Below are 57,671 nucleotides of genomic sequence, written 5' to 3'. Positions count from 1 at the left end.
TTCCCAATTTTTGATCGAATCGGTGGTGTTGTGTCTCATAGGTGGTCTGGTAGGTTTGGGCATCATCTACTTTTTTGCCCTCTTGCTCCAGCTCGGTGCTGGTGTCGCCATCGTGGTGAAGCTAAACGAAGTACTAATAGCTATTCTTGTTTCTACCGCCATAGGCCTGATATCGGGCATTATCCCCGCGGTGATGGCAAGTAGGCTAGATCCAGTTGAGGCGATTAGAAGTAAATAGCAAAGCTTAATTCCTTATTTCCACACGTAAAATTTGCGCAGACATTTGGCACATTGATAATGCTTTACTCGTACAAAGGGCAAAAATCGTTTCATCAATACACTTCTCCGAATGCGATAACAATTGTCATGTTTGCAATAGATGCAAACTTTGCTCGATTTACCGGAATCGATATTTGCTTTAGTTTGGTTGAGTTTCAAGGGTAACATATCGTTATCTTTAGTATGAAAATCAATACCTAAAAATAGGTATTTTTTATTGATCTGCAATTGTTTAGGTGTTTTTTTACATTATATGGATGTAAACGACCTTGTTTCGTGTTTAAATGACACTAGAGGGCCATTCCATGTCGTGGTTTTTTGCTGGAAATCGGAAAAGAATTGAAACTCGTTTTAAATTATATTTGCACATATTTACAGACAAAAACATGGCATCAGGTATTTTTGCAATCTTGGACGATATAGCCGCTTTGATGGACGATATCGCTGTTACAAGTAAAGTAGCGACACGGAAAACTGCCGGCATATTGGGCGATGATTTAGCGGTAAATGCCGAAAAAGCTACTGGTTTCCTGTCGACACGAGAACTACCTGTACTATGGGCTATTACAAAAGGCTCTTTAGTCAATAAGCTCATCATTGTGCCCATAGCTCTATTGCTGAATGTGTTTTTTCCAGTGGCCATAAAAGTGATCCTGGTTTTAGGCGGGTTTTATTTGGCTTACGAAGGGGTCGAAAAAATTATCGAATATTTCTTTCACCGACCTAAAAAAGGGCATCAAGTGGTTGAACAACGCGAAGAAAAAAACAGCAATGATGAAAAAGCCAAAATTAAATCAGCCATAACAACCGATTTCATCCTTTCTGTGGAGATTGTGATTATCGCATTAGGAACTGTTTTAAACCAAAGTTTAACCATACAAATAGTCACGGTTTCAATTGTTGCACTTTTGGCAACGGTTGGCGTTTATGGCATTGTAGCGCTGATTGTCAGAATGGATGATGCGGGGTATGGACTCATTAAGCATGCTAATAATAGTGGATTGCTGTCAAAGCTCGGCCATTTGTTGGTGAAATCGTTGCCCGTTATTATCAAAATTTTAGGAGTTGTCGGTACCATTGCCTTGATTTTGGTTTCGGGAGGTATCTTTGTCCATAATATTGAATACCTGCATCATCTATTTCCATCCATGCCATCGGTAATTAAAGAATTTGCAATAGGTTTGGCTGCCGGTTTGGTAATGGTAATCATTTTATTGGGCGGAAAGAAGATGCTTTTGTTGGTAAAAGGTAATTGAATCAAGCTATAATCGACTTAAAAATACCTCTATCATGGCCGACTATACCTTCTTTTTGGAGGATAATTGGAGATCTAGGTTTATTGCCCTGCTTCAGCATCTTAAATAGCAAATTAAACGACGATTTTTTCGGAAGCGTTTGTTATATTTGCCTTCGTGAAAAAATATGGGCTATATATCCTATTAATCTTGATATTTGCAGATAATACCGCTTTCTGTCAACTATTCAAGTTGCCTATATTGTTTGAACATTATAAGGAGCATAAGAGCAAAGACGATCGAATTGGTTTCGTCGACTTCCTATCTATGCATTATTGGGGTGATGATCTTGATGATGACGATGATGACCGGGATATGCAACTTCCGTTTAAAAAGATAGATGTACACGCCCACTACCTATTTGTTCCAGGGGCAAGAATTAGTTCCGTTAGGAAAGTCGCGTTTGCTATCAGTGCAAGCTATTCCATGTCCTACAATTACTTTTGTCCCAATCCTAGCTTGGGCTCTACCTTTAGGCCTCCCTGTGCATAAGCAGGCAAAATAAGACGAATTTTCATTTTTTTTCTCTTTGCAGCGAAATCGCTGTCTGGAGGTATTTGCTTATTATCCCATCGTGGATGCTTAAAAGACTAGGCCAATATGCTTAATCAAATCATACGGTTTTCAGTGAATAACAAGCTGATAATCGGTTTATTTATGTTGCTATGGGTAGCCTATGGGGCTTATGAGGTGAGCCGCCTGCCCATAGATGCCGTACCGGACATTACCAACAATCAGGTACAGATTATTACCACAGCTCCTGCCCTTGGAGCAGAAGATGTAGAGCGGCTCATCACCTTTCCCATCGAGCAGGTCATGAGCAATATTCCCAGGCTCGAGGAGATCAGGAGCATGTCGCGCTTCGGACTTTCGCTCATATCCATTGTTTTTGACGACGACGCCGACGTGTACTGGGCGCGCCAACAGGTGATAGAGCGTCTTTCACAGATAGATATCAATGAAAATGCCAACACCCCCGAGTTGGCACCGGTTACCACGGGCTTGGGCGAGATATACCAATATGTCGTCAAGCCCAAAAAAGGCTATGAGGACAGCTACTCGTTGGCCGACTTGCGTAGTACGCAAGACTGGATTATCCGTAGGCAATTGCTGAGTACACCTGGCGTGGCGGATGTGTCTACCTTTGGTGGCGACCTGAAACAGTACGAGGTAGCTGCCAACCCGGCGCAGCTCAAGGCCTTGGGGGTCACTATTGCCGACATATTTACGGCCTTGGCCCGCAATAACCAAAACACGGGTGGCGCCTATATTGAGAAAGGCCCTACGGTGCTTTATATAAGGAGTATGGGACTGGCTGGCAGTATGGACGATATTGAGCGCATCGTGGTGAAAAATACCGATAATGGTACACCTGTACTTATTAAACACGTGGCCGAGGTACAACAAGGGTCGGCCATTCGTTATGGAGCGCTTACCATGGCCGGATATGGCGAGGTTTCGGGCGGGATCGTGATGATGCTGAAAGGGGGCAATTCATCCGAAGTAATCGAAAACGTGAAGCTCCGTATTGCCGAGATACAGAAAACCTTGCCAGAAGGACTGGAGATTGAACCCTTCCTGGATCGTACCAAGATGGTGAACAATGCCATTAGTACGGTGGAAAGCAATCTGCTGGAAGGTGCATTGATTGTGGTCTTTGTACTCGTGCTTTTTTTGGGCAATCTGAGGGCTGGATTTATCGTGGCATCCGTCATCCCACTTTCCATGCTCTTTGCGATTATCATGATGAATCTCTTTGGGGTGAGCGGCAACCTGATGAGCTTGGGAGCGCTCGATTTCGGGCTCATCGTGGATGGAGCGGTCATCATCGTGGAGGCTATATTGCACCATCTCCATTTTTCGAAGAAATACAAGGAAGTGAACCTGCTCACACAAAAGGAGATGGACGAAGAGGTATCCTCATCGGCATCACGTATGATGAATGCAGCCGTGTTCGGTCAGATTATCATACTGATTGTTTACCTGCCCATCCTCTCCCTGTCGGGCATTGAAGGCAAGATGTTTAAGCCCATGGCGCAAACGGTGGCCTTTGCCATCATTGGCGCATTTATCTTGTCGCTTACCTATGTGCCCATGATCAGCTCCCTGTTTATCAGTAAGAAAGTGTCGCATAAGCCTACCTTATCGGATAGAGTCATGACCAGGATTGAAGGGATATACCAAGGCCTCTTGTCGCGAGCCCTAATGATGAGAAAGACCGTAGTGCTATTGGCTTTCGGCCTTTTTGCCATAGCGGTATTCCTGTTTACGAGAATGGGAGGCGAGTTTATCCCGCAACTGGAGGAAGGTGATTTTGCCGTAGAAACCAGGTTGCTGGTAGGAACAAATCTGAGTACCACGATAGATGCCTTTCAGAAAATCACGGAACACTTGCAGGAAAAATATCCCGAGGTAGAGAAGATCGTCTCTAGGATAGGCAGTGCGGAAATACCTACAGACCCCATGCCCATTGAAGGAGGTGATATGATTATTGTGCTGAAGAACAAGAAGGAGTGGACAAGCGCCAAGACTTTCCCGGAAATGGCCGACAAGATGGCGGCCGATGTACAGGAAATACTTCCAGGGGTGACCACCGGATTCCAGTACCCCGTGCAGATGCGTTTCAATGAATTGATGACAGGTGCCAAACAGGATGTGGTGTGCAAGATATTCGGTGAAGACCTGGACAAGCTCGCGGCATATGCCGAGCAGCTGGGAGCCATCAGTAAAACGGTGAGAGGAACGTCGGATTGGTATGTGGAGAAAGTGACAGGCATGCCACAGATCGTGATAGACTATAATCGGGAGGAAATATCCAAATATGGGCTCAATATAGTAGATATCAATACGACGGTAAATGCCGCCTTTGCGGGTGCTGTTGCAGGGAGTATCTACGAGGGCGAGAAACGCTTTGACCTCGTGGTGCGTGTGGGCAGCGAGTCGAGAAAAAACATAAATGATGTGCAAAATCTGCTCATATCTACTCCCAATGGCAATCAAATACCATTATATCAATTGGCTTCCATAGAAGAAATAGAAGGGCCAAACCAGATTCAGCGGGAGGATGCCAAGCGTAGGATCATCGTAGGCTTCAATGTGAGGGGACGTGACGTGCAGTCCATTATGGAGGAATTGCAACAAAAAGTGAATAAGCAAATGAAGTTCGATGCAGGTTATTATACCACCTATGGGGGGGCGTTTGAAAATCTGCAACAGGCCAAGGCGAGGCTCAGCGTTGCATTGCCCGTTGCCTTGCTCCTCATTTTCCTGATGCTCTATTTTGCTTTTTCTTCCGTGAAAGAAGGCTTGTTGATCTATACGGCCATACCGCTTTCGGCCATTGGCGGGGTGTTTGCCTTGGCTTTGCGCGACATGCCCTTTAGCATTTCGGCAGGCGTGGGCTTCATTGCGCTGTTTGGGGTGGCCGTTCTCAATGGTATCGTGTTGATATCCGAGTTTAACCGCATCAAAAAGGAAGGCGTGGTGACCGAGACCTTACAGTTGGTGATGATGGGCACGCGCAACCGCCTGAGACCGGTATTGATGACGGCCGCTGTGGCCTCACTGGGCTTTTTACCCATGGCCCTGAGCAATGGGGCAGGAGCGGAGGTGCAGCGGCCGCTGGCTACCGTGGTTATAGGTGGGCTCATTACGGCCACCTTCCTCACCTTGTTTGTGCTGCCTGCTCTTTACCTCATTTTTGAAGGAAAAAGTAGATTTCGATTAGGAAAAAAGCCCCTTGTTTTATTGTTGGGCCTATTTTGTACAGTGCATGCCGTTGCGCAAGAAAAGCCTGTCAATCTGGACGAAGCCATTCGTTTGGCCCTTGCCAATAATCAACAGATACAAGGAGCACGCTTGGGTGAGCAGTCTAGCGAACTGATGCAAGGCAGTGCTTTTGATGTGGCCAAAACCCTTGTGGATGCCGAGTACGGGAAAATAAACAGTGCACAGAATGACACCCGTTTTGGGCTGAGCCAAACCATTAGCTTCCCCACGGTATACAGCCATCAGAAAAAGACATTGAAAGAAAATTTTCTTGTTGCACAGGCACGAACGAAAATGACCGAACAGGAAGTTAAATTCAACGTCCGCTCCTTGTACTATGAATTGGTTTCCTTGCAGGCCAAACGCGATCTCTTGCGCTATGCCGATAGCGTGTACCGCTTGTTCGAAAGCAAGTCCAACCTGCGCTTTGAAAAGGGAGCAGCCAATATCTTGGAGAAAACCGCCGCCCAGTCGCAAAGGCAACATCTGACCAATCAACAGAACATGCTCCATAAGGATATCCAAATAGCGCTCAAGCAATTTAACCTACTGTTGCAGGACAGTGCTTTTTACGTGCCTCAAGCAAATGGTTTGAAGGTGGATTTTCCAGCTGCGTTGTTAGATACGAATAGCTATGGCAATGAAACACCCCTTGTAGCCATCGCTCGCCACCAGCAGGAGGCTGCCCGATGGCGATGGCAGGGAGAAAAATCCAAGTTGCTGCCAGAACTCACCTTGGGATACAACAACCAAAGCTTAGTAGGATCCCAATTAGTAGCCGGACAAGAGGTTTACTATGATCGCAACAAGCGGTTTAATTTTTTCAACGTAGGGGTAGGTATTCCCTTGTTTTTCGGGGCCCAGTCTGCGCGTGCCGCCGCCGCCAAAGTGGAATGGCAACGTAGCCAAAGGGAAACGGCCTATGCCCAATTGCAATGGGAGGTGGAACTGTCGAATGCTGCGGAACAGGTTCAAAAATATGCGGCAAGCTTGCGCTATTTTGAGCAAGAAGCATTGGATAATGCCCAGATCATCATGGAAACGGCCGATGAGCAATTCCAATCTGGCGATATAGATTATTTGCAATGGGTTATCTTGGTCAATCAGGCCATAGGGGTAAAAAGTGATTATTTAAATATGCTAAATGGCTACAATCAGGCTGTGGTACAATGGCAGAGATTGAAAAATTTGTAATGAAGAACACTATGAAACGATATATTTTAGGCTGCCTTGTATGCCTTTTCTTCTTGGCTTGTGGCAGTAATGACAAAGAAGAATCGATAGGCGAACAAAACGCAGACAGTCTAGAGGTAGAAGAGATGGTCTCGTTGAACGATAGCCAAATAAAAAGTGCTGGCATAGAAGTAGGTACCCCATCTATGCAAGCGGTAAGCGGACTGCTCAAATTGCAAGGAAGCATAGATGTACCGCCCAACAGTACAGTAAGTTTGAGCTTTCCGCTAGGAGGGTACCTGAAGAGCACGGCGATGTTGCCCGGCACCCCAGTCAGAAGAGGGCAGGTGCTGGCCGTGATGGAGGACATGCAATTTATCCAATTGCAGCAAGATTACCTGACGGCCAAAGAACGGTTCAGATTGGCCGAGGCGGAATTCAATAGGCAGCAGGACCTGAATAAGAGCAAGGCTAGTAGCGATAGGGTGTTTGAGCAAGCCAGGGCTGCGATGGAGACACAGCGAATCAACAGGGCTTCATTGGAACAGAAATTGGAGTTGATAGGTATTAATCCGCAACGGTTGGACGCATCCAATATCTCCAAAACGGTCAATATCCTTTCTCCCATCAACGGTTTTGTGTCCAAGGTGAATGTCAACGTGGGGAAGTATACCGCGCCCACGGATATGCTGTTCGAGCTGGTAGATCCGAGGGATATCCACCTGTCTTTGACGGTTTTCGAAAAAGATTTGCCCTTGCTTTCTATTGGCCAAAAAGTATGGGCTTATACGAACAGCGATCCGAGCGACAGGCACGAAGCCGAAATCATCTTGATAAGCCGAAATTTGGATGAGAACAGATCGGCAGAGGTGCATTGTCATTTTGAGCAATATGACCATAATCTGTATCCGGGCATGTTTATGAATGGCGATGTGGTATTGCGGGGTAGGACCGCATTGGCCGTACCAGAAGATGCGGTGGTTCGCTGGGAAAACAAACATTATGTGTTTTTGGAAAAAGAGAAAGGGACTTTTGAAATGCTAGCGGTGAAACCAGGTGATTTTTCCCAGGGTTTTCAAGCTGTAGAAGCCGAAGGATTGGATAGCTCTTCCAGAGTGGTGGTGAAAAATGCTTATGCCCTGTTGATGAAAATAAAGAATACGGAAGAGGAGGACTAAAAAATGGATTGTGGTTTTCGAATAATGTTTTTGACCCCTTTTTTAGATAAAATGTGTTTAGATAAAATGTGCTGATGCAAAAGAAAATGCTACTGGAAGTTTAGAGGCGTATAAATCCGTCGCTCATTTTATATTTCTTACTTACATACAAGTGTCACCTACATCTTGAAACACGGAAGCTATATTGCGTATAAGAGGCATTTTAGTTAAGTTTGTGGTTTAAGAAATGAGGGTATGGAAAATTTAGCTGTTGATGAATTTGTTGATCTCTTGCGCAAAAACAAGCTCAAGGTGACAAATCCCAGATTGCAGGTTTTACAAATAATGTCCGAAAGGGAGGCGGCTATCTCACAGCCGGAGCTGGAGAAGATGGTAGGTGGCGACATAGACAGAGTGACCTTATATCGCGTTTTAAGCACTTTTGAGGAGAAAGGGATTATCCATAAGATATTGGATCTTCAAGGGACGGCTACTTATGCCGTCTGTTCTTCTTCGTGCAATGATAGGGAACATCACGATGAGCATGTGCATTTTTCCTGTGAGATTTGCAATAAAGTTTATTGCTTACCTGAAAGTATTTATCCAAATATTGCAGCTCCAAAAGGTTTTTTGGTCAAACACGTTACGATAAATGCCATTGGAATTTGTCGTTACTGTCAAATGGAGCACAAGGGAGAGTAATATTTGGAAAAGGCTTGCAATGCCTAACCCATTGCATAGTTCATTCTCGCTTGCTTGATGTCGCCCATATTCTTTTCCGCCCAGTCTACCAAATTGTGGATGAGTGGTAACAAACTTTCCGCTCTTTCGGTCAGTTCGTATTCCACCCTCGGAGGTATTTGTGGATAGATGGTGCGTTTTACTAGACCATCTGCTTCCAAAGTTTTGAGCGTCACGGTAAGCATTTTCTGGGAGATAGTTCCGATACTTTTGTGCAGTTCGCCGAAACGAAGGGTTTCCGATTCGCCCAGTACCAGCAAGACGAGCATGGACCATTTGTCGCCGATTCTATCCAAGACGTTCCGCACAGGACAATTGTCTACTTCCGAGAATTTTCTTAAATTATTTTCCATCTTAACCCATTAATAATCAGCAATTCTTACCTAAGAGTAACTAAACGACTTAGGCGTAAGTTCTTGCTTTGCAGACATCCAGTGCCTATCTTTGACTTACCAAAAGTAAGTAATAAACTTTTTTAAATCAATTAATTTTTAATTAGATAGGAGTAGAACATGGCAAAAATATTGATTACAGGAGCTACGGGCGGTTTGGGAAGTGCTGTAGTAGAATCTCTAAAAGAAAAGATCTCAGCAGGAGACATTGCCGTTTTGGTCAGGGATGGCCATAGCGACAAGGCCGAGCAATACCGCAAGGAGGGATTTGATGTCCGCGTTGCCGATTATGATCATGTCGAGGCGCTTGCTACGGCATTTGTGGGCATCGATGTGCTTTACTTTGTTTCGGGCAATGATATTCATGCCCGTCTAGCACAGCACAGGAATGTGGTGACCGCGGCTAAGGAGTCAGGCATCAAGCATATCTTGTATACCAGTACCGTAAGAAAAGACGAATCGGCATCTGCTCCCTTATACGCAGTAGTGAGCTCACACGTACAGACCGAGCAGTGGATAAAGGAGTCTGGCATTGCCTATACCTTGTTGAGGCACAACCTCTATGCCGAGGTAATCCCTATGTTCTTGGGGACTAAGGAACAGATATTGCAATCTAAAGCGGTCTATCTACCCACTGGTAACGGAAAAGCTGCTTTCGCTCCGCGGAAAGACCTGGCCGAGGCCGCAGCGATTATCTTGAGCAATTCAAAGGGACATGAGCACAAAACCTACGAATTCAACGGTAGCGAAGAGATTACCTTTGAACAGGTTGCCGTCATCCTTTCCGATGTTCTGGGTGAGCAGATAAACTACGTATCGCCAGAGATAAAGGCATTCGAAAGCACTTTGACTTCATTCGGACTGCCAGCGGAGGTCGTTGCTACGGTGTCGTCCTTTTCGCAGGGTATCGCCAATGGAGAATTCGACCAGCAGCATAACGATCTGGAGAATATACTGGGAAGGAAGACGCAAGCTATAGCCGAGTTTTTATCGGAGGTCTACGCTTAAGGTCAGCACCTACATTCTTAAAAAAATAGTACTCTATTGCCTTGCATCTGCACAAGGCAATAGAGTTGTTTTGTATCTGCAACGCGTGGCGCTTTGTTTGGTATTAAGCACCCTTTCGTCTCTTCCACCAATGTCTCAGAAAGAAAACAAAAAGAACAACGAGAACTATAAACGGCCAGGTATTCACCAAGCCCAAAATAAACCACACGAAGTGTTGCCAACCTGCTGAAAAACCTTGTACAAATTCGCGACCAAAGGCCACTCGTTGAGGAATAGACTTGTAGTAACTAATGGATAGGGTGGAATAGGAGGATTGATTGTCTAAGAACCGCAAGCGACCCTCTGTCGACTCGATATCTTCCCGCAATTTGCCTATTTGTTGCTCTATCTCCAGGATCTCCGATACTTTATTGGCTTTTTGTAATAGTACTAGGTAGCGTTGTTCCAGTTCTTTTTTTGTCTTGAGCCTAGCCTGTATATCCACAAATTCTTCAGTGATATCCCTTGTGCGGATATCTTTTGTGTCAAACCGCTCAATACCTTGGGTGATGTCATTTATAAAGGCGTCAAATCGGCGCGCTTCCACGCGTACCGTGAGAGTTCGGGTCTGCCTTTCTATATATTTGTATTCATTCTCTGAAGCGATGTAGGCTTCGTATTGTTTGATGACCTCTTTGATATGCTTGCCCGTTTCGGCCAGATCATCCGTTTCAAAGGCGATGGTTCCTTCTTTGACGAGTTTCCGTTCTGTGGTTTCTACCTTACTTGGAACTGGCTCGCTCAAGGCTATTTCGGATTCTAAAATGGTTTCATTGGCACTTGTGTGATCGATATTATTGCTACAGGCAGGTAGAAAGGGTAATAACGCAAAACTGATTAGCAAAATGAAAGCATAGCCAAGTTTTTTGTTCTTTTTCATATATAGGTTTCTATTATTGCTCAAAGGATGCCGTTTTCGGGCACTTTCCATAAGCTTAATTCCTTTTACTACGATTTTGTAACCCATTGAGACTTTCACCACATGCAAAATGGTTGTTTTTCGGGATAGACTAAGCTGGTGGTAAGCCGCAAACAGAAGCTTTGCAAAATTGTTCCTGCAATGATTCAATTATTGGTTTAACCGTTTTGTTTATGACTTATCAAAAGAAAGATTATCCCGTATCCGCTGTTCGTCGTTTTCTAGAGCCGGGGCCCGTGGTTCTTATCAGTACCCAATGGAAAACCAAAACCAATATCATGACCATGGCTTGGCAAACGGTGCTGGAATTTAGCCCTTCGCTCGTAGGTCTGATGATTTCAGGAGCCAATCATACCTTCCATATGCTGAAGCAAAGTAGGGGATGTGTCATCAATATTCCCACGGAAGACATGATTGACAAGATTATCGATATTGGTACCAGTACCGGCAGCGAGATCGATAAGTTCGAGGCTTTTGGGCTGACAGCTACAGCCTCTGAGTTGATAGATGCTCCTTCCATTGCGGAGTGCTATGCTAATTTTGAATGTAAGTTGTACGACGACGTAATGGTAGATCGCTACAATTTCTTCATTATGGAGGTGGTAAAAGCAAAGGTGGCTGCATCGCCCAAATACCCAAAAACCGTGCACTATCGGGGCAATGGGATATTCATGCATTCGGGAAAAAACGTCTTCCACAGCGAAAAACTAAGGAACATGTAAGTTGGAGGCACTTATTAAATGTATGTGTGATACAGGAAGGGCGCTTTTAACTTACTGAAAACAAGTGCTTTGTTTTGTGTTTCGCAAAACTGACAATAGCATGTCACAGCATATAAGAAATAATTTCGATGTTTGCCTAACAGTGTTAAATGATTTAATCCAGGTATTGGATAATGAGCAGTAAGGAACGTATACAGCGAATGAAAGATGAAAATAGGAGAAATATCCTAGATGCAGCGCTGCATATCGTCAAAGAAGAAGGATGGCAGGCATTGAGCATGCGCAAGATTGCCGACATCATCGAATATACCGCTCCTATTATTTATGAGTATTTTGCAAATAAGGAAGCTATCCTTTCGGAATTGGCCTCAAAGGGCTATCTCATACTGGCAAAAAAAGTGCGGGAAGCAAAGGAAAAAGAGGAGACTCCCGAAAAGCAGATAGAGGCCATGTGGTTGGCCTATTGGGATTTTGCTTTCGCGGAGAAGGAATTGTATCAACTTATGTTCGGTGTGGGCATACAATGTTGCGAGATGCAAAAATCATTTGCAAATAGTGATACGTACTCTGAATTGATAAGGGATGTCATTAAGGAGATCATGGTAGACAAAAATCCTTCTGAAGAGCTACTTTGTAGAAGGTATTTTACATATTGGTCAGTTATTCATGGCTTGATTTCCATTAATTTGGTCAATAAAGGTGTTGGAGACCTTACCAATCAACAAGTACTCAAGGATGCGATTTATGGCATTACCCGTTCCCTAACAGATTGAATTTTTTTTAACAGAAATATAACAATAATAAATTATTTAACAGTGTTAAATAATACGCTGAAATAAGAGAACCAAACCAATCGAGCGGTTCAGTTACGAACAAAAATAAAAATCCATATAGCATATGATACAGTCCATATTACAAACACTAGGTAATTTTAGCTCACCATTTAACATCGTTAAATTATTTAATATGATTAATAAAACATTTATTGTCATGGCATCATTGCTGCTAATTTCTAGCTGCTCGTCCAACAATTCAGGCGAGGGAGCGGAAGAAGCTCCATTGGCCTTACCAGTGATGACCATTAATTCTGGCGCAGAAAAACTTTATCACGACTATCCTGCATCCATAGAGGGAACGGCAAACGTGGAGATTCGTCCGCAGGTAGAAGGAAAGCTTGATGCTATACTGGTAGATGAGGGGGCAAAAGTAAAGAAAGGGCAAGCACTTTTTAAAATAGACGATCGGCCCTACCGCGAGCAAATGAATCAGGCATTGGCCAATCTCCATGCGGCGGATGCCTCTTTGGAAAATGCGCGGCTGGAAGTCGAGAAAAAGACACGTCTGGTGAACAACAAAGTGCTGGCAGACTTCCAGTTAAAATCGGCCATTGCAGCGGAGAATGGAGCCAAGGCCAATTTGGAGCAGGCCAAGGCTGCACTGGAGAGTGCCCGTATCAACTTAGGCTATACATTGGTGAGAGCGCCCATGGATGGTTATATCGGTCGCTTGCAAAAAAAACAGGGAGCCTTGGTGTCCCCCTTGGATGCACAAGCACTCACGGATCTTTCGGATATACATGAGCTACACGTTTATTTCTCGCTTGGAGAGAACGATTTTGTCCAGTTCAAGACCCAATACGAAGGTATCACCTTGGAGGAAAAGCTGCAACATATACCACCGGTTACCTTGCTTCTTTCGGATCAATCGGCTTATCCAATTCAAGGAAAAGTGGATATGGTAGATGGTCAATTTGATAAAAACACGGGCGCCATTACCCTGCGAGCTACCTTCCCGAACAAGGAGGGGCTGTTGCGGTCGGGTAATACCGGGCGGGTAAGGCTGGAAAGGCTTCATCAGGATGTTTTGGTGGTTCCTCAGCTGGCCACCATGGAAATGCAGGACAAAATATTTGTGTACACCGTGAATGATAGCAACTACGTAGCCCGTAAGCCCATCGGCATTGCAGGCAAGAGCGGTGCAAATTACTTGGTGAAATCGGGCCTGAAGAAAGGTGACCGTATAGTTTACAAAGGAATAGATTTATTGCAAGAGGGACAAATCATTGAGCCGCAACTGCTAAAGGCAGATAGTTTGAAACTCACTGCACTTAAAAAATAGAGAACGATGCTGAAAAGATTTATAGAAAGGCCGGTGTTGGCCACGGTCATATCCATTTTATTGGTCATTTTGGGAATTCTGGGACTGACAAGGCTGCCTCTGCAACAATTTCCGGATATAGCGCCACCAGCAGTGCTGGTAACGGCCTTGTATCCGGGAGCCAATGCCGAAACGGTGCTGCGCGCCGTAGCCCCATCGCTCGAGGAATCCATCAATGGGGTGGAGGACATGACCTACATGAGTTCTACTGCAAGCAATGACGGATCGCTCACCATATCCGTTTATTTCAAATTGGGGACAGATCCGGACCAAGCGGCCGTTAACGTGCAGAACAGAGTAGCACAGGCTACAAGCCAGTTGCCTGCAGAAGTCGTGCAGGCAGGTATTACTACCGCCAAGCAACAAAATAGCCTGATCATGGTGCTGGATCTGTATGCCACGGACGAGGATGCCTACGACCAGACCTTTATGGCCAACTACGCCCAGATCAATATTATCCCAGAACTGAAAAGAATACCGGGGGTGGGGCAGGCCATCATATTTGGTGGTAGTAAGGATTATTCCATGCGGGTGTGGCTAGATCCCAATCAGATGGCGAGCTACAAACTGACACCTGCAGAGGTCATGGCTGCCATTCAGGACAAAAATGTCGAAGCTGCTCCCGGCAAATTTGGGGAGAGCAGCCAGGAAGCTTTTGAATTTATCATCAAGTACAAGGGCAAGCTCAACCAACCGGACGATTATGAAAACATCATCATTCGTTCCAATGCGGATGGATCTGTATTGCGGTTGAAAGATGTGGCACGTGTAGAATTAGGTTCCTATACCTATGCCAGCCATACCAAAATTGACGGCAAAGTGGGCCTGAATATCGGTGTGATGCAATTGGCGGGTTCCAATGCCAACGAAATACAGATTGGCATTCAGGAATTTATGGAAAAAGCTTCCAAGGATTTTCCAAAAGGAGTGGAATACCTGGTACTCTATAATACGAAAGATGCGCTAGATCAATCCATTGATCAGGTGAAGCACACGCTCATCGAGGCTTTCATCCTGGTGTTCTTTGTCGTTTTCCTCTTCTTGCAAGACTTTAGGTCTACGCTCATTCCAGCCATAGCGGTACCGGTGGCATTGCTGGGCACTTTCTTTTTCATGCAGTTGTTCGGCTTTTCCATCAACTTGCTTACGCTCTTTGCATTGGTACTGGCCATCGGTATTGTGGTCGATGATGCCATTGTCGTTGTAGAGGCGGTACATGCCAAGATGCAACACGAGCATTTGCCACCAAGGGAGGCTACCGTTTCGGCCATGGGCGATATTACAGGTGCCATCATATCCATCACTTTGGTGATGTCGGCCGTATTTCTGCCGGTCGGTTTCATGGAAGGTTCAACGGGCATGTTTTACCGGCAATTTGCCTTTACCCTGGCCATCGCCATCGTGCTCTCGGCCGTCAATGCGCTGACACTTAGTCCGGCTCTATGTGCCCTGTTCCTAAAGGAAGGCCATCATGGCGAACAGGCAAAAGGGAAGAGGTTGACTTTTAAGGAGAAATTCTTCACTGGCTTCAATACGGGTTTCAACAAGCTGACGCGCAACTACGTGCACAGTCTGGGTTTCCTCATTCGGTATAGGTGGTTCAGCCTTTCGGCATTGGTGTTATTGCTGCTCGCAACTACTTTCATGATAAGGAGAACGCCCTCCGGATTCATACCGTCGGAAGATCAGGGGTTTATTGCCATCTCGCTTTCCATGCCTGTAGGTGCTTCCTTGGATCGTACCAACAGCGCACTGAAAGAGGCAGAGCAGCAATTGCAGCCCTTGGCTTTTACCAAGACCCTGAACGTGATTTCGGGTTTCAATATCCTGACGCAAGCCACTAGCCCTTCGGCGGGTGTGGCGTTTATCTTGCTCAAACCGCATGAACAAAGAGGAGAGGTGAAGGACATCAATGACATCATGAATCTGGTGAGCCAAAAGCTTTCGGCTATAAAGGGAGCCAATTTCTTCGTCTTCACTTTTCCTACCGTACCCGGTTTCAGCAACGTGGAGGGTTTGGATATGGTATTGCAGGACCGTACCGGTGGTCAGCTTGACAAGTTTGATATCATAGGACAAAACTTTATTGCCGAATTAATGAAAAGGGAGGAGATACAAGTTGCTTTTTCCACTTTTCGGGCCGATTATCCGCAATTTGAACTCGAAATAGACGATATGAAAGCCGAGCAGTTGGGCGTGAGCACTCGCGACATCCTGCAGACCATGCAAGCCTATTTTGGCAGTACCCAGGCTTCGGATTTCAATCGGTTTGGAAAATATTACAGGGTGGTGATGCAGGCCGATATTTCCAATCGTACTGATCCAGCGGCCATGGACGGCATCTTCGTAAAGAATAAGCTGGGAGATGTAGTTCCCATCAATACCTTGGTGCAGCTCAAGCGAGTCTATGGACCGGAAAATGTATCGCGGTACAACCTGTTCAATTCCATTGGCGTCAATGCTATCCCCGCTCCCGGATATAGTTCCGGCGATGCCATCCGCGCCGTGGAAGAAGTATCGCAAAAGCATTTGCCTACGGGCTTTGCACATGAATTTTCCGGGATGACGAAGGAGGAAATCACTTCTGGCGGCCAATCCGTTGCCATATTTATGCTGTGCTTGCTTTTCGTGTACTTTTTGTTGGCAGCGCAATATGAGAGTTATATCCTGCCGCTGGCGGTCATCCTGTCCATACCAACCGGTATATTCGGTGTGTTTGCAGCTATAGGACTGACGGGCATTACCAACAATATCTACGTGCAGGTAGCACTGGTGATGCTTATTGGCTTACTGGCAAAAAATGCCATTTTGATAGTGGAATATGCGGTACAGCGGCGAAAGAACGGAAAGACGCTGATTGCTGCGGTATTGGAAGCGGCTCAGCTGAGGCTTAGGCCTATCATCATGACCTCGTTGGCATTTGTAGTGGGCATGATACCTATGGTGAGCGCCACTGGCCCATCGGCGCAGGGCAACCACTCCATTAGCATCGGTGCCATAGGCGGAATGCTCAGCGGAGTGATTTTGGGCTTACTGATTATTCCCGTGCTATTTGTCGTTTTTCAATCCTTGCAGGAGAAAGTTGCCAGGAAACCGAAAACTGGTATCCAGTCGAATATCGGTGAGCATCAGGGGGCGCTTTCCGTAGCAGATATTAGGAATTAGAAGTAAGATGACGTTTTGTTTTCATTTAATCACGAATTACAAAAATTGACCAAAACTATTCGTAGTCTGCCTGCGGTAGGCAGGTCGGGCTGGACGTGCGTAGGAGACTACGGATTGGGTGAATGGTTTGGTAGTCTCCAGACTACTCTTTTCATTGTCCAATTCTTAGTCCCTTGTGCTCATGGCCAAGGCTCAGACTAAGGATAGTGGAATAGCGGATGTAGAACACCAGGAATTGAGAATAAACAAAAAAATAGACATGACACAAAAAATCAAATATAGATTCATTTTACTGGCATTGCTTGCTCTAAGTGCCTGTAAAGTAGCTCAGGACAGTACGGCGCAATTGCAAACGGTACCCCAACAGTACAGAAATGCCGTAGATGACGATGTGCAGGAAGATACTACCAGTATCGCTTCCATACCATGGAACGATTTTTTTACCGATCCCGTGCTGTTGAACTTGATTGATTCGGCTATAGCCAACAACAACGATTTGCAGTTAGCCGTCAATCGCATAAACACGGCGCAGTGGCAGCTCAGGCAAGCCAAAGCAGGGAATTATCCCGAAGCCAATTTGCAGATAGCGGCCAATTCATCGCGCCCGTCAGACAATAGTTTGAATGGCCTTAGCCTGAATCAATTTTTGGGCAGTAGGCACATCGAGGACTTCACTACGGCGGTGAACATATCTTGGGAGGCGGATATATGGGGAAAGATACGCGGACAAAAAGCGGCAGCACTGGCGGCTTATCTGCAAACAGAGGAAGCTAGAAAAGCCGTGCAAACACAGCTTATCGCTCAAGTAGCACAGGGCTATTACAACTTGCTGATGCTGCATGATCAGCTCAAGACGGCCAAGCAAAATTTGGCCTTGAACGATAGCACCCTAACGATCATCAGGGAGCAATATGATGTGGGCGATGTGACCCTTTTGGGGTTGGAGCAGGCAGAGGCGCAGCGTTTGGCCGCTGCCGCGCTCATCCCCACCTTTGAACAAAATATCAATATCCAAGAGAATGCCTTGCATATATTGGTCGGAAAATTTCCCGATACCTTACCTGTTGTCGGCAAGTTGGCCGAGATTCCCATTCCAGCGCATTTGACTGCGGGTGTGCCTTCGGCCTTGCTTGCCCGGAGGCCGGATGTCAAACAGGCAGAGCTAGCCGTAGTGGAAGCAAGTGCCTATACGCACGTTGCACGAGCGAGCATGTATCCTTCGCTGAGCATCACGGCACAAGGTGGTGTCAATGCTTTTTCCGCCAGTAATTGGTTCTCCATTCCTGCCTCTCTTTTTGGTGCGGTCGCAGGGAATGTGGCACAGCCCATATTTCTGCGCAAGCGATTGAAAACAAATTACGAGGTGGCGAAGATAGATCAAGAGAATGCGGTCATACAATTCAAGCAATCCATGCTCACGGCTGTCGGCGAAGTCTCAGATGCGCTTGTGAAGCTCGAAAAGCTAAAGCAAAGGCAACAGGTCAGCCACAGCAGGACGGCTAAACTGCAACAAGCAATACAGCATGCCGATCTATTGTTCCAAACTGGTATGGCCAGTTATCTGGAGGTCATTACGGCACAGGCAAGCGTATTGCAGAGTGAACTGGAATTGGCTGAAATAAAGAAAGCGCAATTGGATGCAATGGTCGATCTGTACCGCTCTTTGGGCGGTGGATGGATGTAAGGCAAAAAATACCATTTTTTTGGTATTTTTTGCTGATTTTTAATTTGTTATACTTGACATGTACAATGAGGATAGTTCGGTAGGACAATTTTTGTGGTTCTTTGTGCAGAGAAGGTGTTCCGCTTTTAGCTCAGATGTCTATGATACTTGGCATCAAGATATTAATCCTGTTTTCCGGGCTGTTTTTCAGCATGGGTACATGGCTATTTGCCCAACAGGATGCGGTGCAGCTAAAGATAAAGCCTGCCGATGCTGGTTTCTTTTCCCTCAATGAACATCCTTGGCGTTTCCATTCGGGGGATGACCCATCGTGGGCCAAGCCCGATATTGACGATGGTCATTGGGACACATTTCAACCAAATTTCGGGAGCGATAATTTGCCCAAAGGATGGAAGGGCTACGGCTGGTTTCGGCTATGGGTCAGGAAAGACAGCTTAAGCAGCACGGCTACCTGGGGTCTGTACCTCAACCACGATGGCGCATCGGAACTGTACTGGGATGGGCAAAAAATCGAAGGCATAGGAACATTTAGCACGTCGGAAAAAGACTGGGTGGCCAAAAGGGATCCCTATGCTGTTCTTCCGGTAGCGATTACGGATACACTGCCGCATCTGATCGCTATTCGTTATTGCAATTACAGACCCGCCTTTTCAGATTTTGTGGGCTTTCAGTTGTGGGCAGGTGATATGCATACCATGAACGTGCAGCGAAAGGAAAATCAGCATTTCATGGATTTCCAATTGCTGAGCGGGGCGGCGCAGGCCATCTTGATCTTGCTCCACTTATTGTTGTTCGTCTTTTACCCTAAGAATAAAGTAAACCTCTATTACAGCCTGTTTGTGCTCAGTACTTCCACGGTACTTTATTTCCGGTATTTAACCATAGTAACCACCAGTCCCTACATACAGGTTTTTGCATGGAAGGCCTTTTTTGCCATGACCATTATCGTAAACGTGACGCAATTGCTGCTCTTATATAGTGTGAGCTATCGCAAGCTCCCGATGTGGCGGCTATGGCTGTTTGGGGGCATTTCATTGGTCCTGATAGGTTACCGTATCTCGCACTTGGAAAGCATCCTGTCCAACTCTAGCCCCAGGATTTGGGATTGGATGACTGCTGCCGTTGCCTTACTGGCATTTGCAGAGGGAGCGCGTGCCATCATCGGTGCCATCCGGAAGGGGAACAAACGGCTGTGGCTGATTGCCGTGGGCATGGTCGTGGTGGGCATACTGAGCCTGGTGGTGGGTATGAATATCTTTGGGTGGTTCAATTTGAGGCAGGTTTTGACGGCCATGGGATTTGCTACGCTGATTATCCCCGTGCTGTTTTCCATATACCTTGCCCTAGATGTGGCCGATACCAATCGCAAATTGGCCAGGCAGTTGGAAGAGAACGAGGTACTTTCCGCCAGGGCGCTGGAACAGGAACAGGAAAGGACAAGGTTCATGGAAGAGCAAGCGGAAAGATTGGAGCAAACCGTGCTGGAACGCACGGCGCAGGTAAGGGCACAGGCAGAAAAACTGCGGGAAATGGATGCCGTGAAATCTCGTTTTTTTGTCAACCTGACGCATGAATTTAAAACACCTCTGACGCTTATTGCCAATCCCGCTAAAGAATTACTGAAGCAGGCCTATAGCGAAGAAGGGAAACAGTATGCCCGTTACATCCTACAGAACAGTGACCGATTGTTGCAACTTATCAACCAATTGCTGGATCTGAGCAAACTGGAAAGCGGCCAATTGGATATCCAAACAGAACCGATAGAGATGGTCAACTGGTTGCGCACGCACGTGCAGCAATACCATTCGCTGACCGAGCAGAAACAGATTGACCTGTTCTTTTCTTCCAACGTAGATGAACTATGGATAGCAAGCGATTTGGACAAAATGGAAAAGATCGTACAGAACCTACTTTCCAATGCCATTAAATTCATTGACCATAAGGGCAGTATTGCCATCACGTTGAACAAAAAGGAGAACGATAGTTTTGACATCATCGTTGCCGATACCGGCATAGGGATTCCACAAGATAAACTACCGTATGTTTTCGACCGTTTCTATCAGGTAGATGCTTCCGACACCAGGGCAAAGGAAGGGGCCGGCATCGGGCTGGCGCTTACCAAGGAGTTGACAGAATTGCTGGGCGGCAGCATCTGCGTGGAAAGCAAGGAAGGTAAAGGCGCTACCTTCACGGTTTCGTTTCCTTATACCAAAGCGGCGAAAACCACACATATGACGGCAGCGCCCCAACAGGAAAGGGTGATGCAGTCGTCAAACCCAAGTGTGCCAAGCGACGGACTTAGGGACGAACTGCCAGTGGTACTTGTGGTAGAAGACCATGCCGATCTACGCCATTTTATCCGGTTCTCGCTTGCAGAAAACTATACGGTGATAACGGCTTCCGATGGGGCTAAAGGCATTGACACGGCCCTGGAACAGATTCCCACATTGGTCATCACCGATCTGATGATGCCGGAAAAAGATGGCTACCAGGTGTGCCATACCCTTAAAACGGATGAACGTACTAGCCATATACCCATCATCATGCTCACTGCCAAGACCGACCGAGACAGCAGGGTGCGAGGTATAGAGATCGGTGCGGATGCCTACCTCGCCAAGCCATTTGACAAAAGGGAATTGCTGGCATTGATGGAAAACCTGATCCGTGTACGCAAGCAGTTAAGGGAAAAATACGGAAAGGGTAACGTGTGGCTTACTGAAGCGGCCACATTGCCTGCCATAGAAAAAATTTTCTTGGAACGGGTGCGGCATGTTGTGGAGACTAGATTGGACGATGACCAATTAGGCCCTGAACAACTGGGCAAGGACATTGGCCTGAGCCGTACCCAGCTACACCGCAAGCTGAAAGGCTTGATGGACCAAAGCCCGGGCGAACTGATTCGTACCATCCGTATGCAGCGGGCACACGAACTGCTGCAACACAAGGTGGCCACCGTGGCCGAGGTCTGCTATATGGTAGGCTATGCCAATCCCGCCAATTTTTCCACTAGTTTTTCAAAACATTTTGGCTATCCGCCTAGTGAAGTAGTCCCTATATAGATCAATACAGGCCGCCTCATGGCTACTTTTAGCTATTGCAACAAAATCAAAAGCATTTGCAACAATGGCAAAGGCCGTTATTGGGCTACAGCCATAGCTTTGCAACTGTACCAGATGAAAGAAGAATATGAAAAGAGTTTCTGTAATGGCTATCACGGTATTGTGGTCTGTTGCCTGTAGCCAACCCGATCAAAAAATTGAGGGCAAGTGGGCAAGCCTGAAAACCGAAGGTTTTACCGTTTACTTCCGCAAGGATGGCACATTTGACGGCTTTTCCAACGGCAAATCCTTCGCCTCTGGCTATTACAAAACGTCGGGCGACACCCTATTTGTCAACGAGCCCACACCCGATTCGTATAAGGCAATCTACACGTTTCGGTTTGAGGACGACAAGGTGATTTCTTATGCCGTATCCGACACGGTATCCGGGAGGCGTAAGGCCATGGACGGGCATGTCTTTGAACGTATTAGAGATTAACATAAAGCATGCGATATGAAAACAATGTATTTGATAGCAGTTTTAGGCCTATTTGTGGCAAGCTGTTCGGCTCCTGAATATGGGCCGAAAGACATCCTAGGGAGCAAATGGTCAGAAAAGGGCGTATTCAATGGCAAGCCCTTTGAATTTGTTGCCTTTTTCCGCACGGACGGCAGCTTTGAAGGCATAGTGGACGGTAAACCATTCGTCAGCGGCAGCTATGAGCTGTTGGGCGACACGGTGTTTTTCAGCGACCCAATATGCAATGTGGATTACAAGGGCTCCTACAAGCTGCTTTTCAAGAGGGATTCGCTGACGTTCAGTCTGATAGCCGATACCTGTACGGCGCGCAGGGAAGGAACGGACAATATAGGGTTTGTAAGGATAAATTAAAATATGGTCATGAAAAGCTCGTTTTTTTCGCTAACGGCAGCCACTCTATTATTCGTAAGTTGTCAATCCAGAACTGAACATATACTATATGGTAAGTGGGATCTTGTTTTTGAAAGTATGGGAGCCGACGCACAGTTCGTGTTCAGAAAGGACGGTACCCACGATTACTTTGTTAATGGAAAGCTGTTTTCAAGCGGCAGATCCATTTTCCGCAATGATACACTCAAAACAATGGATCCCATCTGTAACAGCGACTACTATGCCACGTATAAGGTCAATTTCATATCGGCCGATTCTGTCCAGTTTGTAGCTGTGGAGGACAGTTGCCCACCTCGGAAACAAGATATGGACGGAGTGGGATTAAAAAGAGTAAGATGAGCATGAAAAAGCAAATGTACGTCATCATAAGCTTATTTACAATTGTGCTCTTGCTGGCCAACCGTTCCTGCACCAATGTCTCCAAAATGCCTAGGGACAAGGTTGCCTTGGGCGAGATGCTCTTTTCCGACACCATCCTGTCATCCACCCGCAAAATAAGCTGTGCTTCCTGTCACAGGCCGGAATTTGCCTTTGCAGATACCGGTGCCGTGAGTTTGGGAGTGATGGATAGAAAAGGCACTCGGAATACTCAATCGGCCATGAACCTTGCCCTAGATGTCAGTTTCTTCTGGGACGGGCGGGCAGCCACCTTGGAAGAGCAAGCGCTCATACCCATTGCCAATCCGGATGAGATGGACCTACCGATAGATAGTGCAGTGGCACGTCTGAACCAAAATGCGTTTTATGTTCAGGTTTTCCAAAAGATATTCAACGAGGTTCCCAATGCGACCAATCTTGCGCAGGCCTTGGGCGAGTTCCAGCGTTCTCTGGAAACCAATAACACACCTTTCGATGATTGGCGGATGAACGACAACGAAAAGGCAGTGAGCGAATCGGCCAAAAGAGGGTTTGCCCTTTTTAACGGCAAGGCTAACTGCATACAATGCCATTTCGGTCCTAATTTCAACAACATCGAGTTTAGGAATATCGGCCTGTTTGACGGCAAGACCTTGCTGGACAGTGGTCGTGCTGCCATCACGAAAAGACCTGAGGACCTCGGTAAGTTCAAGATCGGCCCACTGCGCAATGTGGCTTTGACAGCTCCCTATATGCATAATGGCATGTTCAAAACCTTGCGCGAGGTCATCGAATATTACAACGATCCGGATAAGGTGGTGCCCAATCCCATCAACAGGGACTCTCTGTTATCTCAACCGCTGGAACTAACCGAACAAGAAAAAGAAGACCTGGAAAATTTCCTGAATGCGCTCACAGATAAACGGTTCAGGAAAGGTTGATCCAAAATATTGGTTTATACTATGCCAACCCGCAGGCCTGTATGACAAATCTCGGTTTTATATTATGCTGTACGCCCTCTATCATCTCTCATGCACATAGATAGAGAAAGCCATAAAAACAAACACTTGCATCCCTTTCTTGTTTTAAGTGTTACTGAACAAAACCAATTTGATATGGCTAACGCATTTTCGAAAATAAAGAGTGGGCTGAACCTGCTTAAGAACCTAGACTTTGACCAACTTGCAAAAATTTCCCAAAAAGTGGACCTCGCCAAAGTGATGGACGGTTTCAGCAAGCTGGACGACAATCAACTCAAGGGCTTGATGAAGATGATGGAGGGCCCTGGTAAGAAAAAGCCTTTGCCCGAAATAAATGGCGATTTTTACGAGCTTCAGGATAGATTGAGTGACGAGGACAAGGCACTACAGCTGAAAATTCGCGAGTTTATGGAGAAAGAAGTGAAGCCTTTGGTCAACCACTATTGGTTGCGCGATGAATTCCCCCATGAGCTGATTCCCAAGTTTGGCGAATTGGGCTTGGCGGGTATCACTTACAATGGCTATGGATGTCCGAACAGATCCTTTTTGATGGAAGGCATATTGGCCATGGAGATGGCTAGGGTAGACGCATCCATTGCTACATTTTTCGGCGTGCAGAGCGGATTGGCCATGGGTTCCATTTACCTGTGCGGTTCGGAAGAACAGAAACAGGAATGGCTGCCAGCCATGAATAAACTGCAGGTCATCGGCGCCTTTGGCCTTACGGAGCCGGAAGTGGGCTCGGGAGCCGCTGGCGGATTGACAACAACCTGCAGGAAAACAGAAGAAGGCTGGGTTCTCAATGGACAGAAGAAATGGATAGGCAATGCTACCTTTGCCGATGTCATCATTATATGGGCCAGAGACATAGATGATGGTCAAGTAAAGGGTTTTTTATTACGCAAAGGTACCCCTGGTTTCGAAGTAGAAAAGATAAAGGGAAAGATGGCCCTGCGGATCGTGCAGAACGGGCTCATCACGCTCAAGGATTGCCTCATCAAGGAGTCTGACAGGCTCCAAAAGGCCCATTCCTTTAAAGATACGGCTAACGTACTGCGTATGACGCGTGCGGGCGTGGCCTGGATGGCGGTGGGTTGCGCTAGGGGAGCCTATGAAAGCGCACTGGACTATACCCGAAAAAGGGAGCAGTTTGGCAAGCCTATTGCCTCCTTTCAGCTCATCCAAAACCACCTGGTGGAGATGCTGTCCAATTTGACGGCTATGCAGACCTTGGTATTCAGGCTCTCCGAACTACAGGACGAAGGTAAGCTGAAGGATGAGCACGCCTCCCTTGCCAAGGTCTTCTGTAGCCTGCGCACACGAGATATTGTTAGTCAGGCGAGGGAAGTGATGGGCGGTAACGGTATTTTGCTCGAATATGATGTAGCTCGGTTTGTGGCGGATGCCGAAGCGATATACTCCTATGAAGGTACCAAGGAAATCAATTCACTTATCGTAGGTCGTGCCATTACGGGTATGAGCGCCTTTGTATAGGCTTATTTTCCTTTTTTATTTCAGAGTTTTTATTTTATATGCTAATTTGCGGGTATAAACATAAACAATATGGTCAAACCCAGACAAATTAGCATTTTTTGCATTAAGGTACCCTGTTTCAACCGTTCCATAGTCATCTTGCTTTTAGGCATAGCCCTATGCCAATTCGCCTACGCGAAGCAAGACACGGCCTATCGCAATGGCATGGTGGTTTCTGCCCATCCCATTGCTTCGCAAGTAGGTATAGACGTATTGAAAAAAGGGGGGAATGCGGTGGATGCTGCCATCGCCGTGAAGTTTGCGCTTGCCGTGGTTTATCCCAATGCAGGAAATATCGGTGGCGGTGGGTTTATGGTTTTTCGTTCTTCGCAAAATGAATATGCTGCACTAGATTTCAGGGAAAAGGCACCAGGCATGGCCACTAGGGACATGTACCTCGATGAAACGGGAGAGCCCGTCAGCAGACTCAGTTTGGATGGACATCTAGCTGTTGGGGTGCCTGGTTCTGTAGATGGTATGGTAAAAGCACACGAACGCTACGGAAAACTACTTTGGAAAGATTTATTGCAACCAGCCGTTGATTTGGCCCGAAAAGGCTTCCCGCTTACAGAAATGCAGGCCAATGAGCTGAATAGGAGAAAAGAGTCTTTCAAGCGATTTAATTCTCATGGTACGGCATTGATTAATGAGAAAGCCGATTGGAAAGCCGGGGATTTGTTGATACAAAAGGAATTGGCAAAGACCATGAAGCGTATACAGTCTAAGGGTAGGAGGGGCTTTTACGAAGGCAAGGTAGCGAAGTTGTTGGTTCGTGAAATGAAAGATAATGGCGGTATCATTAGTTTGGAAGACTTGAAAAACTACGAGGCCAAATGGCGGGAACCTGTTGCCAATGACTATCGCGGCTACCACGTGGTGTCTATGCCTCCTTCTAGCAGCGGCGGAATTGCGTTGCTTTCTTTGCTCAAGTCTGTAGAACCGTATCCCTTGTCGCATTGGGGATTTCAGCAAGATTCGACTGTGCAGGTGATGGTGGAAGCCGAAAGAAGGGTATATGCCGATAGGGCGGAGCATTATGGCGATGCCGATTTTTATCCAGTTCCCTTGGCTGGGCTGCTTGATAGCAATTACATCCATGCCCGCATGCAGGATATCAGTTTTGAAAGAGCTACATCTAGCGAGTCCGTTTCGCATGGAAAACCTGTTGGATATGAAAGTGAGGAAACGACCCATTTTTCCGTAGTGGACAAAGATGGCAATGCGGTGGCTATTACCACGACATTGAACAACTCTTATGGATCACTCGTAGTGGTGAAAGGTGCGGGGTTTTTGTTGAACGATGAAATGGACGATTTTTCCATGAAGCCTGGTGTACCCAATCTGTACGGGCTTTTGGGGGGCAAAGCCAATGCCATAGAAGCTAACAAGCGTATGTTGAGTGCCATGACCCCAACCATAGTGACCAAAGACGGCAAATTATTGATGGTAGTGGGAACTCCTGGTGGTTCCACGATCATTACTTCCGTTTTTCAGGTGATTTTGAATGTGGTCGATTTTGGGATGGGAATGCAAGAAGCCGTCAGCGCCCCGCGCTTTCATCATCAATGGCTTCCAGACAATATCCAGCCCGAGAAGGAGGCAATTGCCGAGGATGTAAGGGCAAGATTGGAAGCCAAGGGTTATCAATTTGTCCAGCGAGGTAATATAGGTAGGGTAGATGCCATATTGGTGAAGGCCGATGGTACACTGGAAGGAGGAGCAGATCATAGGGGAGATGATACTATTGTAGGGTATTAGAGAGTTATATAGGTTAAGTAATAAGTTGTAAATACAAGTTAAGGCTTTGCAGAATCCTTTCGCTATATAAACAAACAAAGCCCCGCATCCATTAAGGTGCGGGGCTTTTGTATTATCTATCCATCCGATTTTCGACGTCTTATATCTTAGGTCTCATATCTGATGTCTCAATAACTACCAGCGTTTTTTCTCGCTTCTGCGTTCGCGGCGTTTTCCGGAAAAGTCCCTGAAACCACCTTGGTGCTCAGAGGCTCTTTCACGGCCACCACGTCTTCCTTCTCTAGAACGTCCGCCTCTGTCGCCGCTTCCGCCTTCACGGTCGCCAGCGGGTTCTAAGCGCACTTGGCGTCCTTTGAAATCCACGTCTTTGAAGTTGTTGAAAACTTTCTCTGCCATGTCGCTTTCCACTTCGAAGAAGGAGAAAACACCTTTGATATCGATTTTTCCAACTACTTTTCCGCTTATTTGAGCATTATCACAGATAAAGCCCAACATGCTGCCACGGTCAAAGTTGTCTACGGAACCAAGGTTGACGAATATCCGTGAAAAGCCAGCTTGTGCTCCACCTTCACGACCATAACGATCTCCTCTGGAACCGCGGTCACCACGATCGCTGCGGTCACGGTCTCTACCACGACCTTCAGATTCGTTAGAATTCAGATCTTGAGCCCCGTTATAGTAATTCAAGAAACGGTTGAATTCCAATGAAGCAAGATGTTTGATCACGTCTTCCTTGCTGAAATCTTGGAAAGCTTCCTCGATCTTTGGCAAGAACTGATTGATTTGCTCTTCGTTTACTTCGACAGATTTTACCTTATCTATGATAGAGAACAATTGTTTCTCGCACACTTCGATACCTGTAGGTATTGTAGATTTGATAAATTCCTTGCCGATAACACGTTCGATGTGACGGATTTTTCCAGCTTCTTTTGGTGTTACCAAGGCGATGGAAATACCTTTTTTCCCTGCACGGGCAGTACGTCCGCTTCGGTGAGTGTAATTTTCAATCTCATCTGGAAGAGAGAAATTAATTACGTGCGTTACATCGTTTACATCGATACCCCTGGCAGCTACGTCGGTTGCAATCAACAATTGTAGACTGCGGTCGCGATAGCGTTTCATTACCTTGTCGCGTTGTTGTTGCGAAAGGTCGCCGTGAAGGGCATCGGCATTATAACCGTCTTTGATAAGTGCTTCGGCAATTTCTTGCGTCTCGATTTTGGTACGGCAGAACACAATACCAAAAATATCTGGATTGATGTCTACGATACGTTTAAATGCGGCAAACTTGTCTCTAGGACGCACCACGTAATAATGGTGCTCAATATTGCTGTTGCCTGTGTTCTTGGTGCCAACTGTCAGCTCATGTGGGTCTGTCATATAGTTTTTGGCTATACGACGCACTTCGGCTGGCATGGTAGCAGAGAAAAGCCATGTTTTCTTCTCGTCGGGAGTAGTGGACAAAATATCATTAATGTCTTCTTGGAAGCCCATGTTCAACATTTCGTCGGCTTCGTCCAATACTACATAACGTACTCCTGAGAAATCAATCGCTTTACGACCAATGATGTCCAGCATACGTCCTGGGGTGGCAACTACAATTTGCACACCGCGACGGATCTGACGCAATTGATCGCTGATGCTTGCGCCACCGTATACTGCTACGATGTTTACATCATTGATGTTTCTAGAAAAATTCTTAAGATCGTTAGCGATTTGCAGGCAAAGCTCACGCGTTGGGCACAAAATCAGTGCTTGAGGCGAGTTTTCCGAAAAGTCTAACAATTCTAACAAAGGCAGGCCAAATGCTGCGGTTTTACCGGTACCGGTTTGGGCTAATCCGACAAAATCGCTGCTGCCTGAAAGGAGTACAGGAATGGCTTGTTCCTGGATCTGGGTAGGTTTCTCGAAACCTATTTCTGTTAAGGCATTAACAATATCATGACGGAGTCCCAATTGACTAAATGGGTTCATGAAATATTTTAAAAAACGATTTTAGACTACATTGTCTAAAACGTGGGCAAAGGTACGGTTATTTTTTGTAAATGCAAATATTTTTTATTTTTCTTTTGTGTGTGTTTCGGTGTAATAAAAAAAGCCGCCCCATGGGGCAGGGCGGCTGTCCATCATTTGGGGATGCGATGGACATCAATCAACCTTCTTTATTAAAAAGTAAAAAGCAAAAACCAGTAATTGTCAGTGCTTTTACTATTAAATGCATTTTCAAACAAAAAGAGTCCGATGTTTCTGCACGGAGTTTATCGTTCTGTTTTTTTTAGCAAAGGACACAACTAACGGCATGTTCTGCCATATCTTGTCCTTTTGTTTATTTTAACGAAACGAGTTGCTCTCCGTAAATGCGACAGCGAAAGTGTTTTTTTTTTAAAATTTCTTTTTTAAAATTTCTGCTTTGCACGGTAATGGGCGTTTACTAGGACTTAATACTTGAAGATTGCAATGATTTTGATTATTTGAATTTTGCTCAAACCTTTGGTTACATAACCTGTTCTTTTTTATACAAATTATCTAACTATCTATCTTATGGAAACAGTAGAAAAAGTAGCCGATGTGCTCAATGATTTGATCCAGATTAATAATGACAGGATCAAAGGCTATCAAACCGCTTTGGAGGATACCGAGTGGACCGATGCCGATTTAAAAGCCTTGTTTGAATATTATGTCATTCAGACGAAGCAATTTAATAAAGAACTTTCGGAAGCAGTGGCTCACTATGGGCACGAATTGCCAGAAGAAGGAACTACGGCAGCAGGCAAGTTGCACCGTGCGTGGATTGATATCAAAACGACCTTTACCGGCAAGGATAGAAAGGCTGTATTGGAAGAATGCGAGCGGGGTGAGGATGCTAGCAAAAAAGCATATCGCGATGCCTTGACAGAGGCTACGAGTTTTCCTGCCGAGGTGCAAGAGCTTTTGAGGAAGCAAGCCGATGAACAATTGAAAGGGCATGATAAAATCCGCGATCTGCGAGATGCGCAGGTTTAGATGACAATCAAAGGTGAAAAATGCAGGATTATTATTCCTGCATTTTTTTTGCCCTACTAGCTAGCTGTGCTAAAACTCTTTAGAATATGGTAATGCGATAGCAACGCACTGAAAAAAGTGCGGTTTTCTAAATAGGGCAGTTGATATGCTTGTGCTGTTGCTTTGATGATCTTTGAAATGGCAGGGTAGTGGATGTGGCAGATTTTGGGAAATAAATGATGTTCTATTTGCCTATTGAGCCCACCGAGGAAGAAAGATGCCAGTTTGCTGCTCGAAGAGAAGTTGGCCGTAGTGCGCATTTGGTGTTCAGCCCATACGTTTTCTATTTGCCCTTCGGCCGTGGGTTCCGGGAAATCAGTGCCTTCCACTACATGGGCAAGCTGGAAGACCAGACCCATTACCAAGCCCTCGGTTGCATGCATGGCGATAAAGCCGATCAACACCTGCCACCAACTGATATCGAGCACCAGAATAGGTAAGAAGAGAAAAAGAAAGAGATGCAAAAACTTGAAGAAATAGAGGTTGAAATACTCTATTTTGGGATGTTTTTGCCGGCGGGAATTGATATTCCGATAGAACTTGTGGTAATCTTTCCTAAAAACCCAGTTAAGAGAAGCCAAACCATATAAAGGAAAAGCATAGAGATGTTGGAATCGGTGTATCTTCTTGTATGGATCATCGTCCGATAGCCTGATGAGCCCTGCAGCGTCCAAATCTTCGTCGTGGCCCGCAATGTTGGTGTAAGTGTGATGCACCTGGTTGTGCGTTTTGTCCCAAATGTAGGGATTTGCCCCGATGAGGTGGAATGTATATCCCAGTAGTTTGTTGAGCCACGGTTTTTTGGAAAGCGAGCCGTGCAGAGCGTCGTGGCTGATGTTAAATCCAATAAATGCATTGCATGCACCTAGCAACAGCGCAAGGCACATTAACGCCCAGACATTCCCGAATGGATTGGAAAGTATGAGCGAGTAAATGACCACAAAGGCACTCATGAAGAGAATTACCTTTGCCCACATAGCCTTGTTGCCGTATTTGTGCAAGGCATTTTCCGTGAAATAAGCTTCTACCTTTTCACGTACCGTAGAGAAGAACGTGGAGCGGTTTGAATTGGTGAATTTTAACTTTGATTGCATGACCGTAATTTTTAATACTAAGAGGCTCTTGGAATAGCGAATGGTCAATCTGTTTTCCGTGCCACTTAATAAACTACGCGCAATACATCATCAACTTCATGTCCTTTGGGGACAAATCCCCTATATAGGGGCCTTCTTTCTTTCGTAAAGATAAAGGAAATAATCGGTAAGTCCAAATGCAAAGAGGCGTCCGTTCCCAGCACAGCAGGACTTTAAAAGCTACAAATACGCTTCTAATAGGGGCCTGAACGAAGAATGCCTTAGCGTATATAAGGCCTTTTCCCTTAGCTGCCTGATGCGCTCCCTTGTAAGCTGGAGTTTAAAGGCTATTTCTTCCAGGCTATGCTGTTCGTATTGCTTCAGACCATAAAGCATGGCTATAATAACCTGTTGCCTATCGGGCAAAATAGATAAGGCGCGTTCCAGCTCAGTGATTAAAGATGACTTCAGGAGTAATACGTCGGTGTCCGGCTCGTTGTTCTGTATCACTTCCAGCAAGGTACCATCTTCGCTACTGGACATAGGGGCATCAAAGGATAGTGGCCTTCCCTGATAATTTAGCGTGGTTGCAATCTTTTCCGTTGTGGTTTCTAGACAGGTGGCAAGTTCTTCCTGACTGGGTTCTCGCTCGAGTTCCTGCTCCAGCTGCGATTGCATTTTTTTTATCTTACTTAGGTTTCCGATCTGATTGATGGGGATTCGTATAGAACGCGACTGATTGGCTATAGCCGAGATGATACTTTGCCTAATCCACCACACGGCATAGGAGATAAACTTGAAGCCTTTAGTCTCGTCAAAGCGTGTGGCCGCCTTTATGAGCCCCACGTTCCCCTCGTTGATAAGATCTCCCAGCACCATGCCATGGTGCTGATACTGCTTGGCTACAGAAACCACAAACCTCAAATTGGCCTTCGTGAGCCGCTCTAAAGCAACAATATCCCCTTGCCTGATTTTTTGCGTTAAGATCACCTCGTCCTGGGCCGTAAGTAAGTCCACCTTGCCTATCTCTGTCAGGTATAAGCTGAGTGACCTGCTTTCTCGATTGGTAATGGATTCTGTTATTTTTAATTGCTTCATCTTTTTGTTGCCATTTGGCCCGTATGTTCTGTGAAGGTTGAAAAAAACTGTTTATTGCCCAATTGATTTAGTCAGGGATTACCTATGCCGATAAACTAAAAAAGCATTCCCCGATTAAGGAGAATGCTTCACGATAATTATTTATAGGGATTAAGCTACTTCTACATTTACCGCATTAGGGCCTTTACGGCCTTGTTCTACATCGTACTTCACGGTATCATTCTCACGAATGTTGTCGATGAGTCCTGATGAGTGAACGAAGATTTCTTGACCACCGTTTTCTGGTGTAATAAATCCGAAACCTTTGGTTTCATTGAAAAATTTTACTGTTCCTTTTTGCATGATATTATTTTAATGTTGGTAAAGGTAGGTATATTTTTTGTAAAACAGATTTTATTTGCGTATAAAATTTTAAATAAAGGTAAAATTGACACAATGTCATTACCCTTAAACTAAGTAAAAAGGGGCTGGTATAATACCAAAGCCCCCTTTTCGCCCATAGGTAGACAGTCTATTTATTCTATAGCCTAAATCCTAGACCCACAGTCCACACTCTATTTGTAAGTTTGTTCTCTGGGAAATATTCATTGTTGCTACCCCTGATGTCTGTCAATCCCATGGCATAACCGCCGTGAATCATCAAGCCATTGCTGAACTCATAGCCACCGATAAAATTGAGGCCAAAGTCGGTGCTTTTCAAAGTGCCGTCTTTGCCAAAATCAAATTCCGTTTCTGTAGATCCATAGTCGCTATCATATTTGTTCTTACCAGAAATGCCGAAAGCTACGTAAGGACCAGCTCCTAAAAAGAAACTGCCAGCTTCTGCCACTGGAAACTTAGCGACAAAATTTACTGGAACCTCGATCCACATGGTATTCTGCTTTACCGAGGAATTTCCAATTTCACTACTGAATAGCTCAGCACCTTTGCCTTGCAAGGAAACACCTGGTTGTATGTAAAACCAATTTTCTGCTATGGGCGCGTCCAGAAATGCCGTTATATGAAAATTGGTCGTACTACTTGTCTCTGTATTGTTTCCTGACCAATTGTACTTAGGGAAGTTGATACCAGCTTTCAATCCCCATCCCATTTCCTGTTGAGCGAATGCACCCGTAGCTACTAACGCTGCTGTTACCGATAATAATAACTTTTTCATTTTCTTATTTGTTTTTCATTTAATTTTGTTGCTGTCCTTAGAGCAAATTGGCTGCCACTTTGGTTAAATTGTTATTTTTCAGCTGTATGTATCGCCAGTGAAAGTAGGGTATGTGTATGTTTAAATAGACAATCAGGTGCGTTCCTTTGGGCGTTTGGTAGCAAAAACGCATGGACTATGGACCAAATAGGGGATTTGTTTAAAAAAGTTTAAGCTGGCCTCCCGCATCTACATTTGGTTCCATCGTATCATAAAAATTGGAAACACTGACGCCCAGCAGCCTTACCTTTCTTTCGGCTATTGGTGCATTTTGCAAGAGAACCTTCACGGCGGCAAGCAGTTCATCCTTTAAGCCGTAAGCTGTGGTACGAGAACTATTTCTAGTGATCTGCTTAAAGTCCGAAAATTTTATTTTCAGCGTCAATGTCCTGCCGAACAGGTCCTTTTGGACACATCGCTTCCATGTTTTTTCCGTGAGCGCTTCAATTTCTAGTATCATATCTGCCATTTCTGACAGATCGGTTTCGAACGTGTCTTCGGTACCTATAGACTTGGTTTGTCTATGTGGTTGAACCAGTCTGTTATCTATACCGCGGACGATATTATAATAAAATAAGCCGGCCTTACCGAACAGTTTGTTTAACCTTTCCTTGTCTAGAGATTTTAGATCGGCTCCAGTGAAGATTTGCATGCCGTGCATTTTTGCTGCCGTTACTTTGCCTATACCATGGAATTTGTGGACCGGTAAGCTTTCCATGAAAGCATGGATTTTGCTCGGCCCAATGAATGTTAGACCATCGGGCTTTTGCAGATCCGAGGCGATCTTGGCCACAAACTTATTGATGGATATACCGGCAGATGCCGTGAGGTTAAGCTCGTCCTTTATAGCAAATTTTATTTGTCTTGCAATCTCGATGGCAGACCCTATAGCTAATTTGTCGTCGGTGACATCAAGGTACGCTTCGTCCAACGATAAAGGTTCTATCAAGTCCGTGAACCTAGAGAATATGCCCCTGATGTGGGTAGATACTTTCTTATATACCTCAAATCGTGGTTTCACAAAAATAGCGTGTGGGCAAAGATCCAATGCCTTTCTGGCGGACATGGCAGAGTGTATCCCATATTGCCTTGCCTCGTAGCTGGCGGTAGCTACTACTCCTCTGCCAGTGGGCGATCCGCCTACCACCAGGGGCTTCCCTTTATATTGTGGAAAGTCTCGCTGTTCTATTGAAGCATAGAAAGCATCCATGTCTATATGAATGATTTTACGCAGCATGGAATAGGTACCGTTAAGTGCAAGAAAGAATTAGTCTTTTTTATTTAATCTTTTAACATTTTCAAAGCTGTAGATTCAAGTTCGTCCAGATCAAAGGGTTTTTTTAGATAGCCGTCTGCTCCGGCCTCCTCGGCCAATGCTGGTAAATTGCTGTTGGCCGAAAAAAGGATGACAGGTATATTCCGAAGTTCTTCATTGGCCTTCAGTTCTTGTGTCGCTTTAACACCGCCCAATCCCGGTATCCAATTGTCTATCAATATGATGTCTGGATTGGCCTGCTTTACTTGTGCTATAATGTCCTTGCTATGGCTGGAGGAGATAACGGTAAAGTCGAGATTTTCAAATACAACGGAGCAGAAATACAAAATGTCTTCATCATCGTCTAGTATGAGAATGGTGCGTTTCATATGTGATGTCAATTCAAAAAAATGATTTATATACAATTAATTGGTAATGCGCGTTGTATGTGCGAAACAATCAATGGATCCGCTTTTCAATGCATCTGATCGCCGTTTGGGAAAAGGACAGCCTACTGTTTTTATACATTTCAAAAACGAAGGAAGCCTTATTCTTATTAAAACGATTGAGAAACCAAATTTAACTTTTCTTTTGGAATTACAATGATATTGGGAATAATGTTGGGTTTAAAACAGAATTTTTTGCCAATCCGGGTGATTCACCAATGACCCGGATTGGCTGATGGAGGAGGGGAGGGGCCGACTCTCCAGCAAGGATTGGAATTTCTATCTTCGTTCGCTACAGTCCTATTTTTGAAATGCAGGCAGCGGATTGAGCGTCGTGTTCTGCCTTTGATGCCAATAAGGATAAATGGGCTCGATTTCACTGGCATTGTCAAGTTTGGCTATCTGTTCTGCACTCAAAGTCCACCCCACGGCACCGAGATTCTGTTTCAACTGTTCCTCATTGCGTGCACCGATCACGATACTGGCCACCGTGGGGCGCTGTAGCAGCCAGTTAAGACTAATTTGGGCAACGGTTTTGCCGGTTTCCGCCGCAATTTCATCCAATACATCTACGATATCGTATAAACGTTCTTCTGCAAACGACTCTCTGGGAACTGGGCTGCCGCCTTGAGCCACACGGCCGGTTTTGTCTATTGCCTGATTCCGACGAAATTTACCTCCCAATCTTCCTCCTGCCAACGGACTCCATATGACCGAACTTACCTTTTCCTCTATTCCCAGTGGCATCAGTTCCCACTCATATTCCCTGTTCAACAAGCTGTAATATACCTGATGGGCTACGTAGCTGTTCCATCCGTATTTTTCGCTGATACCCAATGATTTTGCTAAGCTCCAGCCTGAAAAATTAGAGCAGGCTATATAGCCCACCTTGCCACTGCTCACTAGATCGTCTAAGGTTCTCAGGGTTTCTTCGATAGCGGTATTTCCATCAAACCCGTGCATATAATAAATGTCTATATGATCTGTGTCCAAGCGTTTCAGGCTAGCTTCGCAAGCACGTGTCAAATGATAGCGTGTGGAACCCCACTGATTTTCTTTGGCACTGCTCATAGGAAAGGTGCCTTTGCTCGAGATCAGCAATTGATCCCTTTTGCCCTTGATGGCTTTGCCCAAGATTTCTTCCGATAACCCATCGGAATAGATGTCTGCCGTGTCAAAGGCATTAACGCCGGCTTCCAAGCAGAGCTCCACGAGTTTGGTCGCTTCATCTACTTGCGTATTTCCCCACGCCTTAAAGAAGTCTCCGCTTCCACCAAACGTACCTGTACCAAAGGTGATCACAGGAACCTGTAATCCCGATTTTCCTAAAAATCTATATTCCATTGTTTTATTGTTGTTAGCAATCAGCTGTCGGTTATTTGCTTTTCAGCCGATTTTGATACTTGTATTGACCGTTAAAAATTAATCATTGGACAATGGTCCCTTACTTACTTCCTTTCCAGCTTTGTATACAGCTGCAATTTTTCTGGTGTTTTTGATGTCCTGCTCTGGATTGGCATCAAGAACGATAAAATCGGCTATTTTACCCTTTTCCAGGGTGCCATATTGCTGGTCTATACCTAGCATTCGGGCGGAGTTTTTTGTTGCCACCGTGATGGCCTGCAATGGGCTTAAGCCCGCTTGGGTCATCAGCTCCAGTTCCAAATGTTCTGAAAATCCCTGCGTCCGTATGGGCATAGCGCCAGAATCGGTACCCATGGCAACTAAAATTCCCGCGTCATATATTTTCTTTAGATTTTGTAGCGCAGTTTCAAATGCCTTGACGTTTTGCTGATAATTAGGAGCATTTTTCAAGTTGTCTTGGTAGGCTTGTGAGGTAATCATCTCATATACGCCAGGTTCTAGAGAGGCCTTGAAAAATTCGTCATCCAGCCATTCTGGCTTTCTGGCATAGATATAGGCAAACTCATCTAAAGATAAGGTAGGGATATAAATAGTCCCTTTGGACTTCATTAAATTCAACAATTCATCGTCTACTACATTGTCCCGAACGCTGTGGGCAAAGATATCCACCCCATCTTGCAACAGTTGCTTGGCATCTGACAAATAATAGAGATGAGAGGCAGCTCTTAAGTTGTGTTTATGCGCTTCCTCTATGATGGCCTTGTAGATAGAAGAAGGCATTTTAGGGAATTGTCCTCCAAAATCATCCACCCAAAGTTTAACAACTTCCGGTTTCAACTTGACCAAACTGTCCATTTCGGACGGAACCTCGGCTTCTGTATGAGGTCTAAACACCTGATTCATGCCCATAGCTGCTGGAGGACCGCCTTGTACCGCCCCAAAGCCGTAGGCAGCGCTGTACATTCTAGCGCCAGGGAGTAGTCCGGCTACAGACGAGTCTCTGATGCCAGAGTCAAATAATAGGGGACGGTCAGACCCCATGGCCAAAATGGTCAACACGCCATAGTCTTGATATTTCTTCAATTGACTAAGTATATTGTCCCGAGTATAAAAATCGGCGTTGTTTTCGGTACCTTTCATAGTGCCTACGTGTACGTGCGTGCTAATGAGTGCAGGCATAATGGTCTTTCCATTGAGATCTATTACCTCGTAATCGCTACTGTCGATTTGTTGACCGATATCGGCAATACTGTCACCTTGTACAAGAATACTTATATCACGCTGAACCTCACCATTACCGTCAATCAGATTGACATGCGTAAACAAAGTAGCGTTTTCAGCAGCGGAGTTGTTTGACTTGCCTCCCTGACAAGACATTGCGGCTATGACAAAGCTATATGTCAATGCCTTGAAAAATGTTTTCACTGTTCGATCCATAGCAGATGATTTTGAAATAAATTGTTAATTGTTTTGCTTGCCCTATTATATAGGGCTCCACCAATAATTATGTTTTTCAAAATTAGGTGGCTAGACTTGCGAAATCATTGTACAAAAAGCGGAGATAGTTGTATAAAATCTGCATGTGACGGCAATCCTGATTTTATCAGGATCGTTGTTTTTTGCTGCTATTTCGCGTTGCTTTGTTGTTTAATGATACGTGTCAGATCAGCTGCCTGCATCACGCCACTCTGCCTCCACTTCACTTGTCCTTTTTGGAAAAGGATGAGCGTAGGGACACTTTGAACATGATAAGCGGTTGCTACTGAGGGGTTTTTATCTATGTCCACCTTTATGATGCTCGCGTCATCACCGATTTGGCTTTTCACCTGGGTCAATATGGGCTTCATCATTTGGCATGGTCCGCACCACTCGGCAAAAAAATCTACTAAAACTGGTTTCTCACCATTTATGAGTTCTGAAAATTTAGACATGGTATTTGTTGTTTTTATTGTATTGTTACTAACTAAATAGCTCACAAAAAGCGCACCAAATAGCCTCATTCATAAACTAATTGGAAGGAAATTTGTAGTAACTATAGAAACTGGTGAAAAGTAAATTTTTATACATCAAATTACATTTATTATGAAAGCATTAAAAGCATTATTTGTTTCAGCTGTAGCCGCGATGTTGGTTAGTGCCTGTGGAAGGTCATATACTCCGAATAAGGAATTTGAGGAAAATGAACCCGTAGCAGACACATCGCTTAACTTGATAGGCCCCGTGGAGGACACTACCACACTTGTTCCGCTCGATTCGGATAGTTTGCGCGTTGACACTTTAAATTAAAATTTAGATTATGAAATCTTACCTTTTTATTTTGTTTGCCGCATTTGTCCTTTCTGCCTGCGGAAGTTCCGGTACGAAGGACAATTATAATGACCATGCGGTGCCCGATGGCGATCTGCCAATATCTACCGGCTCACAAGATACTACGTTGAAGCATCCTGCCGATTCTGCTGCGGTGCAAGATTCCGTCAATTATTGATTTTTCTCAATCATACTGTTTGTTATCTAACTAATCGGGTATGTCAGCTTGAGTTTTCCAAATGTTATTTTTATATTTATGCACTTAAAAAAACCAATTTATAAACAATTGCCGAATATCAGATCCGGTATTAAACTGATTGCTGTGGGGCTAAATACCGATGGTGTTGGTGGCAAAGAATGAATGATTTTAAACTAGATGAAGATTCGCAAGGCAACGTTGAATGACTTAGACTCCCTGACGGAATTGTTTGGAGAATATAGAGTGGTTTCCGGAACGCATAGAGAAATTGAAGAAGAGCGATTTTTCTTGGAGCGCCGATTGGAGCAGGCAGGGTGTATAGTGTTTTTGGCCTTTATCGATGAAAAGTTGGTAGGCTTTGCCATCATATCGCCTTTTTTCTTTTCAAAGGAACTAAAGGAAATTTACCTGGTAAATGACATCTATACGGTGGAAGAGCAGCGCCATCAAGGAGTTGCTCAGTCTTTGCTGAGTGAAGTTGTTTTTTATGCGAAGCGCAATTGTCGCCAACGCGTGCAACTTACCACAACTGCCGACAATTACAGCGCACAATCGCTTTTCGAACGTTTCGGATTTAAGCGGCTAGACGAGCTCAATTTCGAATTTATCATTTCATCGTAAGTAGCGAAGTTTGTTGGATGTTTAAGAGCCTGTTTAAATTTTATTGCTAAAATTTTTATAGCTATTTTGAGAAGGATTTTTTGCTTCGTGTTTGCAGATTTAGCGGGCTAAATCCAGAGCAGGAAGTGAAAAATAGGCTCAAAAGAGCATCAAAATATAGCAAAGAAAAATTCAAAATCAGTATAACAAAAATTTCGTTAAAATTTTAAACAGGTTCTAAATAAAAGATAGCCGATGGATTATTCAACATTCCTTGATTTGCTTTCAAAAGACACCGTGCCTAAGGAACTGGACGTTTACCTGCAGGCCTTATGGTGGGATGCTAGGGGAAACTGGGAAAGAGCTCACGGCCTTATTCAGGATTTGCCAGATACAAAAGCTGCCCGCATACACGCTTATTTGCACAGAAAGGAAGGCGATCTTTGGAATGCCGACTATTGGTATGCTCGTGCGGGAGCTATAAGGCCAGCAGAGCCATTGAATACAGAGGCGAAAGGTTTGATTGAGGATTTATTGGCGGGTTGATCCATGCCGAAAAGTACATGAAAGTGCAAGAAAACAGGAGATTTCATTAGAAATCTCCTGTTTTCTTGAAAAAAATAAACGCACGATACCTGAATCGGTATCGTCTATGATGGTAGGCAAAACCTTGCTCAATGACTAATAGTCGTCATCATCATCAAAATCATCATCATCAAAATTGTCGAAACTATCGAGATCGTCAAAATCAAAATCATCATCGTCGTCATCAAACCCCTTTTTGGGTTTTGGCGAATCTAGTTTTGATTTTCCCAACCCCGTTTTCTTAGATGAAGAAACCTTTTTCGCTTTTGGATCAGTCTTCTTTGGCGTTTTCATTATTCTTTCTTATTCAGCTATGGTTTTTTGTTTTGTTTGCTCATGTAAAAATACGAACAATTTTAAAATTCAAAGATAAAATAACAAAAAAACAGCGGCTTCATTTGGATGGTAAAGTCGCTGCTTTATGGTTCTGGAATTGCATTCTCATCTTCATTCTGCCCAATGGTATTGGACTCATTGACAATGTCTTTGAGTTTGGGCAGGTCTGCCACACTTTTTATCCCGAAGTAATCCATTAATAGTGCGCTAGTGCCATATAGCAGGGGCTTTCCTACACTTTCAGATTTACCAATAATGGCAATAAGGTCTTTTTCCAGTAGTTTTTGTATCGAATAGTCACAATTTACACCTCGAATATGCTCAATTTCAAGCTTGGTAATGGGCTGCCGATAGGAAATGATGGCTAGTGTTTCCAATGCAGATTGACTGAGTTTTTTTTTCGCCTTGTGCGCCTGTAGGTAGTTGATAATCTTATGGTATTTGCTTTTGGTAAGAAACTGATAACCATTGTTGATCTCTACCAATTGTATGGCAAAGTAATCCTGTTCGTACTTTTGCGCAATACGATCTAGCGCCTGCAGCGCTTCCTCGTTGGACATTTCGTATTCGAGCGCTTCACGCACCACTTGTTTGATGTCGTATAGCTCCAAGCTCTGTTCTGACGCAAAGATTAAAGCTTCGATATATTCTTCTAGGTTTTCCAATGTCCTTTTTAGTATCAAGTATCAAGAAGCTAGTATCAAGACGTCAGTATTGAGATATTCAAGCCCTCGATCTTGTGTCTCATATCTCACGTCTCATATCTCACACATCTAATAATCAATCACTTGTTCCACCATAGTGGCCGGGATTTCCCTGAAATCGTATTTTTGGTTCCGAAGCTGTGGTTCAAAACCAGCTTCCCTGATGGCATCCTGAATGGTTTTGGAGGTGAACCTATGAGGAGCGCCTGCGGCAGAAACTACATTTTCCTCAATCATGATGGAACCGAAATCATTGGCTCCGGCATGCAGGCACAATTGCCCCACACGTTTGCCCACTGTGAGCCACGATGCCTGAATATTCTTGACGTTGGGCAGCATAATCCTGCTAAGGGCAATCATGCGGATATACTCTTCGCCCGTTACATTATTGCTTATGCCACGTAGTCTTTTCAGCAAGGTGCCATCATCCTGAAAGGGCCATGGTATGAAGGCGATGAAACCATGAGCCCCCTCCGGTTTTTCGCTCTGCACATCCCTTATCCATACCAAGTGTTCGAAGCGCTCTTCGATGGTTTCTATATGACCAAACATCATGGTGGCTGATGTCGGCAGATTGATCTTGTGTGCAGCACGCATGACATCCAACCACTCTTGGCCGCCACATTTGCCTTTTGATATAAGCCTGCGTACCCTGTCGTTCAGTATCTCTGCACCCGCTCCCGGCAAGGAATCCAGTCCGGCGTCCTTAAGCACTTTCAATACGGCTATATGGGACATTTTTTCCAACTTGGCCACATGGGCAATTTCTGGCGGTCCCAAGGCATGCAGCTTAATATCGGGATATAATTCTTTCAGCTGCTTAAAAAGCGTTGCATAGAAGGAAAGTCCTAGGTCGGGATGATGGCCACCTTGCAAGAGTAACTGATCGCCACCGTATTGCATGGTTTCTTCTATTTTGCGCTTATAGGTGTCTATATCGGTAATATAACTTTCTTCATGTCCCGGTCTACGGAAAAAATTGCAGAACTTGCAATTGGCGATGCACACATTGGTCGTATTCACGTTGCGATCGATCTGCCAAGTCACCTTGCCATGGGGCACCTGTATCTTTCGCAGCTCGTTTGCTACGAAGCTCAGATCCGCCGTGGAAGCATTATGATATAGAAAAATACCCTCCTCCTTGCTAAGGAAATCAAAATTGAGGGCTCTTTTCAGTAAATCAGTCGTATTCATACCAGTACAAAGGTAAGCAAGAAAAAGACTAATGCGAAAAGACTAAGGCAAAAAGGATAGACGATAGCAGTTTTACTTTCTTTTCTTCCATCGGTAGTATTCCTCTTCATCATTCCCCCTCACTCATTGTCGATAATTCCATAAATTAATTACCTTAGCTTGTCCAAACGGTCAATTTTATGTCCCTGAAACAGTATTTGCCTTTTATAAAGCCCTTTAAACAAGCTTTTTTCATCACGCCCGTTCTGGTCATCATCGATGTCGTCTGCGAAGTGCTGCAGCCTCGGCTCATGTCGGATATTGTGGATGTGGGAATCAAGAACAGTGATCTCCCTTATGTTTACAGGACAGGGGGATTGATGGTTCTTTTGTCCGTGATTGCCATTTTGGCCAATATAGGTAACATCTATTATTCTTCCCGAGCCTCTGTTGGTTCCGTCACCCACCTGAGGAACGCTATCTTCCGCAAGATCCAGTCCTTCTCTTTTGCCGATATAGACCGGTTCAGTTCAGCCTCGCTTAGCACGCGCATCACCAATGACACCAATATCTTGCAGCAGGTGCTGATGATGTCCATGCGCCTGATGTTCCGCGCCCCTTTTATGCTGGTTTTCGCCGTGTTGCTTGCCATTACAATCAACGCAGAGCTGGCGTTGATACTGGCGTTCTCCATTCCCGTGCTTGGTGGCAGCATTTATTACCTACTAAAAAAGGGACTGCCATATTTTGCCCAAATGCAACAAAGATTGGATAGGCTCAATGGCATCATACAGGAAAACCTGACCAACGTGAGGGTAGTCAAATCCTTCGTCAGACAAGATTACGAAAAGAAAAAATTTGGCATGGCCAACGAAGAACTGATGGAAATGGCTGCCAAGGCATCGGGTGTCGTTATCATGATCTTGCCCGTCATGCAGCTTATCATGAACCTTTCTATCGTTGCGGTGGTCTGGTTTGGCGGAAATAAGATTATTGGCGATAAGATGGAGGTAGGTCAATTCATGTCCTTTATCAGCTATATCATACAGATACTTATCTCGCTGATGATGTTGTCCATGACCCTGATGATGCTTTCCCGTGCTGCGGCCTCTTCCAAAAGGGTGCTCGAAGTATTGGATCAAACGCCCTCGCTGACCGATGGTCCGGAAGCCTTGCGGCATCACCATGTACTCATGAAAGGAGGCATCGCCTTTCGGCAGGTATGGTTTCGTTATAATCCAGATAACCCAGCATATGTCTTACGCGATATTTCGTTTGAAATACGGCCTCACAGTACGGTAGCCATTATCGGTGCCACCGGGGCTGCAAAAAGTTCGCTGGTACAGTTGATCCCGAGACTTTATGATGCAACAAAGGGAGCCGTGCTGATCGATGGGATTCCCGTAAAGGACTATACGCTGAAGGAACTACGCGGACAGATTGCCATGGTATTGCAAAAAAACGAACTTTTCTCCGGAACGATATATGACAATCTGCGCTGGGGCGATCCAAAGGCCAGCGAGGAGGAGATGCGGCAAGCCGCGGAGATAGCGCAGGCCGATGCGTTTATCCGTTCTTTCCCGCAAGGATACCATGCCGTGTTGGGGCAAGGGGGCGTCAATATTTCCGGGGGGCAAAAGCAGCGCCTCTGCATTGCCCGTGCCATATTGAAAAAACCGAAGATATTGATACTGGACGACAGTACCAGTGCCGTGGATACCGCTACGGAAATGGCTATACGGGAAGGTCTTAAAAAATACCTTACCGCCACTACGGTCATCATCATTGCCCAAAGGATCAGCTCCATCATGCACGCCGACCAGATCATTGTCTTGGAGGATGGACAGGTCGTTGCCAAGGGAACCCACGAGGAACTATTGCGCGAAAGCAATCCTTATCAAGAAATCTATTATTCGCAGGTTTATCAAACAAAGGAAAATGAAGAAAAATAACGCGGATACAATTGCGCCTGCTTCGCTGCCGGGCAATCGCGGGAAGGCTATCGGAGTGGAAAAGCCCAAGGATTCTCTTGCTGTTCTTGTCAGGCTTTGGAAATATCTCAGCCGTCAAAAGCTCTTGCTTTCGCTGGTTTTGCTGGCCTTGGTGGTAAACACCTTGGCCAACCTGGGAGGATCTTACCTGCTCCGCCCGATCATTAACGATTATATTGTGCCGGGTAATCTGGCTGGACTTGCCAAGATGGCCTTCTTGATGATCGGCATTTACCTGATAGGGGCTATAGCCTCCATTGCCCAAAGCCGGTTGACGATCTCTATGGCTCAAAAAACGGTGATGCAGATCCGCAAAGACCTATTTGGCAAGATGCAGATGCTACCAGTGCGGTTCTACGATACACACCAGCATGGCGACCTGATGAGCCGTTTTACCAACGATATCGAAACGGTGAGCGAGGCACTCAACAACAGTGTCGTCCAACTGTTAATAAGCAGCATTACCTTGATGGGAACCCTGGGCTTAATGATATACATCAGTCCGATGCTGACCTTGGTATCCTTGATTATGGTTCCGCTGATGCTGTTTACGGCTTCAAAGATCATCAAAAAAAGCAAGCAATTTTTTGGGGCCAACCAAGCTGCCTTGGGCACTGCCAATGGCTATGTGGAGGAAATGATATCCGGGCAAAAAGTGGTGAAGGTTTTTAGCCATGAGGAGGAGGCCATCCATCACTTCGAAAAGCTGAACGGGCACTTGGGCCAGCAGTCCATGAAGGCACAGTTTTATTCCGGACTGATGATGCCGCTGATGTTCAATATCAGCACCATCAATTATGCCTTGACGGCCATCATCGGGGCTGTGCTGGCTATCACGCGTGGGTTGGACATCGGTGGGCTGGCAGCCTTTCTGCAGTATGCGCGGCAATTTGGTAGGCCGATCAACGAGATTTCGAGCCAGTTCAACAGCCTGCAATCTGCACTGGCCGGAGCGGAACGGATATTCAACATCATGGATGAGGAGCCTGAACCCAAAGACAGTGAAGATGCAGTAGCAATAGCTTCGGTAAGCGGAGATGTACAATTTGAGCATGTCGACTTTTCCTATAGTCCCGATAAACAGATCTTGAAGGGGATTTCCCTTCATGCCTATAAAGGCAATAAGATCGCTTTTGTAGGGGAAACGGGAGCCGGAAAGTCTACCGTGATCAACCTGCTTCCGCGGTTTTACGATATCCAGAGCGGCAAGATCACCATAGACGGAATTTCGATAGAGAAGATAAAGCGGGACGATCTGAGGAGAAATCTGGCCATTGTCTTTCAGGATACGCACTTGTTTACCACCAGTGTTATGGAAAATATCCGCTATGGCCGCTTGGATGCAAGTGACGAGGAAGTGGTAGCGGCTGCCAAACTTGCCGCTGCCGATTCATTTATCACTATGTTGCCACAGGGCTATGATACGCTGTTGGTCAATGATGGGTCCAATCTGAGTCAAGGACAGAAGCAGTTGATCAATATTGCGCGGGCGGCCATAGCAGATGCTCCCATTTTGATCTTGGACGAAGCCACCAGCTCCATCGATACGCGCACCGAGATAGCGATACAAAAGGGCATCGACCAATTGATGAAGAGCCGGACCAGTTTTGTGATTGCCCACCGCCTTTCTACGGTACGGAATGCTGACGAGATCTGCGTCATAGACAAGGGGCAGATCGTGGAACGCGGTCGCCACGAACAGTTATTGGCCCAAAAAGGGATTTATTATCAGTTGCATTTGCGTCAGTTTGATTAAGGTTGACCTGAAATTGTATATGAAAGGCAATTTGTCTAAATTTGCAACTGATTATGAATAAGAAGGTAGCGTTTTACACTTTGGGGTGCAAACTCAATTTTTCCGAAACTTCCTCCATCGGAAGGCAATTCCAGCAAGCGGGTTATGATACGGTGGCGTTTCACGACAAGGCTGACGTATATGTCATAAACACCTGTTCCGTAACAGACAATGCAGACAAGAAATGCCGTAAGGTAGTTAAGGAGGCCCTAAAATATTCGCCCAATGCCTATGTGACCGTCGTTGGTTGTTATGCCCAGCTCAAGCCTAAGGAGATAGCCGAGATTCCGGGGGTAGACATGGTGCTGGGTGCTGCCGAGAAATTTAATATCATTGAGCATATAGATGCACTGACCAAGAGCGATAAGGCGGTTATCCACCATTCGCCTATCGATGAGACCAAGCAGTTTGTGCCTTCGTTTTCCGTGGGTGACCGTACGCGTACTTTTTTAAAGGTGCAGGACGGTTGCGATTATTCGTGCACCTTTTGTACCATTCCCTTGGCAAGGGGGGCAAGCAGAAGTGGTACCATTGCCGATATAGTGCAACAGGCAACCGATATCGCTGCCTCTGGCGTGAAGGAAATCGTGTTGACCGGAGTGAATATTGGTGATTTTGGTATTCGCAATGGCAGTCGAGAAGACCGCTTTTTCCATTTGGTGCAGGCTTTGGACGAGATAGAAGGCATAGAGCGCATTCGCATTTCTTCCATTGAGCCTAACCTGCTGAGCGATGAGATCATCGAATTTGTAGCGCAGTCCAAACGTTTTGTGCCGCATTTCCACATTCCTTTGCAGTCTGGTAGCGACAAGATCTTGAAATTGATGCGCCGGAGGTACAAGCGCGAGCTGTACAAAGAGCGTGTAGAGAAAATAAAGGCTTTGATGCCGCATTGTTGCATTGGTGTTGACGTTATAGTGGGGTTTCCCGGCGAAACCAGGGAGGACTTTTTGGATACCTATAACTTTATCAATTCGCTGGATATATCTTACCTGCACGTGTTCACTTATTCGGAGCGCGAGAATACGATCGCTGCCCAAATGGAAGGTGCCGTGCCTGGGGCACATCGCTCCGACAGGAGCAAAATGCTACATATACTCTCCGATAAGAAGAGAAGAGCTTTCTACGAATCCCAACTAGGTTCTAATGCCGATGTATTATTTGAAAGCGATGTAAAGCAAGGGTATATGCACGGTTTTACGAAAAATTACGTTAAAGTAAGGACAGCCTACGATCCCTTGTTGGTAAATGAAATCCAACAAGTGACATTGTTGGAAATTTCCAGTGAGGGTGAAGTAGAGGTTGCCGAAATTGCTAGCACTACTGCTTTGGTGCATTAATTGAGTTTGGAGTTTGGAAGCGTTCCCTTATGCAAATAAATCGTTGTATCGCTTTGTTCTGCTTATCTGCCATCTTATTGACCGGTTGTACCAGTCAGGTTCGCCTGCCATCCAATGTTTACAAAGGAAAAAAATCCAAAGGCAGGAATGCCGTATATGCTAGGAACAAAAAAGGTGAGTCCATTCAAAAAGAGGTTGTCTACAATTCGTCAACAGTCCGTTCGGAATCTGGGTCCTTATTGGCAAATTATGCCCAATTGATAGGCGTTCAAGAAAATGAACTTCATAATTATGCGCTATATGAGCTGATAGACGACTGGATGGGCGTGCCTCATGCCGATGGGGGTAATACCAAGCGGGGCATAGATTGCTCTGGCTTTGCAACTATACTCATGGAAGAGGTATATGGCAAGTCCATTCCCAGGATTTCCAGCCAACAAGCCGAATTGGTGAAAAGAAAATACGAAGATCAATTGCAAGAAGGTGATCTGGTTTTTTTTTCGTTTGGGAAAAAGATGATTGACCATGTGGGAATTTATTTGGCAAACAACAAGTTTGTGCATGTCTCTACCAGTAGCGGGGTTGTGATCAGTGATTTGAAAGATGCATGGTATTATCCTTATTTTGTACGTTGCGGATCTATACTTTGATAAAATGGAACGATTCTGCTCTTGTCAAGACGGTGATGGACAATTGTATATCGCATCAAATTTGATTAAGTTTGAAAAAAATTGCTACACAAGCATGAAGAATAATAAAGAAGAGTTTGGTTTCTGGGCTAAATATAAACACTTTGCCAGCAATGAGATATTGCTTTATGTCATTATGATTGTCGGGATCGCTTTAGGGATCATTATTTTTGGATAAACCTCGTTCCATCCATCTACAAAAGATTTATTGTTATATTATATTTTGATAAAAATGAAATTAAATTTAAGGCGGCCTTTGGCATTTTTCGATCTAGAAACTACAGGAATCAACATTTCGGCCGATCGGATCGTGGAAATCTCTATATTAAAGGCTCTGCCGAACGGTGATGAAGAGGTAAAGACGTGGAAAGTCAATCCAGGAATTCCGATTCCATTGGAATCATCACTCATACATGGCATATATGACAAGGATATCGAGGGGGCGCCTACATTCAAAGAAATAGGGGCAGAGGTGGCTGCATTTTTGGAAGATGCAGACCTTGCTGGATATAACTCGAATAAGTTTGATATTCCATTGATAATGGAAGAGTTTTTGCGAAATAATATTTCCTTTGACTTGGAAGGTAGAAGTTTTGTAGATGTACAGAACATTTTTCACCAAATGGAACAGCGTACGTTGAAAGCAGCTTACAAGTTTTATTGCGATAGTTCGTTGGAAAATGCCCATAGTGCTGAAGCTGACGTGAGGGCAACCTACGAGGTGCTAAAAGCTCAAATAGAACGTTATGAAGGTCAATCTTGGGAAAACAAGAAAGGTGAGGTAAGTACCCCTGTGCAGAATGACGTGCAGGCACTGCATGAGTTTACCAATCTGACCCGTCCGGTAGACTTCGCGGGACGCTTAGTGTTTGATGAAAATGGGGTAGAGGTGTTCAGCTTTGGTAAGCATAAGGGCAAAGCGGTAGAAGACGTCTTCGGTATAGAACCTTCCTATTACTCTTGGATGATGCAGGGAGACTTCCCCTTGTATACTAAGCGTTGCCTGGAAAAGATTTGGGCAAGGTGGAGAGCTAATATGCAAAGTAGCCCTTCTCAACAAACCAGCTCTGCCCCTTTGGGCAAGATTGTTCCGAAAACTAAGGTGACAGCGGCGTCCGACAAACATCAGCAACAGCAGAAAAAAACAACGCAAGGCTACTCTAAAAATAAAAAAGGCCAACCCATTACAGCGGATATGTTGGTCAATTTGCAAGAGAAATTCAAGAAGTAATCAGCCCCTTGCGGCACACTATATTATCCATGCAGGTGCTCTTCTTTGTTGATGGGGCTAGGTAGGTCTTCTCTTTTTGTAGCCTTTAACTTATAGTCACTAGATAAGAGATGTTTCTCCAAGATTTTGATGACCTTTCCCAAGGCCAGGATGGCAAATAATGCAAAGAGGAGCACCAAGGCAAATATACCCGTCATCCAATTTAAGAACGGAGCGGTTTGTGATTGTTGAGATTGTGCGGTACCGGGAGTCACCGCGGTGGGCTTTGCGGCAGCAGTTTCTTGTTCTATGTAAGCCAAGATATTTCTTATGTTGTCGTTAGAAAGATCGGGAAAAGGAGTCATCATCACCTTGTCATGCCCTTCAAAAAGCGTGACGGCCTGCTCATCGCCTTCGGCTATCATGGCAGGTGAGTTTCTAATCCACTTCAATAGCCAAGCTTCGTCCCTTTTTTGGGAGATTCCTGCCAGTCTAGGGCCTACCATGTCCCTGTCTATCGCATGACAAGCGGTACATTTGCTGTTGAAAAGTGCCTTTCCTTCTTGTAGGTCCTGGCCATACGCATAGCTTGAGAAGGTGCATATCGCAAAGAATATAGCAATATAATAATAGTTAATTTGTTCTTTGGGGAATTGCAATGTCATAAAAATCTCCGTATACTCAACCTGCCTGTTGCAGATTCTTATTCATATTATTATGCTTTATCAACGCGCCATCGAATGGCTTCACATCTATTTTCCTACGCAGTATTGTACAATCTGACGCTTGTCTATGGATTGAAAAACCAAGTTTATAGGCCATCCTGCATGCTTGTTCATTTTCAGGTTTGATGTTTATTTTTATTTGCTTTGCCCCCAGGCAGTATTTTGCCAATTCCAGCATCTGACTAAGAGCAGCAGCCATAAATCCATTTCCCCAATATTTGGGCTGTAAAGAACCGCCAAAATGCACACTTTTACTTTCCTTGTCCCAATTATAGAGCGTGCAAGTTCCTATGATTTCTTGTGGTTTATCCTTCAATCGGATAGTGTAGATGAACTTACAAAGCCATAGCATACGTTTAGTAAAATCTATTGCATTATCTTCTTGGGCGTAATTGTCACAGTCTATTTTACCATATAAGACTGGACGGTAGTGAATGTCATTGAAAATCTCAGCTTCTTCTATGCTAAGTTTTCTTAAAATCACTTCTTGATTTTTTAAGTTTTTCATGGGACACAGGGTTAAATGTTTTTAATTAGTTGCTGCTAGTGGCCACGCTTTATTGTTCCAAGGTTAGCATTTTTATAACATTTTTGTGTGTTGCATTGTTTAGGCATTGATGTTTTTTTTCTTCCATTTTTAAATAGAGACGGAATGTGTATGGAGCATGATCGTCGAACAGCATGCTCTAAATAATAAGTTGAAGTCAATACTTTGTCAATAGCTTGGATGTGGATTGTGGTTTTAAGCAAAAATCTATAAGTTTGTTCGAACAGATAATAGCAGTATGGAAGTTGAAAGTAGGTTGGATCTATTGATAGAAAATAAGCTGCTTGCTGCAGATTTGAAGGCAATTGCCGTCAAGGTGAAGCGAGGTGAACGGATAAGTTTTGAGGAAGGTGTCCTGCTGTACGAAAAGGGGGAATTGGGTTATTTGGGCGTTCTTGCCAATTATATACGTGAGAAAAAGAATGGCAATTACACTTATTTTAACCGCAATTTTCATATAGAACCCACCAATCTTTGTGTATACGATTGTAAGTTTTGTTCTTATAGTAGGCTCATCAAGCAAAAGGAAGAAGGGTGGGAGGCCACTATGGAGAGCATGTTGGAGACGGTCAAGGGGTATGATGATGAGGCTGTCACCGAGGTGCATATCGTGGGAGGGGTATTGCCGCAATACAATATGAAATTCTATATGGATCTCTTTGCAGCTATCAAGCGCCATAGGAAGGACTTACATGTTAAGGCGCTCACACCTGTAGAATACCATTATATCTTCAAAAAAGCAAAGGTAGACTACGCTACGGGCATGCGCATGATGAAGGAGTCCGGTCTGGAATCTATGCCCGGAGGAGGAGCCGAAATTTTTCATCCCGAAATAAGAGATCATATATGTAAAGACAAATGCGATGCAGATCAATGGTTGTCCATTCATGAGGAGTGGCACAAGCTAGGTATGCACTCCAATGCGACCATGCTTTATGGCCATATTGAAAAATTCTGGCATAGAGTGGATCACATGGAAAGGCTTCGCCAATTGCAGGACCGTACTGGCGGATTTCAATCATTTATTCCCCTCAAGTTTCGCAACAAAGACAATCAGATGTCGCATGTGGATGAGGTAAGTGTCATCGAGGACTTGAGAAATTATGCGATAGCGCGAATTTATCTCGATAATTTCCCTCATATAAAAGCATATTGGGCCATGATTAGTAGGGATACGGCGCAGTTGTCCTTGAGTTACGGAGTGGACGATATAGACGGTACTTTGGACGATACCACTAAGATATATTCCATGGCGGGCTCGGAGGAGCAAAATCCGGCCATGAGTACCCGTCAGTTGGTAGAGCTCATAAAACAGGTAGGGCGTCACCCCATTGAACGGGACACCTTGTACCATATCGTCACAGACTATCAAGACTATGTGTTTGAAGAGAAGGAGACAGAAAAAGTGAACTACTATAGTTTACCCGTCTTGGACAACCATTAATTGATTCCGACACTTGTTAACAGCTGTGATCTGAAAGGTTTAATTCCCCTTTGTTTTTAAATTTATTCGACTTGGAGAAAATATTGTATATAATACGTCACGGAGAAACAGATCTCAATAAAAAGGGCATAGTTCAGGGTAGGGGAGTAAACTCTCCCCTGAACGAAACCGGCCTGAAACAGGCGGAACTATTTTATGAATTTTATAAGAGCGTGCCGTTTGAGAAATTATTCACGTCAACGCTTTTGCGGACTCACCAAACCGTCGACGGCTTTATCCAATCGGGCATTCCATGGGAGCAATTGGAAGGTCTTGATGAGATAAGTTGGGGTATCTACGAAGGTAAGGAGCAAACGGAGGAGGTCTTGAGCGGTTTTTTGGCCCTTACTCAAGGTTGGTGCAATGGAGAGCTGGATTCTTGTGTGGAAAATGGAGAGACACCCAATCAGGTGAAAAAAAGGCAAGAACAAGCAATAGATTATATTTTGAATACCATGTCTACGCATTCCAAAGTGCTGGTATGCATGCATGGCAGGGCTATTCGTCTATTGCTTTGCCTGCTCCTCGGGATAGATCTTTCACGGATGGATGAGTTTCCACATACCAATACGGCATTGTACAAAGTACTGTACGATGGGGTACGTTTTGAGATCATCGATTTTTATAATATATCGCATTTGGAGGGAATTGACAGCGAATGGATAAAGTAAGGATTTCTGCGGTATCTTATACCAATAGCAAACCGTTTATTTACGGCCTGGAGCATGGAGGAGTACAAGATATGATAAATTTGGTCTTGGACGTTCCCAGTACTTGTGCCAGAAAGCTCATAAATAATGAAGTGGACTTAGGCCTGGTGCCGGTGGCGGCTCTTTTAGACATGTCGTCACATGATATTATTGGTGACTATTGCATAGGTGCCAGTGGGGCTGTTAATTCCGTCTTTATTTTCAGCAATAAGCCTATTGAACAAATCAACACCATTCGCTTAGATAAGCAATCTCGTACGTCCAATAACTTGGCAATGGTTTTATTGACCTTTCATTGGAAAAAGGAGGTTTCCTTTGCAAAGGAAGATGAGCCGGCCGATGCTTTTGTATTGATAGGTGATAGGACTTTTGGCAAGGCGAAGGAATATTCGTATGCCTACGATTTGGCCGAATGTTGGATGAATTTTGTAGGCTTACCTTTTGCCTTTGCCGTATGGGCATCTAATAAGGTATTACCGCCTGCATTTATCCATAGATTCAATGAGGCTATGTCTTTTGGCCTGAAACATAGGAAGGAGGTAATAGCACAATTGCCCAAAAGGAGTGATTTTGACATTGCACACTACTTGATGTATAGCATCGATTTTGATTTGGATGAAAACAAGCGCAAAGCTATATCGCTTTTCCATAACTATATGATTCAGCTTAGCGAGCAGCATATTACCCATCCATATCTGCAAAAAACAGAACAGGTCATATAGCCGTTTTATCGTATATTGTCTTTGTATGAACCCACAAGAAGAGTACTACAAGCGAAAGATAAAGAACAGGCGGGAAATTGTCATCTTGCTGATAAAAATTGCTATTTATCTCCCGCTCGCCTATAGTTTTGAGGAGTATAGCGAATTTTATGACAGTAGACCTTTTCTGGGTAGGGCTGCCTATGCCTTAAGTACTTTTCTGATAGTCAACATCGTTGTCTCCATTAGCAGGATGGTGATTATCATGCTGTATATTAGAAGATCTGCCTATACCAGTCATACTAGGGGTAGTTTTGTGCTGGGCATAAACCGTATCGCCTCTGTCATCAATTCCGTTTTCTTGGTCATCGCATTTATGTTATTGCTCAAGATAGACCCCGTACAATTTATTACGAGCATCACCATCGTCGCTATGGCTATTGCCTTGCTGTTCAAGGAGTACATCACCAATATGATCAGTGGGCTTATCGTGATGTTTTCGGATCAGATTGCCTTAGGCGACTATATAAAAATGGCCGATCAGCAGGGTAAGGTGGTAGATATTACCTTGACCAATATTGTGCTGCTCAATGATGACGATGATATCGTTATGATTCCCAACAACCTTGTGTTTACTTCCAATATCGTAAACCAGTCTGTGCACAATACTAGAATGGTAACTATCGAATTTGAGCTACCGCTTAACTTGTCGGCACATAACGAACAGCTGGAAATGCGGTTGAAGAAAATCATAGAGGACAGAACGGAGGATGTGGTTGCGAACAGTTTTAGGCTTAAGGTGCTGTCCATAATGAAAGATCATGTACGGCACAAAGTGCAGTTTTTGTTGACTCCTCAGGGAAAACAAAACAGACAAAAACTAAAAAAGTTAATGATGGAAGCAATCGTTTCCAATATGGGTAATTCGTAGATACGGAATTTGTACCCGTACCTACGAATTGGATTATCATGCTCCCATGGAAAAATCAATCGGTTTTTTTACTTTTTCTTTTAGAAGGGCATAATCGATGACTTCGCTCATTTCCGTCACATAATGGAAATGAAGGTCATTTATATACGACTCTTTTATTTCCTTTATGTCTTTTTCATTGGATTTGGAAAGAATGATATCCCTTACATTGGCTCTTTTGGCTGCCAGTATTTTTTCTTTGATGCCGCCTACGGGAAGTACCTTACCCCGCAGGGTTATCTCTCCGGTCATTGCAAGTCTCTCACGTACTTTTCTTTGCGTGAACGCCGATACGAGGGCCGTGAGCATCGTGATTCCTGCCGAAGGGCCGTCTTTGGGAGTGGCGCCGGCAGGCACGTGGATGTGCACGTCCCACTTGTCAAAGAGCTTATAGTCAATGCCGAAATCCTGGGCATGGGCCCTGATGTAGGCCATGGCAATGCCTGCCGATTCTTTCATGACATCACCAAGGTTGCCTGTAAGGGTCAATTTCCCTTTGCCAGGGCTAAGGCTCGATTCAATGAATAGGATATCGCCACCCACCTGCGTCCAGGCCAAGCCTGTTACCACACCGGCTACATGATTGTTTTCATAGGCATCTTTATCATAAATGGGGGCGCCCAATATATCTTCCACGTCTTTCATGGTCAAGGACGGGCCAACGGGATCTTCCATCACGATGTGCGTAGCCACTCCTCTTACCAGCGAACCAATCTTTTTTTCTAGGCCACGAACGCCGGATTCCCTCGTGTATGATTCAATGACCTTTTCTATGACAGGGCCTTTGAGTGAAATGTCCTTGCTAGTAAGGCCATGCTGCTCACGCTGCTTGGGAAGCAAGTGTTTTTTTGCAATCTCGATCTTCTCTTCGATGGTATATCCATTTACCTCTATAATTTCCATTCTATCCAGCAAGGCCGGTTGTATATTGGACAATGAGTTGGCCGTAGCAATAAACATGACGTTTGAAAGATCGTAGTCCAACTCTACATAATGGTCGTAAAAGGCATTGTTCTGTTCTGGATCCAACACCTCCAATAAGGCAGACGAGGGGTCGCCTTTATAGTCGTTTCCTACCTTGTCGATCTCGTCCAAAACGAATACAGGATTGGAGCTTTTGGCCTTTTTTATCGATTGAACAATACGGCCCGGCATTGCGCCTATATACGTCTTTCTATGTCCTCTTATTTCGGCTTCATCGCGCACACCTCCCAAAGCCATACGCACATACTTTCTGCCCAAAGCTTTGGCTATGGATTTGCCTAGCGATGTTTTTCCAACTCCCGGAGGGCCTACTAGGCATAATATGGGAGCCTTCATGTCTTTTTTCAGTTTGAGAACTGCCAAGTATTCTATAATACGCTTTTTGACTTTCTCGAGGCCATAATGCTCCTTTTCTAGAATCCGTACAGCATGTTTCAGATCAAAGTTGTCCTTGGTAAATTCCCTCCAGGGAAGATCCAAAAGAAGCTCCAGGTAATTAGCCTGTACCGAATAATCAGCAGCAACGGGGTTGATACGTGCCAATTTGTCGAGCTCCTTGTTGAAATGCTCATTGACTTCCTTACTCCACTTTTTTGACTTGCCTCTTTTGCGGAGTTCTTCAATTTCCAAATCAGGACTGTTGCCACCCAATTCCTCTTGAATGGTTTTGAGTTGTTGATTTAGGAAATAGTCACGCTGCTGCTTATCAAGGTCGATTTTCACCTTGTTCTGTATCTGATTTTTAAGCTCCAGCAACTGAACTTCCACGGTCAATTGTTCCAATACTATTCTTGCCCTATCTTGCAAGTTGACCGTTTCAAGCAATTCCTGCTTTTTGATCAGGTCGGTATTCATATTGCTGGATATGAAATTGATAAGGAAAGAGGTGCTCTCGATATTCTTAATAGCGATGCCCGTCTCACTAGGGATATTTGGAGATAATTGTATAATCTGCATGGCTAGCTCCTTGATGGATGCTATCAATGCATTGAATTCTTTTCCTTTCGGCTTATCCTTTTCCTCAAATCGATTGATGCGCGCTTTTAGATAAGGTTCGTTTTGAACTTCCTCGACCAGATGAACTCGTTGCTTGCCCTGAAGAATCACGGTCGTATTGCCATCGGGCATTTGGAGCATTTTGATAATTACTGCAATGGTGCCTACTTTAAAGAGATCGTCAAATAGCGGATCTTCAACCGCGGTTTCCCTTTGAGCTACCACCCCGATGGTTTTATTGCCCTTATAGGCTTCCTTGATTAACTTAATGGACTTGTTACGGCCAACGGTAATGGGAATTACGACCCCTGGAAAGAGCACGGTATTCCTCAATGGAAGTATGGGTAAGATTTCTGGAATGGATTCATTTGTCATATCCTCTTCGTCCTGTTGCGAGAAAAGAGGGAAAAATTCGGTGTCTTCGTTTATTATCGGAAATGCTTGATTGAAGTCGTATAGATCGTGTTTGCTCATCAATATTTTCTCTTTAACTATTTTTTCGTACTAATTGTTGTTGTTTGCGGCAGAATAAGCCAAAATGTCAGTCCTAATAGTGCGGTCTGCTAAAACCACCCCTTTTGGAGGTTAACATATATGTGTTGCAAGGCCTGTGCCAATTTGCTCAAATGACAGATATGCTAATGATGCAAACTGCTTTTTGTAGGTAGTGCCTAAAAGAAAGCCAGAACAATAAATTAAACCTTTTTGAGTTTTTATTGTATTAATGCTTGTTAGTTTTACTACCTTTAGCGCGTAATTCTTATTAATTTATTTTTCACTACTGACCGACAAAAAATAATTTAAGGAGCTGCCATATCTGGCAAGCTCCTTTTTTCATATTTTGGTTTTACGACAAACTAAAAATATGAGTGATAAAAATACAGAAAAGAAATTAGTCGGTCAGCCAATCTTCAAACAATTATTAGGTTTTATTCCAAGGAACAAATTTGAGATGCTTGTGAGCAAGCACCGGTCTGACCGCTATTACAAGACCTTTGATTCATGGACACAACTCATGACGATGCTGTTCGGAATATTCAGCCGATGTGATTCTAT

At 44.7% G+C, this 57,671-nt stretch carries 53 protein-coding genes (1 of these 53 running past the window's edge); 35 read left to right on the top strand and 18 right to left on the bottom strand.

Annotated features, from left to right (window positions below; all coding sequences use genetic code 11):
- From A37S_RS0114585 to A37S_RS0114555, 6 genes are all read left to right on the top strand, one after another.
- Nucleotides 1-238: the final stretch of an ABC transporter permease gene (locus A37S_RS0114585; RefSeq protein WP_028297631.1), read on the top strand. It extends 1,007 nt beyond the left edge of the window; 238 of the gene's 1,245 nt are visible here — the last part of the coding sequence; its start codon lies beyond the left edge, outside the window; the stop codon is at nt 236-238.
- A gap of 427 nt (nt 239-665) precedes the next feature.
- Nucleotides 666-1,535: a DUF808 domain-containing protein gene (locus A37S_RS0114580; protein ID WP_028297630.1), complete on the top strand. Its 870-nt coding sequence runs from the start codon at nt 666-668 to the stop codon at nt 1,533-1,535.
- A 189-nt stretch (nt 1,536-1,724) separates the two neighbouring features.
- A complete protein-coding gene (locus A37S_RS0114570; RefSeq protein WP_157278683.1) occupies nt 1,725-2,066 on the top strand; it encodes a hypothetical protein in 342 nt (113 codons plus the stop codon).
- Between the two features lie 108 nt (nt 2,067-2,174).
- On the top strand, nt 2,175-6,536 hold the full coding sequence (locus tag A37S_RS0114565) for a CusA/CzcA family heavy metal efflux RND transporter (protein ID WP_028297628.1): 4,362 nt from the start codon (nt 2,175-2,177) through the stop codon (nt 6,534-6,536).
- Between the two features lie 11 nt (nt 6,537-6,547).
- Nucleotides 6,548-7,693 carry an efflux RND transporter periplasmic adaptor subunit gene (locus tag A37S_RS0114560; RefSeq protein WP_028297627.1) on the top strand — a complete coding sequence of 382 codons (1,146 nt, stop codon included), beginning with the start codon at nt 6,548-6,550 and terminating at the stop codon, nt 7,691-7,693.
- A gap of 234 nt (nt 7,694-7,927) precedes the next feature.
- Entirely contained in the window at nt 7,928-8,374 is a 447-nt protein-coding gene (locus A37S_RS0114555) for a Fur family transcriptional regulator (RefSeq protein WP_028297626.1), read from the top strand.
- A gap of 23 nt (nt 8,375-8,397) precedes the next feature.
- Here A37S_RS0114555 and A37S_RS0114550 read toward each other — a convergent pair whose 3' ends face one another.
- Nucleotides 8,398-8,766 (bottom strand): winged helix-turn-helix transcriptional regulator, encoded by a 369-nt coding sequence (locus tag A37S_RS0114550; RefSeq protein WP_028297625.1) that lies wholly within the window; start codon nt 8,764-8,766, stop codon nt 8,398-8,400.
- Nucleotides 8,767-8,925: 159 nt separating this feature from the next.
- Between A37S_RS0114550 and A37S_RS0114545 the strand changes: the two genes are divergently transcribed.
- On the top strand, nt 8,926-9,813 hold the full coding sequence (locus A37S_RS0114545) for an SDR family oxidoreductase (protein ID WP_028297624.1): 888 nt from the start codon (nt 8,926-8,928) through the stop codon (nt 9,811-9,813).
- A gap of 103 nt (nt 9,814-9,916) precedes the next feature.
- On the opposite strand, the gene A37S_RS24815 is transcribed toward A37S_RS0114545, so the two are convergent.
- Nucleotides 9,917-10,732 carry a DUF4349 domain-containing protein gene (locus A37S_RS24815; RefSeq protein WP_169719509.1) on the bottom strand — a complete coding sequence of 272 codons (816 nt, stop codon included), beginning with the start codon at nt 10,730-10,732 and terminating at the stop codon, nt 9,917-9,919.
- Nucleotides 10,733-10,944: 212 nt separating this feature from the next.
- Between A37S_RS24815 and A37S_RS0114535 the strand changes: the two genes are divergently transcribed.
- From A37S_RS0114535 to ggt, 12 genes are all read left to right on the top strand, one after another.
- Nucleotides 10,945-11,493 (top strand): flavin reductase family protein, encoded by a 549-nt coding sequence (locus tag A37S_RS0114535; protein ID WP_028297623.1) that lies wholly within the window; start codon nt 10,945-10,947, stop codon nt 11,491-11,493.
- Nucleotides 11,494-11,666: 173 nt separating this feature from the next.
- On the top strand, nt 11,667-12,266 hold the full coding sequence (locus A37S_RS0114530) for a TetR/AcrR family transcriptional regulator (protein ID WP_028297622.1): 600 nt from the start codon (nt 11,667-11,669) through the stop codon (nt 12,264-12,266).
- Between the two features lie 217 nt (nt 12,267-12,483).
- Nucleotides 12,484-13,611 carry an efflux RND transporter periplasmic adaptor subunit gene (locus A37S_RS0114525; protein WP_245586394.1) on the top strand — a complete coding sequence of 376 codons (1,128 nt, stop codon included), beginning with the start codon at nt 12,484-12,486 and terminating at the stop codon, nt 13,609-13,611.
- 6 nt (nt 13,612-13,617) lie between these two features.
- Nucleotides 13,618-16,815, top strand: a complete 3,198-nt coding sequence (locus A37S_RS0114520) for an efflux RND transporter permease subunit (RefSeq protein ID WP_028297620.1) — start codon at nt 13,618-13,620, stop codon at nt 16,813-16,815.
- A gap of 259 nt (nt 16,816-17,074) precedes the next feature.
- Complete coding sequence (locus A37S_RS0114515; RefSeq protein WP_028297619.1) at nt 17,075-18,499, top strand: efflux transporter outer membrane subunit; 1,425 nt, start codon at nt 17,075-17,077, stop codon at nt 18,497-18,499.
- Between the two features lie 134 nt (nt 18,500-18,633).
- Entirely contained in the window at nt 18,634-21,558 is a 2,925-nt protein-coding gene (locus A37S_RS26330) for an ATP-binding protein (RefSeq protein ID WP_084163917.1), read from the top strand.
- A gap of 127 nt (nt 21,559-21,685) precedes the next feature.
- Complete coding sequence (locus tag A37S_RS0114505) at nt 21,686-22,036, top strand: hypothetical protein (protein WP_028297617.1); 351 nt, start codon at nt 21,686-21,688, stop codon at nt 22,034-22,036.
- A gap of 15 nt (nt 22,037-22,051) precedes the next feature.
- Nucleotides 22,052-22,429 (top strand): hypothetical protein, encoded by a 378-nt coding sequence (locus A37S_RS0114500; protein ID WP_028297616.1) that lies wholly within the window; start codon nt 22,052-22,054, stop codon nt 22,427-22,429.
- Nucleotides 22,430-22,438: 9 nt separating this feature from the next.
- The gene (locus A37S_RS0114495; RefSeq protein WP_157278681.1) at nt 22,439-22,807 is read left to right on the top strand and encodes a hypothetical protein; all 369 of its coding nucleotides are present in this window, start codon (nt 22,439-22,441) and stop codon (nt 22,805-22,807) included.
- Nucleotides 22,808-22,809: 2 nt separating this feature from the next.
- Nucleotides 22,810-23,766: a cytochrome-c peroxidase gene (locus A37S_RS0114490; RefSeq protein ID WP_036602626.1), complete on the top strand. Its 957-nt coding sequence runs from the start codon at nt 22,810-22,812 to the stop codon at nt 23,764-23,766.
- 174 nt (nt 23,767-23,940) lie between these two features.
- Nucleotides 23,941-25,299, top strand: a complete 1,359-nt coding sequence (locus A37S_RS0114485; RefSeq protein WP_028297613.1) for an acyl-CoA dehydrogenase family protein — start codon at nt 23,941-23,943, stop codon at nt 25,297-25,299.
- A 69-nt stretch (nt 25,300-25,368) separates the two neighbouring features.
- Nucleotides 25,369-27,096 carry a gamma-glutamyltransferase gene (ggt, locus tag A37S_RS0114480; protein ID WP_084163916.1) on the top strand — a complete coding sequence of 576 codons (1,728 nt, stop codon included), beginning with the start codon at nt 25,369-25,371 and terminating at the stop codon, nt 27,094-27,096.
- A 174-nt stretch (nt 27,097-27,270) separates the two neighbouring features.
- Here the strand turns inward: ggt and A37S_RS0114475 are convergent, their stop codons facing one another.
- Entirely contained in the window at nt 27,271-29,070 is a 1,800-nt protein-coding gene (locus tag A37S_RS0114475; RefSeq protein WP_028297611.1) for a DEAD/DEAH box helicase, read from the bottom strand.
- A 567-nt stretch (nt 29,071-29,637) separates the two neighbouring features.
- Here A37S_RS0114475 and A37S_RS0114465 point away from each other — a divergent pair.
- On the top strand, nt 29,638-30,099 hold the full coding sequence (locus A37S_RS0114465; protein WP_028297609.1) for a ferritin-like domain-containing protein: 462 nt from the start codon (nt 29,638-29,640) through the stop codon (nt 30,097-30,099).
- A gap of 56 nt (nt 30,100-30,155) precedes the next feature.
- Here the strand turns inward: A37S_RS0114465 and A37S_RS0114460 are convergent, their stop codons facing one another.
- The 9 genes from A37S_RS0114460 to trxA form a co-directional block, all read right to left on the bottom strand.
- On the bottom strand, nt 30,156-31,232 hold the full coding sequence (locus A37S_RS0114460) for a fatty acid desaturase family protein (RefSeq protein ID WP_028297608.1): 1,077 nt from the start codon (nt 31,230-31,232) through the stop codon (nt 30,156-30,158).
- Nucleotides 31,233-31,451: 219 nt separating this feature from the next.
- Nucleotides 31,452-32,309 (bottom strand): sigma-70 family RNA polymerase sigma factor, encoded by an 858-nt coding sequence (locus A37S_RS0114455; protein WP_028297607.1) that lies wholly within the window; start codon nt 32,307-32,309, stop codon nt 31,452-31,454.
- 150 nt (nt 32,310-32,459) lie between these two features.
- Nucleotides 32,460-32,651, bottom strand: a complete 192-nt coding sequence (locus A37S_RS0114450) for a cold-shock protein (RefSeq protein WP_028297606.1) — start codon at nt 32,649-32,651, stop codon at nt 32,460-32,462.
- A gap of 178 nt (nt 32,652-32,829) precedes the next feature.
- Nucleotides 32,830-33,465 (bottom strand): porin family protein, encoded by a 636-nt coding sequence (locus tag A37S_RS0114445; RefSeq protein ID WP_028297605.1) that lies wholly within the window; start codon nt 33,463-33,465, stop codon nt 32,830-32,832.
- Nucleotides 33,466-33,664: 199 nt separating this feature from the next.
- The gene (gene dinB, locus A37S_RS0114435) at nt 33,665-34,741 is read right to left on the bottom strand and encodes a DNA polymerase IV (protein WP_028297604.1); all 1,077 of its coding nucleotides are present in this window, start codon (nt 34,739-34,741) and stop codon (nt 33,665-33,667) included.
- 44 nt (nt 34,742-34,785) lie between these two features.
- Complete coding sequence (locus A37S_RS0114430; protein WP_028297603.1) at nt 34,786-35,148, bottom strand: response regulator; 363 nt, start codon at nt 35,146-35,148, stop codon at nt 34,786-34,788.
- A 357-nt stretch (nt 35,149-35,505) separates the two neighbouring features.
- The gene (locus tag A37S_RS0114420; RefSeq protein ID WP_028297602.1) at nt 35,506-36,549 is read right to left on the bottom strand and encodes an aldo/keto reductase; all 1,044 of its coding nucleotides are present in this window, start codon (nt 36,547-36,549) and stop codon (nt 35,506-35,508) included.
- A gap of 78 nt (nt 36,550-36,627) precedes the next feature.
- Nucleotides 36,628-38,007 carry an amidohydrolase family protein gene (locus A37S_RS0114415; protein ID WP_028297601.1) on the bottom strand — a complete coding sequence of 460 codons (1,380 nt, stop codon included), beginning with the start codon at nt 38,005-38,007 and terminating at the stop codon, nt 36,628-36,630.
- 188 nt (nt 38,008-38,195) lie between these two features.
- Complete coding sequence (gene trxA / locus A37S_RS0114410) at nt 38,196-38,501, bottom strand: thioredoxin (RefSeq protein ID WP_028297600.1); 306 nt, start codon at nt 38,499-38,501, stop codon at nt 38,196-38,198.
- A gap of 151 nt (nt 38,502-38,652) precedes the next feature.
- On the opposite strand from trxA, the gene A37S_RS0114405 reads away from it, so the two are divergent.
- The 4 genes from A37S_RS0114405 to A37S_RS0114385 all read left to right on the top strand — a co-directional run bounded on the left by A37S_RS0114405 (nt 38,653) and on the right by A37S_RS0114385 (nt 40,222).
- Nucleotides 38,653-38,856: a hypothetical protein gene (locus tag A37S_RS0114405; protein WP_028297599.1), complete on the top strand. Its 204-nt coding sequence runs from the start codon at nt 38,653-38,655 to the stop codon at nt 38,854-38,856.
- Nucleotides 38,857-38,866: 10 nt separating this feature from the next.
- Nucleotides 38,867-39,055 (top strand): membrane lipoprotein lipid attachment site-containing protein, encoded by a 189-nt coding sequence (locus A37S_RS0114400; RefSeq protein ID WP_028297598.1) that lies wholly within the window; start codon nt 38,867-38,869, stop codon nt 39,053-39,055.
- 198 nt (nt 39,056-39,253) lie between these two features.
- Nucleotides 39,254-39,697, top strand: a complete 444-nt coding sequence (locus A37S_RS0114390) for a GNAT family N-acetyltransferase (protein WP_028297597.1) — start codon at nt 39,254-39,256, stop codon at nt 39,695-39,697.
- 234 nt (nt 39,698-39,931) lie between these two features.
- Nucleotides 39,932-40,222 (top strand): hypothetical protein, encoded by a 291-nt coding sequence (locus A37S_RS0114385; protein WP_028297596.1) that lies wholly within the window; start codon nt 39,932-39,934, stop codon nt 40,220-40,222.
- Between the two features lie 135 nt (nt 40,223-40,357).
- Here the strand turns inward: A37S_RS0114385 and A37S_RS0114380 are convergent, their stop codons facing one another.
- From A37S_RS0114380 to mqnC, 3 genes are all read right to left on the bottom strand, one after another.
- Nucleotides 40,358-40,555: a hypothetical protein gene (locus tag A37S_RS0114380; protein WP_028297595.1), complete on the bottom strand. Its 198-nt coding sequence runs from the start codon at nt 40,553-40,555 to the stop codon at nt 40,358-40,360.
- A gap of 125 nt (nt 40,556-40,680) precedes the next feature.
- A complete protein-coding gene (gene scpB / locus A37S_RS0114375) occupies nt 40,681-41,262 on the bottom strand; it encodes an SMC-Scp complex subunit ScpB (RefSeq protein ID WP_028297594.1) in 582 nt (193 codons plus the stop codon).
- Between the two features lie 108 nt (nt 41,263-41,370).
- Nucleotides 41,371-42,495, bottom strand: coding sequence for a cyclic dehypoxanthinyl futalosine synthase (gene mqnC / locus A37S_RS0114370; protein ID WP_028297593.1), 1,125 nt, complete (start codon nt 42,493-42,495; stop codon nt 41,371-41,373).
- A gap of 179 nt (nt 42,496-42,674) precedes the next feature.
- Between mqnC and A37S_RS0114365 the strand changes: the two genes are divergently transcribed.
- Genes A37S_RS0114365 through A37S_RS0114340 form a run of 6 tightly spaced genes read left to right on the top strand, consistent with a single transcriptional unit; the run spans nt 42,675 to nt 49,520 of the window.
- Nucleotides 42,675-44,426 carry an ABC transporter ATP-binding protein gene (locus tag A37S_RS0114365; RefSeq protein WP_245586393.1) on the top strand — a complete coding sequence of 584 codons (1,752 nt, stop codon included), beginning with the start codon at nt 42,675-42,677 and terminating at the stop codon, nt 44,424-44,426.
- Nucleotides 44,413-46,221: an ABC transporter ATP-binding protein gene (locus A37S_RS0114360; RefSeq protein ID WP_084163915.1), complete on the top strand. Its 1,809-nt coding sequence runs from the start codon at nt 44,413-44,415 to the stop codon at nt 46,219-46,221. Before A37S_RS0114365 ends, A37S_RS0114360 begins: the two co-directional genes overlap by 14 nt.
- Nucleotides 46,222-46,274: 53 nt before the next feature.
- Nucleotides 46,275-47,600 (top strand): tRNA (N(6)-L-threonylcarbamoyladenosine(37)-C(2))-methylthiotransferase MtaB, encoded by a 1,326-nt coding sequence (gene mtaB, locus A37S_RS0114355; protein WP_028297590.1) that lies wholly within the window; start codon nt 46,275-46,277, stop codon nt 47,598-47,600.
- Between the two features lie 29 nt (nt 47,601-47,629).
- Nucleotides 47,630-48,250 carry a C40 family peptidase gene (locus A37S_RS0114350; RefSeq protein WP_084163914.1) on the top strand — a complete coding sequence of 207 codons (621 nt, stop codon included), beginning with the start codon at nt 47,630-47,632 and terminating at the stop codon, nt 48,248-48,250.
- Between the two features lie 4 nt (nt 48,251-48,254).
- A complete protein-coding gene (locus tag A37S_RS27520; protein ID WP_036602611.1) occupies nt 48,255-48,467 on the top strand; it encodes a hypothetical protein in 213 nt (70 codons plus the stop codon).
- 54 nt (nt 48,468-48,521) lie between these two features.
- On the top strand, nt 48,522-49,520 hold the full coding sequence (locus A37S_RS0114340; RefSeq protein WP_028297588.1) for a 3'-5' exonuclease: 999 nt from the start codon (nt 48,522-48,524) through the stop codon (nt 49,518-49,520).
- 23 nt (nt 49,521-49,543) lie between these two features.
- On the opposite strand, the gene A37S_RS0114335 is transcribed toward A37S_RS0114340, so the two are convergent.
- Both A37S_RS0114335 and A37S_RS0114330 read right to left on the bottom strand, forming a co-directional pair.
- Nucleotides 49,544-50,164 (bottom strand): cytochrome c, encoded by a 621-nt coding sequence (locus tag A37S_RS0114335; protein WP_028297587.1) that lies wholly within the window; start codon nt 50,162-50,164, stop codon nt 49,544-49,546.
- 16 nt (nt 50,165-50,180) lie between these two features.
- Nucleotides 50,181-50,732, bottom strand: a complete 552-nt coding sequence (locus tag A37S_RS0114330) for a GNAT family N-acetyltransferase (RefSeq protein WP_028297586.1) — start codon at nt 50,730-50,732, stop codon at nt 50,181-50,183.
- Between the two features lie 277 nt (nt 50,733-51,009).
- On the opposite strand from A37S_RS0114330, the gene mqnE reads away from it, so the two are divergent.
- The 4 genes from mqnE (at nt 51,010) to A37S_RS0114310 (ending at nt 54,596) form a co-directional block, all read left to right on the top strand.
- On the top strand, nt 51,010-52,215 hold the full coding sequence (mqnE, locus tag A37S_RS0114325; RefSeq protein ID WP_028297585.1) for an aminofutalosine synthase MqnE: 1,206 nt from the start codon (nt 51,010-51,012) through the stop codon (nt 52,213-52,215).
- A gap of 71 nt (nt 52,216-52,286) precedes the next feature.
- Complete coding sequence (locus tag A37S_RS0114320) at nt 52,287-52,925, top strand: histidine phosphatase family protein (protein WP_028297584.1); 639 nt, start codon at nt 52,287-52,289, stop codon at nt 52,923-52,925.
- On the top strand, nt 52,913-53,686 hold the full coding sequence (locus A37S_RS24800; protein ID WP_051293197.1) for a menaquinone biosynthetic enzyme MqnA/MqnD family protein: 774 nt from the start codon (nt 52,913-52,915) through the stop codon (nt 53,684-53,686). The genes A37S_RS0114320 and A37S_RS24800 overlap by 13 nt, the downstream gene beginning before the upstream one ends.
- Nucleotides 53,687-53,711: 25 nt before the next feature.
- Nucleotides 53,712-54,596: a mechanosensitive ion channel family protein gene (locus A37S_RS0114310; RefSeq protein ID WP_028297583.1), complete on the top strand. Its 885-nt coding sequence runs from the start codon at nt 53,712-53,714 to the stop codon at nt 54,594-54,596.
- 36 nt (nt 54,597-54,632) lie between these two features.
- On the opposite strand, the gene lon is transcribed toward A37S_RS0114310, so the two are convergent.
- Nucleotides 54,633-57,089: an endopeptidase La gene (gene lon / locus A37S_RS0114305; RefSeq protein WP_028297582.1), complete on the bottom strand. Its 2,457-nt coding sequence runs from the start codon at nt 57,087-57,089 to the stop codon at nt 54,633-54,635.
- Nucleotides 57,090-57,480: 391 nt separating this feature from the next.
- Between lon and A37S_RS24795 the strand changes: the two genes are divergently transcribed.
- The coding region (locus A37S_RS24795) for a DUF4372 domain-containing protein (RefSeq protein ID WP_028297637.1) at nt 57,481-57,671 on the top strand (191 nt) is incomplete at its 3' end.

This window comes from Olivibacter sitiensis DSM 17696 (assembly GCF_000427965.1).
Lineage (GTDB): Bacteria > Bacteroidota > Bacteroidia > Sphingobacteriales > Sphingobacteriaceae > Olivibacter > Olivibacter sitiensis.
Note: the sequence above shows the minus strand (reverse complement) of the source record. Positions and strands in the feature narration are given on the sequence as shown.

Excerpts from the sequence above, each read along its gene's own strand:
- A37S_RS0114390 (WP_028297597.1), top strand. The coding sequence starts at position 39,254 with ATGAAGATTCGCAAGGCAACGTTGAATGACTTAGACTCCCTGACGGAA.
- lon (WP_028297582.1), bottom strand. The coding sequence starts at position 57,089 with ATGAGCAAACACGATCTATACGACTTCAATCAAGCATTTCCGATAATA.
- A37S_RS0114580 (WP_028297630.1), top strand. The coding sequence starts at position 666 with ATGGCATCAGGTATTTTTGCAATCTTGGACGATATAGCCGCTTTGATG.
- A37S_RS0114335 (WP_028297587.1), bottom strand. The coding sequence starts at position 50,164 with ATGACATTGCAATTCCCCAAAGAACAAATTAACTATTATTATATTGCT.
- A37S_RS0114400 (WP_028297598.1), top strand. The coding sequence starts at position 38,867 with ATGAAATCTTACCTTTTTATTTTGTTTGCCGCATTTGTCCTTTCTGCC.
- A37S_RS0114535 (WP_028297623.1), top strand. The coding sequence starts at position 10,945 with ATGACTTATCAAAAGAAAGATTATCCCGTATCCGCTGTTCGTCGTTTT.
- A37S_RS0114475 (WP_028297611.1), bottom strand. The coding sequence starts at position 29,070 with ATGAACCCATTTAGTCAATTGGGACTCCGTCATGATATTGTTAATGCC.
- A37S_RS0114545 (WP_028297624.1), top strand. The coding sequence starts at position 8,926 with ATGGCAAAAATATTGATTACAGGAGCTACGGGCGGTTTGGGAAGTGCT.
- A37S_RS0114550 (WP_028297625.1), bottom strand. The coding sequence starts at position 8,766 with ATGGAAAATAATTTAAGAAAATTCTCGGAAGTAGACAATTGTCCTGTG.
- A37S_RS0114490 (WP_036602626.1), top strand. The coding sequence starts at position 22,810 with ATGAAAAAGCAAATGTACGTCATCATAAGCTTATTTACAATTGTGCTC.
- A37S_RS0114520 (WP_028297620.1), top strand. The coding sequence starts at position 13,618 with ATGCTGAAAAGATTTATAGAAAGGCCGGTGTTGGCCACGGTCATATCC.
- A37S_RS0114560 (WP_028297627.1), top strand. The coding sequence starts at position 6,548 with ATGAAACGATATATTTTAGGCTGCCTTGTATGCCTTTTCTTCTTGGCT.
- A37S_RS0114485 (WP_028297613.1), top strand. The coding sequence starts at position 23,941 with ATGGCTAACGCATTTTCGAAAATAAAGAGTGGGCTGAACCTGCTTAAG.
- dinB (WP_028297604.1), bottom strand. The coding sequence starts at position 34,741 with ATGCTGCGTAAAATCATTCATATAGACATGGATGCTTTCTATGCTTCA.
- mqnC (WP_028297593.1), bottom strand. The coding sequence starts at position 42,495 with ATGAATACGACTGATTTACTGAAAAGAGCCCTCAATTTTGATTTCCTT.
- A37S_RS0114350 (WP_084163914.1), top strand. The coding sequence starts at position 47,630 with ATGCAAATAAATCGTTGTATCGCTTTGTTCTGCTTATCTGCCATCTTA.
- A37S_RS0114565 (WP_028297628.1), top strand. The coding sequence starts at position 2,175 with ATGCTTAATCAAATCATACGGTTTTCAGTGAATAACAAGCTGATAATC.
- mtaB (WP_028297590.1), top strand. The coding sequence starts at position 46,275 with ATGAATAAGAAGGTAGCGTTTTACACTTTGGGGTGCAAACTCAATTTT.
- A37S_RS0114525 (WP_245586394.1), top strand. The coding sequence starts at position 12,484 with ATGGCATCATTGCTGCTAATTTCTAGCTGCTCGTCCAACAATTCAGGC.
- A37S_RS0114430 (WP_028297603.1), bottom strand. The coding sequence starts at position 35,148 with ATGAAACGCACCATTCTCATACTAGACGATGATGAAGACATTTTGTAT.
- A37S_RS0114380 (WP_028297595.1), bottom strand. The coding sequence starts at position 40,555 with ATGAAAACGCCAAAGAAGACTGATCCAAAAGCGAAAAAGGTTTCTTCA.
- A37S_RS0114460 (WP_028297608.1), bottom strand. The coding sequence starts at position 31,232 with ATGCAATCAAAGTTAAAATTCACCAATTCAAACCGCTCCACGTTCTTC.
- A37S_RS24800 (WP_051293197.1), top strand. The coding sequence starts at position 52,913 with ATGGATAAAGTAAGGATTTCTGCGGTATCTTATACCAATAGCAAACCG.
- A37S_RS0114340 (WP_028297588.1), top strand. The coding sequence starts at position 48,522 with ATGAAATTAAATTTAAGGCGGCCTTTGGCATTTTTCGATCTAGAAACT.
- A37S_RS0114515 (WP_028297619.1), top strand. The coding sequence starts at position 17,075 with ATGACACAAAAAATCAAATATAGATTCATTTTACTGGCATTGCTTGCT.
- A37S_RS26330 (WP_084163917.1), top strand. The coding sequence starts at position 18,634 with ATGTCTATGATACTTGGCATCAAGATATTAATCCTGTTTTCCGGGCTG.
- A37S_RS0114505 (WP_028297617.1), top strand. The coding sequence starts at position 21,686 with ATGAAAAGAGTTTCTGTAATGGCTATCACGGTATTGTGGTCTGTTGCC.
- A37S_RS0114555 (WP_028297626.1), top strand. The coding sequence starts at position 7,928 with ATGGAAAATTTAGCTGTTGATGAATTTGTTGATCTCTTGCGCAAAAAC.
- A37S_RS0114495 (WP_157278681.1), top strand. The coding sequence starts at position 22,439 with ATGAAAAGCTCGTTTTTTTCGCTAACGGCAGCCACTCTATTATTCGTA.
- A37S_RS0114420 (WP_028297602.1), bottom strand. The coding sequence starts at position 36,549 with ATGGAATATAGATTTTTAGGAAAATCGGGATTACAGGTTCCTGTGATC.
- A37S_RS0114455 (WP_028297607.1), bottom strand. The coding sequence starts at position 32,309 with ATGAAGCAATTAAAAATAACAGAATCCATTACCAATCGAGAAAGCAGG.
- mqnE (WP_028297585.1), top strand. The coding sequence starts at position 51,010 with ATGGAAGTTGAAAGTAGGTTGGATCTATTGATAGAAAATAAGCTGCTT.
- A37S_RS0114500 (WP_028297616.1), top strand. The coding sequence starts at position 22,052 with ATGAAAACAATGTATTTGATAGCAGTTTTAGGCCTATTTGTGGCAAGC.
- A37S_RS0114365 (WP_245586393.1), top strand. The coding sequence starts at position 42,675 with ATGTCCCTGAAACAGTATTTGCCTTTTATAAAGCCCTTTAAACAAGCT.
- A37S_RS0114530 (WP_028297622.1), top strand. The coding sequence starts at position 11,667 with ATGAGCAGTAAGGAACGTATACAGCGAATGAAAGATGAAAATAGGAGA.
- A37S_RS0114415 (WP_028297601.1), bottom strand. The coding sequence starts at position 38,007 with ATGGATCGAACAGTGAAAACATTTTTCAAGGCATTGACATATAGCTTT.
- A37S_RS0114465 (WP_028297609.1), top strand. The coding sequence starts at position 29,638 with ATGGAAACAGTAGAAAAAGTAGCCGATGTGCTCAATGATTTGATCCAG.
- A37S_RS0114450 (WP_028297606.1), bottom strand. The coding sequence starts at position 32,651 with ATGCAAAAAGGAACAGTAAAATTTTTCAATGAAACCAAAGGTTTCGGA.
- A37S_RS24815 (WP_169719509.1), bottom strand. The coding sequence starts at position 10,732 with ATGAAAAAGAACAAAAAACTTGGCTATGCTTTCATTTTGCTAATCAGT.
- A37S_RS0114405 (WP_028297599.1), top strand. The coding sequence starts at position 38,653 with ATGAAAGCATTAAAAGCATTATTTGTTTCAGCTGTAGCCGCGATGTTG.
- A37S_RS27520 (WP_036602611.1), top strand. The coding sequence starts at position 48,255 with ATGGAACGATTCTGCTCTTGTCAAGACGGTGATGGACAATTGTATATC.
- A37S_RS0114310 (WP_028297583.1), top strand. The coding sequence starts at position 53,712 with ATGAACCCACAAGAAGAGTACTACAAGCGAAAGATAAAGAACAGGCGG.
- ggt (WP_084163916.1), top strand. The coding sequence starts at position 25,369 with ATGGTCAAACCCAGACAAATTAGCATTTTTTGCATTAAGGTACCCTGT.
- A37S_RS0114330 (WP_028297586.1), bottom strand. The coding sequence starts at position 50,732 with ATGAAAAACTTAAAAAATCAAGAAGTGATTTTAAGAAAACTTAGCATA.
- A37S_RS0114360 (WP_084163915.1), top strand. The coding sequence starts at position 44,413 with ATGAAGAAAAATAACGCGGATACAATTGCGCCTGCTTCGCTGCCGGGC.
- trxA (WP_028297600.1), bottom strand. The coding sequence starts at position 38,501 with ATGTCTAAATTTTCAGAACTCATAAATGGTGAGAAACCAGTTTTAGTA.
- A37S_RS0114385 (WP_028297596.1), top strand. The coding sequence starts at position 39,932 with ATGGATTATTCAACATTCCTTGATTTGCTTTCAAAAGACACCGTGCCT.
- A37S_RS0114445 (WP_028297605.1), bottom strand. The coding sequence starts at position 33,465 with ATGAAAAAGTTATTATTATCGGTAACAGCAGCGTTAGTAGCTACGGGT.